We start from the raw sequence: 45,268 nt of genomic DNA on the forward strand, positions 1-45,268 counted from the left end.
GGCTTTCGCCGGGGAACAGTTCCTGACTTGTCTGAAGGGTATATATCCCGATCAAGTCCGGCGTGACGAAGAAAGCAAAACCTCGCTCCTGCTTTCAAACTGAGTCACCACCCCGCATTCCTCACGCTTTACAAATGCGTGACCGGCACTAGGCATGGACCCTTCGGGAGATGGACGTCGGCGCAGGGGGGCGAGTTCGGCGGTGGATCAGGCGGCCGCATGGATCGAATGGCTGGTGCAGGGCATCCGCCACGAACTGATGCTCTTCGCGGCAGTCGGCATCCTCGTCATGGGCCTCGACGATCTGCTGTTCGACGGCCTGTGGTTCGGGGTCCGGCGCAGCATCGCCCGTCGCGCGGCGAGCCGTCCCGCCGGGCCGCGATTGCGCGGCGTCTTCGCGGTTTTCGTGCCCGCGTGGGACGAGGCCGATGTCCTGCCCCACACGTTGATCCACGCGCTTCGCGCCTGGGATGGCGAGGCGGTCCGCCTCTATGTCGGCTGCTATCCCAACGATGCCGCCACGCTGTTCGCCGCCTCGCCGTTCGCGGCGCGCGACCCGCGGGTGCGGCTGGTCATCGGCGACGCCGACGGTCCGACGACCAAGGGGGATAATCTCAATCGGCTGTGGGATGCGCTTTGCGAGGATGAGCGGCGCGAGGGGCTGCGCTTCGCCGCCGTCGTCCTCCACGATGCGGAGGATCGCGTCCACCCGGCCGAGATCGCGCTCTATCGCGACTGGCTGCCCGATCATGCGATGATCCAGATTCCCGTCGTGCCGACGAAAGGCGCGGACGCGACGTGGGTCAGCGGCCATTATGGCGACGAGTTCGCCGAGGCGCACGGCAAGGAACTGGGCGTCCGCTCGCATCTGGGACTGCCGCTTCCCGCGGCGGGCGTCGGTTGCGCCTTCGCCCGCGACGCGCTTTCGCTGCTCGCGCTCCACCGCGGCGGCGCGCCGTTTCGCGCCGACAGCCTGACCGAGGATTATGAGGTCGGCATGCTCATCGGCCATTACGGGCTGTCCGCCGCCTTCGTCGAGGCGTGGCGCGCGCCGGGCGATCCGGTGGTCTCGCGCGGGGCGTTCCCGGTGACATTGGAGGCGGCGGCGCGGCAGAAGGCGCGCTGGGTCGCGGGCATTTCGCTCGCCGGTTGGGATCATCTCGGCTGGCCGCCGCTGGCCGGCGGAAACGGCGGCCGGCGGCGCGCGTGGCTGGCGCGCTGGATGCTGTGGCGCGATCGCCGGGCCCCGCTCGCGGCGCTGATCCTGCTTGCTGCCTATGCCGGCATGGTCGTGACGGGGATTGTATGGGCCGGCGAGGCGCTGCTCGGCTGGACACCGCCGCCGATCGGCGACGGCTTTCGCCTGCTGCTGGCGGTCGATGCCGCGCTGCTGCTCTGGCGGCTCGGGATGCGGGGGCATTTTGCCGCGCGCTGGTACGGGATGCGCGAGGCAATGCTGTCGATCCCGCGCGCCTTTGTCGCGAATATCGTCGCCATGCTCGCCGCGCGCCGAGCGGTCCTGCTTTACGGCCGGATGCTGCGATCGCGCGAGGTGGTCTGGGACAAGACGCGGCATAGCGAAGCGCCGCTGCCCTCCCAACCCGATCCGCTGGCCGATCCGCTGGCGATGCCGGTGCGGATCGCATGATGATGCTCTCGCCCGGTCCGCGTTCGCGGCGCGACGCTTCGGCGCTGCGCTTCCTGGCGCTGTGCGTCGGGGGCTGGATCGCGCTGCGGACGATGATGCTGTGGAATCCGGCCTGGCTGCTGTCCGATCCGGGCGCGGATCGCTGGCGGCCGCCGGCGCCCTTCGTCGCGCCGCAATGGCGCGATACCGCGCTCGCCACTCCGCATCGAAGCGATGTGACGCCGATGCCTGCGCCGCCGCGGCGCGCCGCCGCCGTGCCCGTCGCCGAGCCGCGTTTCGCATCGGTCGCCGAGCCCGCCCCGATGGTCGGCCAACCGACTGCCGTCAGCGGCCGGGGCGGCGGCGAGCCGGGTTTTGCGGGATGGGGGACCAACCGCCATGCAATTCGCCTCGCGCTGATCGCGCGGACGCTGCCCGCGCCGGTCGGCGGAGAGGCGCGCTCGGCGCTGCGCGGATCGCTGCCATGGCCCTCCGGGGCGGCGGCGCGGCACGCCGATCCGGGGCGCGGTGCGCCCTTCTGGATGCAGCGCGACCTGTCGGGCCTGTCGTTCGGCGGCTGGGTCTATCTGCGCGAAGCGTCGAGCGCGGTGCCGGGCGGAATCGCGGCGGCCGGCGGGCTCGGCGGCAGTCAGGCGGGCGCGCGGCTGGCCTACGGCCTCGGCGCGACGGGACGGACGCGCGTCTATGGCCGCGCGATCGTCGCGCTCGAACGGACGCGGCAGCGCGAGCTGGCGTTCGGTGTCGTTCATGCGCCGGTGACGGGCTGGCCGATCGATCTCGCCGTCGAGCAGCGCGTCGCCATCGGCCGCGAAGGCCGGACCGCGCTCGCCGCTTTCGTCAGCGGCGGGATCGGCGACGTGCCGCTGGCGAAAGGCTTCCGCCTCGAAGCCTATGGCCAGGCCGGGGTCGTCGGGGCGCAGCGACGCGACGCCTTTGCCGACGGTGCGGTGGCGATCGATCGCGGCTTCGGCGCGGACGGCGCCGGCCGGTTGCGGATCGGCGCGCTCGCGGCGGCCGCGGTCCAGCCCGGCGCGGGTCGGGTCGATGTCGGGCCGCGGCTGACGCTGCGCCTGCCCCGCGTCGGCGAGGGCAGCCGGTTGGCGCTCGACTGGCGCCAGCGCATCGCGGGCGAAGCGCGCCCCGAAAGCGGACTGGCGCTGACGCTGGCGACCGATTTCTGAAATTCTCCGCATTCGCCGCACAGCCGATTCCCCGGCTCCGAAAAATGGTCTAGGGTGCCGGAATCGGCCCCGTTCGGGGCTCGGCCATCGTTCAGGGTTCCATGGATCTTTATCTTCCCGTCGCCAATCTGTCGGTCAACGCGCTGGTGATCGTCCTGCTCGGCGGCGGCGTCGGCCTGCTGTCGGGGATGTTCGGCGTCGGCGGCGGTTTCCTGACCACGCCGCTGCTGATCTTCTATGGCATTCCGCCGACGGTTGCGGTGGCCTCGGCCGCGACGCAGGTGACGGGGGCCAGCGTGTCGGGGGTGATGGCCTATCTCGATCGCGATGCGGTCGATCTGCGCATGGGGTCGGTGCTCGTCGCCGGGGGGCTGCTCGGCTCGCTGATCGGCGCCGGGCTGTTCGAACTGCTCGCGGCGCTCGGGCAGATCGATACGGCGATCTCGATCCTCTATGTCGGCCTGCTCGGCACCGTCGGTGCGCTGATGGGGCGCGAGGCGTGGGGAACGCTGCGCTCGATGCAGGCGGGCCTGCCGCCGCCGGCGCGCAAGCGGCGCCATCATCCGATGGTCGCCAACCTGCCGATGCGCTGGCGCTTCTATCGCTCGGGTCTCTATATCTCGCCGCTCGCGCCGCTGCTGCTCGGCATGGCGGTCGGCATCCTCACCATGCTGCTGGGGGTCGGCGGCGGCTTCATCCTCGTCCCCGCGATGCTCTATCTGCTCGGCATGGGGACACAGGTCGTCGTCGGCACCTCGCTGTTCCAGATTCTGTTCGTGACGATCGCCACGACGATGGTCCATGCGATGACCACCGGCGCGGTCGACATCGTGCTCGCCGGGCTGCTGCTGCTCGGCAGCGTCACCGGCGCGCAGGTCGGCGCGCGCTTCGCGCAAAAGGCGCGGCCCGAATATCTGCGCCTCGCGCTCGCGGTCATCGTGCTGCTCGTCGCGGTCCAGATGGCGGTCGGCCTGTTCATCCGTCCCGACGAAATCTACACGGTGCAATGAGGCGGCTTGCCGCCTTTCTGCTCTGGCTGGCGCTGGCGGCAGGGCTGGGCGGCGCTGCGCACGCCGCCGACCCGCGCCTTGTTCCCGACGTGTCGAGCCGCGCGATCGAGATTCAGTACAGCTTCACCGGCGAGGAACTGCTGCTGTTCGGCGCGATCCTCTATCCGGGGCAGCGCCTGCCCGACGACCGCGCCGACATCGTCGTCGTGCTGAAAGGGCCGGTGCGCCCGATCGTGCTGCGCGAGAAGCGGCGCGTCGCCGGCATGTGGGTCAATGCGAACAGCATCCGCCTGCGCACCTCGCCGGGTTTCTACGCGATCGGCTCGTCGCGCCCGATCGAGCAACTGGTCGACGAGCGCACCGCGGCGATCTTCGAACTCGGGCTCAGCAACCTGTCGATGTCGCCGACCGGCTTTTCGGAATCGCGCAAGCTCGAACGCTTCGAGAACGGTCTGATCGACCTCTACACGCGCCAGGGTCTCTTCTACCAGAACCCCCGGGCGGTCGAGATCACCGAGGGCGTGCTCTACCGCGCGCGCATCCCGCTGCCCGCGCGCGTGCCCGTCGGCACCTATCGCGCCGAGACCTATCTGATCAGCAAGGGTCGGGTGCTCGCGGTCGCCTCGCGCGACGTGCAGATCCGCAAGGCGGGCTTCGAGCGATTCGTCGCGCTCGCGGCGCAGCGGCACGGTTTTCTCTATGGATTGAGCGCGGTGCTGTTGTCGCTCGTGCTCGGCTACGGCGCCTCGGCGCTCTTCCGGCGCCGCTGACGGCGGTGCGCGCGGCATAAGCGCTTTCTTTACGATCCGATGCGATAATCGCCCACGGGACAGACCAGAGCAGGCGGGGCGATTGATGGATATGCAGGGCAGCGGCTTTCCGGCCGCGGATTCGACGGCGGTGCAACACGTCCGGCTGGCCGGCGGCGGCACCGTGGCGGCCTCCGCCGCTGCGCCCGCGCCCGTCGCGGCGCCGCATCGCGACGACCTGCTGATCGGCGAGGTCATCGACATCGCGGGTTCGGCCTCACGCATCCTCCTCGACGCCACGACCCTCGCAAAACTCGCCAATTCCCCCGACCCCGCCCTCGCGATGGCAGGGCAGGTCGGCGCGCAGGTCAAGGTTCGCGTCGGCAATGTGTGGCTGCTCGCCAGCATCCGCGACCAGCAGCTTCATGACAGCGGGCAGGGCCTGATCGTCGCGTCGATCGACTTCCTCGGCGAGGGCGACGAGGAGAAGATCACCGGCCGCATCCATAATTTCCGCCGCGGCGTGACGCGCTATCCGATCCCCGGCAGCCAGGTTTATGCCGCGACCAACGCCGACCTGAAGCAGATATACGCCGCCGACGAGCGCGCGCATGTCGAGATCGGCACCGTCTATCCGACGCGCGACATCCGCGGTTCGCTCTATGTCGACGCGATGCTCGGCAAGCATTTCGCGCTGCTCGGGTCGACCGGCACCGGCAAGTCGACCAGCGCCGCGCTGATCCTCCACCGCATCTGCGAACTCGCGCCGCAGGGTCATATCGTAATGGTCGACCCGCACGGCGAATATTCGGCGGCTTTCAAGGGCACCGGCGCGCTGTTCGATGTCGACAACCTTGCCATGCCCTATTGGCTGATGAACTTCGAGGAGCATTGCGAGGTCTTCGTCACCAGCGAGGGCCGCGACCGGCAGGGCGATTGCGACGTGCTCGCCAAATGCCTGCTTCAGGCGCGGATGAAGAACCGCCTGGCAGAAGGCATGACGAAGATCACCGTCGATTCGCCGATCCCCTACCTGCTGTCCGACCTGCTCAGCATCCTGACCAACGAGATGGGCAAGCTCGACAAGGCGACATCATCGGCGCCCTTCATGCGGATCAAGGGCAAGATCGAGGAGATGCGCGCCGATCCGCGCTATAATTTCATGTTCTCGGGCATGCTCGTCGCCGACACGATGGCGAACTTCATCGGCAAGATATTCCGGCTGCCGTCGGACGGGCGGCCGATCTCGATCATCGACGTGTCGGGGGTGCCCTCGGATATCACCGGCGTCGTCGTCGCGGTGCTCTCGCGCCTGACGTTCGACTATGCGATCTGGTCGCGTGGCGAACCGCAGCGCCCGATCCTGCTCGTCTGCGAAGAGGCGCACCGCTATATTCCGGCCAAGGACGTCGGCCAGGGGCAGGCGGTGCGCAAGATCCTCGAGCGGATCGCCAAGGAAGGCCGCAAATACGGCGTGTCGCTGGGCCTGATCACCCAGCGCCCGTCGGATCTGGCCGAGGGCGTGCTGTCGCAGTGCGGCACGATCATCTCGATGCGCCTCAACAACGAGCGCGACCAGCATTTCGTCAAGGCGGCGATGCCTGAAGGATCGCGCGGCTTCATCGATTCGATCCCGGCGCTGCGCAACCGCGAATGCATCGTCTGCGGCGAGGGTGTGTCGATCCCGATCCGCATCCATCTCGACACGCTCGAAGAGGACAAGCGACCGGCCTCGGGCGACCCGCTCTTCTCAAAGCTGTGGCGCGAAACCGGCGGCGAGGCCGAGATGGTCGAGCGCATCGTCAAGCGCTGGCGCAGCCAGGGGCGCTAAGGGTTCCGAATATCCTCCACGCTTGCGGGGAGGGGTTCACATGACTGCGCGGCGGCTGGGTTCAGCCCGCCGGCGGCTCCCATAACTCGATCGGGTTGCCCTCCGGGTCGTGCACCCGGGCGAAGCGGCCGACGGCCGGGTCGTCCCATTCGGCTTTGGTGACGATGGCCTCGCCCGCGGCGCGGAACGGCGCGAGCACGGCGTCGAGATCGTCGACGCGCATCTGGGTCGCGGGCGCGGAAGAACAGCCCGCCGATGCCTTTCACATGTCCCATGTCCAGCCTCCCTGCCGTGTCGGCCGGACGATACCTCCGCCGCTCTACCGAATCCACTCTCCGCTCTTGCGGAACTCCTCGCGGATCTGGCCCGACTGGTTGAGCCGCGGGTCGGTGTAGGCCGGGGGCGGTGCGCTTGGCGTCGGCGTCGCGGCGGCGGTGCCGGTCTGCGCCATCGCCTGCGGCATCGGGGCCGCGGCGCCGCCCGGCAGCGGCGCAGGCAGGATCGCGCCGTCGATCGGCGGCAGCCCCGCCGCCGCCCCGCCGCCGCGCAACGCGGCGAGCTGACCGGCAACGGGCAGATAGGGGCCGGGCACCGGCTCATGGCCCAGATAGGGCGCGCGAAAGGCGTCCGGCATCCCCCAGCGCCCGCGCCAGCGATGGAAGATATGCGCGCCGACGATGTTGGTCATAACCAGGCTCTTGCCCCAGCGCGGCCAGATGGCGGTGGTGTGATAGTGGGTGGCCAGCCCGACGCCCGGATAGACCGAGCCGCCGAGCGCGGCCGAGGCGATGCGGCTCGCGCGCAGCCATATCGCCTTGTCCGGCGCGCGCGCCATCGCGCCGTCGCAGGCGAAGGTGAACTGGCATACGCCGGGGCGCTGCGATCCTTGGAAGACGACGCCGCAGATCGTGTTGGGAAAGCTGGGGTGCCGGGCGCGGTTGAGCACGACCTGCGCGACGCCGCGCATCCCGTCGTCGCTTTCGGACGCCGCCTCATAATAGACGGCGGCGGTCAGGCAGTAATGCGCGCGCTCGCGGTCGAGCGCGGTGAGCCCCTTGAAGGCATAGCTTTTCGCGGGCGGCCCGACGAACGCCTCGTCGCGCAGCGTCGCCGGATCGACCGGCGGCTGCGCGGCGGCGTCGGCATAGCCGATGCTGCCGGGATCGGGCAGCGTCGGGTCGATCTTCAGCGCGTCGGCATAAATGCCGGCATTCATCACCGCCCAGCGCGTCGGGTCGTAGGGCTTGAAATCAAGCGGCACGGTGATGCGGTGCGGGCCGAAGCCGGGTGCGCGCGCCGCGCCGCTCGACAGCGCGAGCGCGAGGCTGGCAACGATCACCGCTGCGACCAGCGCTGCCCAGAAATTGCGCCCCGGCCCGGCGGGCCTTGCCGCCGCGGGGTCGAGCCAGGCCGACCGAGCCGTCAGGTGCAATTCGGGCTTCATGCGCGCGTCAATCATCCGATTCGGCTTCCGCCCGACCGATTCGTGCGGGACAATTCGATCCGCCTTATGCCGTGAGGTGCGAACAAAGTGTTGCGGCACGATCCGCATGTCCCGCAGCGGGACAGGCGCGGCGGATGGGGCGAAACGGCGCGATTGTCAAATCGGCGCGCCTCGGGGGTTATCGCGCTATCGCGCTATCGCGCTATCGCGCGGCCCCAACGGTTACGCCTCGATGGCGGCGTCGAACCATTCGCCGCGCGCCCGCACGGTCATGGGCAGCCCGAACAGGCCGGTCAGCGCCTCGCCGGTCAGCAACTCGGCCTTGGCGCCGTCGCGGTGGAGCCGGCCGCCGCGCAGCATCACGATGCGGTCGATCTCGGGCAATATCTCCTCGATATGATGGGTGATCAGCAGCAGCGTGGTGCCGCCGCGCGCGACGTCGCGCAGCATGGCGAGGAAATGGTGGCGCGATGCGGGGTCCAGCCCGGCGCAGGGCTCGTCGAGCAGCAGCGCGCGCGGCCGATGCGCGAGCGCGCGAGCGATCAGCACGCGCCGCGCCTCGCCCGTCGACAGGCTCGCCATGCTGCGCCCGATCAGATGGCTCGCCCCGACCTCTTCGAGCGCGGCGCGCGCGGCGTCGATCATCGCCTGCGTATAATGCTGGTGCGCCCACAGCCCGCGCGAGGCGAAGAAACCCGAGACGACGCAGTCGAGTGTTTCGAGCGGCGGGTCGGCGTCGAAATCGAGCTGCATCGCACCCGACACGATACCGAGCAGCTTCCGCAGGTCGAAGACGTTCCAGCTTTCCTGCCCGAAGATGCGGACCTGCGCGCCGTAATGCGGATAGAGCTGGCGCGCGATCAGCTTGACCAGCGTCGACTTGCCCGACCCGTTGGCGCCGAGGATCGCGGCATTCTCGCCCGCGCCGATGGTCAGCGCGGGCAGGTCGAGGATGCACGTCTCGTCGGCGATGACGCGGACATCGGCAAGGTCGAGCAGGGGCGGGTCGATGGTCATCGCGCGCCCCACAGCATGGCGGGGCGCATCGGGGCAAGCAAAAATGCCGCCGCCGTCAATAGGCCAGCGCACAGCCGTCGGCGCGCATCTCGCTCGCGGCGGCATAGACGCGCGTGTCGCCGTCCATGCGATGCTCGACGCATTGATAGCGACCGAACCCGCCGTCGGGCTCGCCGATCGTCCAGCCGATCTCCGCCAGCCGCGCGCGCGTCGCCGTGGGCACGCCACTTTCGAGGCGCAGCAGTCCGTTCGGTCCCAGCCCCTCGGCATCCTCGCCCATCGACTGCGACGATCCCTCATGGTGCCAGCGCGGCGAATCGCCCGCCGCCTGGATTTCGAGCCCATAGTCGACGCGGTTGACGACGATCTGCGTCTGCCCCTGCGGCTGCATGTCGCCGCCCATCACGCCGAAGCTCATCCACGGCGTGTCGCCGTGCGCGGCGAAACCGGGGATGATCGTCTGGAAGGGCCGCTTGCCGGGGGCATAGATGTTGGGATGCCCGTCCTGCAGAGTGAAGAGCTGGCCACGGTCCTGGAACATGAAGCCCAGCCCGTCGGCGACCAGCCCCGACCCCATGCCGCGGAAGTTAGACTGGATCATCGACACCATCATCCCGTCCTTGTCGGCGCAACTGAAATAGGTGGTGTCGCCGTGGCTCGGCGCCTGGCCGGGGCGGACCGGCGACAGAATGCGGTCGGGGCGGATCAGCTTCGCGCGCTCGGCGGCATAATCCTTCGACACCAGCCATTCGACCGGCACCTCGGCGAAATGCGGGTCGGCATAATATCGCGCGCGATCCTCATAGGCGAGGCGCTTCGCCTGGGCCTGGAGGTGGATCGACAGCGGCGACTGGAATCCGGCGCCCTTCAGGTCGAAATGTTCGAGGATGTTGAGCATCTGCAGCGTCGCGATCCCCTGCGTGTTGGCGCCGAGCGCATAGACGTCGGTGCCGCGATAGCTGGTGCGGTGCGGTTCGATCCATTCGGACCGGTGCGCCGCCAGATCCTCGCGGCGCAGCCAGCCGCCGATGCGCCGGAAATAGGCATCGATCGTGCGTGCGATCTTGCCCTCGTAGAAGACGTCGCGTCCGCCCTCGGCGATCAGGCGGAAGGTGCGCGCAAGGTCGGGGTTGCGGAATACCTGACCCGCCGCCGGCCCCTTGCCGTCGGCCATGCCATAGGTGCGCATCGCATTGTCGATCTCCTCGATCCCGCGTCCCGGCTGGCGGAAACCGGCCAGGCTGCGGCGGATGTACCAGGCGATCATGTCGGGCACCGGCGCCCCCGCCTCAGCGTGGGCGATCACCGGCTCGAACAGTTCCTTCCACGGCAGCTTTCCGTAGCGCTGGTGCATCGTCCACCAGGCGTCGACCGCGCCGGGCACCGAAACGCTGATCGCGCCATAGGCGGGCAGGGCGCCCTGCTTCGCCCGCGCGCGCACCGTCGCGAGGTCGAGCCCGCGCGGGCTCTTCCCCGAACCCGCGAGCCCGACGAGTTTGCGCTGCCCGGGGTCCCAGATCATCGCATAGGCATCGCCGCCGATGCCGTTCGCGGTCGGTTCGAGCAGGCCGAGGCAGGCGTTGATCGCGATCGCGGCATCGACCGCCGACCCGCCGCGCTTCAATATGTCGATCCCCGCCTGCGTCGCCAGCGGATGCGCGGTGCCGACCGCGCCGCTGAGACCATAGGCGGCGGTGCGTGAAGCGAAGCTCGCCCCGACCGGCCGGTCGCCGCCGCCGACATCCGGGCGCACGAAGCGGTCCGCGCCCGCGTCCCACGCGGGCGGCAGCGGCGGCGCATCCTTCTTCGCGGGCTGGGCGGTGCCTGCCGTGGGCAGGAAGGCCACCGCGGGGGCGGCGGCGAGAAGCGTGCGACGGCGCATGGACAATCCCCTCGAAAAAAAAGGCTTTGTTGCGCCGTCGGTGGGTGATGGCAAGGTGCGAATGTCCGCCCGGCGGATCGCTCAGCCCTGCGTTGGCCGTATCTCGATCGTCAGATGCGCGATTTCGTGCACCGGACGGACGCGCGCGTGGACGGTGTCGCGATCGATCCCTTCCGCGCTGATGATCGCGCCGTGCGCCGCGGGACCGAGCCGCCAGACGTGCAGGTCGATGATGCGCGCGTCGCCCGGACCTTCGACATGCCGGCGGATTTCCGCTTCCAGCGCCGGGTCGGTAGCGTCGAGCAGCACAGAGGCCGTGTCGCGCATCAGCGACCACGACCAGACGGCGATGACGATCGATCCGGCGATCCCGACCGCCGGGTCGAGCCACGCCCAGCCGAGATAGCGCCCACCGAGCAGCGCCACGATCGCGAGCACCGAGGTCAGGGCGTCGGCGAGCACGTGCAGATAGGCCGACCGCAGATTATTGTCGTGGTCGTGGGGCTCGCTTTCACCATGCGCATGCCCATCATGCGCGTGCTCGTCATGATGATGGTCATGGCCATGGCCGAGCAGCAGCGCGCTGATGATGTTCACCGCCAGGCCGATCGCGGCGACCACGGCTGCCTCGACGAAGGCCACCGGGCGCGGGTCGACCAGCCGCGTCAGCGATTCCCACGCGATGCCGATCGCGACGATCCCGAGCACGAGCGCTGAGGCGAAACCTGCGAGGTCGCCGACCTTGCCGGTGCCGAAGCTGTAGCGGCCGCTCGTCGCATGGCGCTTCGCATAGGCGTAGGCGAGCGCCGCGATGCCCAGCGCGCCGGCATGGGTCGCCATGTGAAAGCCATCGGCGAGCAGCGCCATCGAATCGAAGGCGAGCCCCGCGGCGATCTCCGCCACCATCATCGCCGCGGTCAGCAGCACGACCCACAGGGTGCGGCGGGCATTTTCGTCGTGCCGCGCGCCCAGATAGACATGATTGTGCGTGAGCGTGTCGATTTCGCTGTCGAGCGACATGCGGCGCGCTCCCTATCGGGCGTAGCGGCGGATCGCCGCGAGCAGTTCTTCGCCGCCCTGCGCGCGCTCGGCATCGGAAAGGCCGGGCGCGACGACGTGCGATTGCAGATGGTCCGCGATCAGTTCGTCCATCAGTCCCGCCACCGCGCCGCGCACGCCGGCAACCTGGTGCAGGATCGCTGCACAGCCCGCCTCGTTCGCTATCGCTCGCTCGATCGCGGCCACCTGTCCGGCGATGCGCCGGGTGCGCGCGAGAAGCTGATCCCTGTTTGCGGCCATATGCCCCATAGGATAGGAGGCTATCCTATGGGGGTAGATGTGGCAAGTGGGAACGGCGTCCCTTTTCATTCCCCCTTGCCGACTCTTCGCAACGCGCCTATATGCAGCGCACTTCTTGACATGGTTAGCCAGTTGGGACGTCGGGGCCGCGGGCCGCGGCGGCTTTTCCCGCATGGGTTTTCCGGTCGTCCGGTTTGGGATCATCAGTTGGTCGATTTCGACGCCCTCAACGCGATCATCGCGCCCGAAGCCGAGGCGATGGGCCTCGCGCTGGTGCGCGTCGCCTTCTTCGGGGGCGATAGCGACCCGACGCTGCAGGTGATGGCCGAGCGGCCCGACACGCGCCAGCTCACCATTGATGACTGCGCTGACCTGTCGCGCCGCATTTCCGACCGGCTCGACGCGCTGGAAGAAGCGGGGAAGGACCCGATCGACGGCGCCTATCGGCTCGAGGTCTCGTCGCCCGGCATCGACCGGCCGCTGACGCGACCCGCCGACTTCGCCGACTGGGCGGGGCACGAAGCGAAGATCGCGCTCAAGGAAAAGCGCGACGGGCGCCAGCGCTTCAACGGTACGCTGATCGGCATCGACGGCGATGTCGTGACGATAGTGGACAAGGAAGAGATCGAGCATCGCCTGCCGTTCGACGCGATCGACACGGCGAAGCTGGTACTCACCGACAGATTGATTGCCGCAACCGTTCCGCTCTCGACCGAGGGCGCCGACGAAATGGAAGAAGAAGGACAGGACTGATGGCCACTGCCATTTCCGCCAATAAGGCCGAACTGCTTGCGATCGCCAACAGCGTCGCCAGCGAGAAGATGATTGACAAGGGGATCGTCATCGAGGCGATCGAGGAAGCGATCCAGCGTGCTGCGCGCGCCCGCTACGGCGCCGAGAACGACATTCGTGCCAAGCTCGACCCGCAGACCGGCGATCTTCGTCTGTGGCGCGTCGTCGAGGTGGTCGAGACGGTCGACGACTATTTCAAGCAGGTCGACCTTGCCGCCGCGCAGAAGCTTCAGAAGGATGCGAAGATCGGCGACTTCATCGTCGATCCGCTGCCCGCGGTCGACCTTGGCCGCATCGACGCGCAGTCGGCGAAGCAGGTCATCTTCCAGAAGGTGCGCGAAGCCGACCGCGAGCGCCAGTATGAAGAGTTCAAGGACCGCGCGGGCGAGATCATCACCGGCGTCGTCAAGTCGGTCGAGTTCGGCCACATCGTCGTCAACCTCGGTCGCGCCGAGGGCGTGATCCGCCGCGACCAGCAGATCCCGCGCGAACTGATGCGCGTCGGCGACCGCGTCCGCGCGCTGATCCTGTCGGTGCGCCGCGAGAACCGCGGGCCGCAGATTTTCCTGTCCCGCGCGCACCCCGACTTCATGAAGAAGCTGTTCGCGCAGGAAGTCCCCGAAATCTACGACGGCATCATCGAGATCAAGGCAGCGGCGCGCGATCCGGGCAGCCGCGCCAAGATCGGCGTCATCAGCTACGACGGCAGCATCGACCCTGTCGGCGCCTGTGTCGGCATGAAGGGCAGCCGCGTCCAGGCGGTGGTGCAGGAGATGCAGGGCGAGAAGATCGACATCATTCCCTGGTCGGAGGACACCGCGACCTTCGTCGTCAATGCGCTCCAGCCCGCGACGGTGCAGCGCGTCGTGATCGACGAGGACGACGGCCGTATCGAGGTCGTCGTTCCCGACGACCAGCTTTCGCTCGCCATCGGGCGGCGCGGCCAGAACGTCCGTCTCGCGAGCCAGCTCACCGCCAAGCAGATCGACATCATGACCGAGGCCGACGCGAGCGAGAAGCGCCAGCGCGAGTTCATCGAGCGCTCGACGATGTTCCAGGAAGAACTCGACGTCGACGAGACGCTCGCGCAGCTCCTCGTTGCCGAGGGCTTCGGAGAACTCGAAGAGGTCGCCTATGTTCCGCTCGAGGAACTGGCGGGCATCGAGGGTTTCGACGAGGAACTGGCCGAGGAATTGCAGAGCCGCGCGACCGAGGCGCTCGAACGCCGCGAGGAGGCCGCGCGCGCCGAACGCCGCGAACTCGGCGTCGAGGATGCGCTGGCCGAGATTCCGCACCTGACCGAGGCGATGCTCGTCACGCTCGGCAAGGCGGGGATCAAGACGCTCGACGACCTCGCCGACCTCGCGACCGACGAACTGATCGCGAAGAAGCGCAGCGACAACCGGCGCGGCCCGTCGCGCGAGCGCGCCGAGCGCGCAGAGGATCGCGGCGGCGTTCTCGGCGAATACGGCCTGTCGGAAGAGCAGGGCAACGAGATCATCATGGCGGCGCGCGCGCACTGGTTCGACGACGAGCCGGCGCCTGAGGCGGAAGTCGCGTCGCAAGCCGGGGAGGCCGCCGATGCGGACCCCGCGCAATGATCAGCTAGGCCGAACCGACCGCGCGGGCAGGCGCGGCGACCATGCGCCCGAGCGGCGCTGTGTGGTGACCGGCGCGGTGGCGCCGGCTGAAGGGCTCGTGCGCCTTGCGCTCGGGCCCGACGGCGTCATCGCGCCCGACGTGCTGGGCAAGGCACCGGGACGCGGCGCGTGGATCGGCGTGCCACGCGCCGAGCTCGAAACCGCGCAGGCGAAGGGCAAGCTCCGGGGCGGGCTCGCGCGGGCGCTGCATGCGAAGGATTTCACGATCCCCGACGATCTCGGTGCGCGGATCGAGGCGCAGCTTCGCCGCGCGGCGCTCGACCGGTTGGGGCTCGAAGCGCGCGCGGGCACGCTGATCCTCGGCAGCGAGCGTATCGAGGAAGCGGCGCGGCGCGGGCAGGTGCGCCTGCTGCTCCACGCCCGCGATGCCGGCGAGGACGGGCGCCGCAAACTGGCGCAGGCATGGCGCGTCGGCACCGACGACGAAGGCTCGGGCCGGCAGGGTATGGTCTTGCCGGTGGACCGGGACGCCCTATCTATGGCATTGGGGCGCGACAATGCGGTGCATCTGGCGTTGACCGACGCCCGCGCCGCGGACCGGGTGCTGGCGCATTTGAGCCGCTGGCAGTTTTTCACCGGATGGTTTAGGGACGCGGCGAACCGCGGCCCGGATGCGGATTCCCGCGATGCGGGGGCTGGGGCGGCGTCGACGGATTCTGCCGTTTCGGACGCCTTTTGAAGGAATATGACGTTTCGATGAGTGACGAACAGGACAAGCCGACTCTGACCCGCAAGCCGCTTGGGCTCAAGCGGACGGTCGAGGCCGGACAGGTGCAGCAGCAGTTCAGCCACGGCCGCCGCAACACGGTGGTGGTCGAGGTGAAGCGCCGCCGCGTGATCGGTCGTCCGGGCGAAGCCGCTCCGGCGCCCGAGGTCGAAGAGGCGAAGGCCGCTCCGGCTCCCGCGCCCAAGCCCGCCGCGCCCGCCCCGGCGCCCAAGCCCGCCGCGTCGAAGGTCGACAGCCTGATGACGCGCCAGGAGCGCCAGGCGCAGCTGCTGCGCGAGGCCGAAGAGGCGCGCCTCGCGGCGCTCGAGGACGCGCGTCACCGCGAAGAAGCTGCGCGCGCCCGCGCGATCGAGGAGGAAAAGGCCCGCGTCGAGGCGCGCGAGGAAAAGGCGAAGGCCGCCGAAGCCGTGGAGACCGCCGAACCGGCGCCGGCGCCGGCCGAGGAGGCGCCAGCGGCGCCCGCGCCCGCTGCGAAGGCGGAGGAAGCCCCCCGCGCCGCGCCCGCGAGCGCTCCAGCGCCGCGCCGCTTCACGCCGGTCGAGACCAAGCGTCCGGAGCCGAAGCGCCCCGAGCCTAAGACCGAGCGTCGCGGCGACCACCGCCGCCAGTCGGGCAAGCTGACCGTCACCCGCGCGCTCAACGACGACGAGGGCGCGCGCGCGCGCAGCCTCGCGGCGCTCAAGCGCGCCCGCGAGAAGGAAAAGCGCGCGCACATGAGGCCGTCCTCCGGGCCGCGCGAGAAGCAGGTCCGCGAAGTCGTCGTGCCCGATACGATCACGGTGCAGGAACTTGCCAACCGCATGGCCGAAAAGGGTGCCGACCTCGTCAAGGCGCTGTTCAAGATGGGCATGATGGTCACGGTCAACCAGACGATCGACCAGGACACCGCCGAACTGCTCGTCACCGAGTTCGGGCACGAGATCAAGCGCGTCAGCGAGGCCGATGTCGACATCCGCACCGAAGAGGATGTCGATTCGCCCGAGCAGATGAAGGCGCGCGCACCGGTGGTGACGATCATGGGCCACGTCGATCACGGCAAGACGAGCCTGCTCGACGCGCTGCGCGGCGCGAACGTGCAGGCGGGCGAGGCCGGCGGCATCACCCAGCATATCGGCGCCTATCAGGTGAAGACCCCCGACGGGTCGATGGTCACCTTCCTCGACACGCCGGGCCACGAGGCCTTTACCGAGATGCGCGCGCGCGGAGCGAACATCACCGACATCGTCATCCTGGTGGTTGCCGCCGACGACGGGCTCAAGCCGCAGTCGATCGAGGCGATCAACCATGCGAAGGCGGCCGGAGTGCCGATCATCGTCGCGATCAACAAGATCGACAAGGACGGCGCCAATCCCCAGCGCGTGCGCGAGCGCCTGCTCGAGCATGAGCTGGTGGTCGAGGAAATGGGCGGCGACGTCCAGAACGTCGAGGTGTCGGCCCTCAAGAAGATCAATCTCGACAAGCTGCTCGACGCGATCGCGCTGCAGGCCGAGATCATGGAGCTGAAGGCGAACCCCGACCGCGCTGCAGAGGGCACGGTGGTTGAGGCGAAGCTCGACAAGGGGCGCGGCCCGGTCGCGACGGTGCTCGTTCGCCGCGGCACGCTCAAGGTCGGCGACGTGTTCGTCTGCGGCGCCGAAAGCGGCCGCGTCCGCGCGCTGGTCGACGATCATGGCAAGCAGATCAAGCAGGCCGGCCCGTCGATGCCGGTCGAGGTCCTCGGCCTCGGCGGCGTCCCGATGGCGGGCGACACGCTGACCGTGGTCGAGAATGAGGCACGCGCTCGCGAGGTCGCCGCCTATCGCCAGGAACAGGCGCTCCGCAAGCGGACCGCGCAGGCGCCGGTCAGCCTTGAAGGCATGTTCTCGGCGCTCGCCGACAAGGCCAAGGTCATCGAATATCCGGTGGTCATCAAGGCCGACGTGCAGGGCAGCGTCGAGGCGATCGTCAACGCGCTCAACAAGCTGTCGACCGACGAGATTCGCGTCCGGGTGCTCCATTCGGGTGCCGGCGCGATCACCGAAAGCGACGTGACGCTCGCCGCCTCGACCGGCGCGCCGATCATCGGCTTCAACGTCCGTCCGAACGCCAAGGCGCGCGAGATCGCGAACCGCGAGAAGGTGCGCTTCCTCTACTATGACGTCATCTATCACCTGACCGAGGAAGTCGCGAAGGAGATGGCGGGCGAGCTGGGTCCCGAACGCGTCGAGACCGTCGTCGGCCGCGCCGAGGTCAAGGAAGTCTTCCCGGCCGGCAAGCGCGACAAGGCGGCGGGCCTGCTGGTGCTCGAAGGCAGCATCCGCAAGGGGCTCCACGCGCGTCTCACCCGCGAAGACGTCATCGTCTCGGCGACGACGATCGCCTCGCTGCGCCGGTTCAAGGACGACGTCGCCGAAGTGCGCGCCGGCCTGGAGTGCGGCGTGGTGCTGGCCGACACTAACGACATCAAGCCGGGCGATCACCTCGAAGTCTTCGAGGTCGAGGAACGCGAACGGACGCTGTAAGGGGACCGACCCATGGCTGAGAGTTTTTTCAGCCGGTTTCCGGCGCCGCCCTGCGCGCAGCTTCTCGGTTGGGAACTGATCGCGGACTATCCGGGCGAGGGGCGGATCGAGATCGCCTTTCACCCGACCGCGCAGATGCTCAACCCGCGCGGGACGGTGCAGGGCGGCTTCGTCGCGGCGATGCTCGACGACACGATGGGACCGGCGCTGGTCAGCATGACCGGCGGCACCGAGGTTCCGGCGTCGATCGACCTCAATGTCAGCTTCCTCAAGCCGGTGATGCCCGGCCGGGTCATCGGCAAGGGGCGCGTCGTCGGTCGCGGCCGATCGGTCGCTTTTCTGGAAGCCGAACTCTTCGACGAGAAGGGCGAGCTTCTGGCCCGCGCGACGTCGAGCGCGCGCATCATGGAATTTGATCGAAATGCGTCATAGCGAAGCCCCGTCCGGTTCTTCGGTCCGCGTGCTGCGCGTCGGCGAGCAGGTGCGGCATGTGCTCAGCGAAATCCTTCAGCGCGGCGACGTGCACGACGATTTGCTCGCGAGCCATCCGGTGAGCATCACCGAAGTGCGCATGTCGCCCGACCTGCGCCATGCCACGGTGTTCGTGAAGCCGCTGCTCGGCCGCGACGAAGAGGCGGTGCTGCGGGCGCTGCGCACCAACACCGCCTATCTCCAGCGCGAGGTCGCGCACCGCATCCGCATGAAATATGCCGCGAAGCTGAAATTCCTGCCCGACGAAAGCTTCGACGAGGCGAGCCACATCGACAAGCTGCTGCGCGACCCGAAGGTGGCGCGCGATCTGGGCGAGTCCGAGGCCGAATAACCACCGCCGTCTCCGCGAAGGTTGGGGGCGAAGGCTATTTCTTCCCCTTCCGGATTCCTGCCGCTTCCTCCAGTTCAACCAGCGCCTCTTCCAGATAGTCGATCATCCGCTGCGCGTGCGGGACGCTGCGGCGGCAGGCGGTGATGCCGAAGTCGATATTCCTGAAATTCGACACCTGGGTGATGTTCATCGCCATGCCGTCGACCGGGATGCTCGCGGGATACATGCCGTCGAGCCGCGCGCCGTTCCAGTACATCTGCTCGCGCGGCCCCGGCACGTTGGAGATGGTCGCGGAGTAGGCGGGGAATTTGTCGGCTGTGCGCGTCAGCGCGGTCAGCATCATCGGAAAGCTGGTGATCGCGGTATAGAGCTGGATCTGCGCCGCGGTCATCGCGCGAAGCTGGGCCTTCGCCGAATTCATCGATTCCTGAATCGCCGCCATCCGCGCCGCGGGGTCGTCGATGTGCGTCGCCAGATTGGCGGTGACCGAGGCGACCGAATTGCCCGAATCGATGTCGTCCTTGGGGCGGATCGACACCGGCGCCATCGCTTTCAGCGGTTTGTCAGGAAGCTCGTTCAGCGACTGGAGATATTTGCGCATCGCCCCCGCGCACATGCCGAGCACCGCGTCGTTGATCGTTCCGTCATAGGCCTTGCCCAGCGCGCGCACCCGGTCGAGCGACCAGCTCTGCGCGACGAAGCGCCGCGCACCGGTGATGTTACGGTTGAAGCTGGTGCGCGGGACGCCGGCGAAAGGCGTGGCGAGGCCGTCGCCGCCGATGCCGAACATCGCGGCGACATATTGGTTGAGCGCTTTGGTCACCCCGACGCTGTTGCCCCATTGTTCCTTCAGGAAATCGCCGATCGCGGTGACGTCGGTCAGGCTGGGCCGCGGCGGCTTCTTCGGCATCGGGAATTTGCGCTTATAGGCTTCATAGGCCTCGACCGACAGCGGCGACGCGGTGCGCCGCTCGTTCGGGTCGGGAGTCAGCATCGAATTGTAGAAATGGATGCTCGCCGCGCCGTCCATCAGCGCGTGGTGGATTTTCTTGAAGGTCGCGATCTGCCGGTTCGGCAGGCCCGAGATCAGCGTCATCTCCCACAGGGGGCGGGTGCGGTCGAGCAGCCCCGAATGGAGGCGCGAAGCGAGCTCGAACATCTCGCGATAGCGCCCCGGCCTGGGCAGCGCCGCGGCGCGGACGTGATAGTGCATGTCGATGTCGCGGTCGGGTTCGAGCCGGATCGGGCCATATTGGCCGAGCGGCGTCAGCTTCAGCACCTCGCTGAACGGCCGCCGGAGGCCCTCCGGCTGTCGCAGCAGCGCGAGCTGCTCGTTCAGCCAATCGGTCTCGTCGACGTCATCGGGCAATGTATAGAGGTTGATGCCGCCGATATGCATCGGCATCTCGCGACTTTCCCCCACCAGGAACATCGCATCGCTGATCGGCATCAGACGCATAGGCAGCTCTCTCCCCAACATGCTGCATCTTTTGTGCGCAGCATGACAGGCGATGGCGGCGAGTCAAGCCGCGGACGCGGCAGCGCAAAAGGCGATTTCGATCGTCACCGACCCGCGCCGTTCCAGATGATGCGGAACACGCGGGGGGATCAGCATGGTGTCGCCGGATTTCAGCAGGCGATGGCCCCCGGCTTCGTCGTCCCAATGGAAACGGATCGATCCGGCGATGACCGACAGCAAACCCCAGGCCCCTTCCTTGAGCGTATGGCGGCTGAGCAAACCGATGGGAATGGTATCGGCCCCGAACGGCCCGATGGTGCGATACGCGCGGGCGCCGGAGGGACGCGGCGGCCCGCGCTCCGCGATCGGCGCCACGATCAGAAACCGGCCGAGGCGCGAGCGAGGAAGACGACGATGCCGAGGAAGGCGAAGCCCGCCGGAACCGCGAGGATCTGCGCGGCGACGGTGCGCGTGTCCATCGGCCCCGTCCAGGTTTCGAGCAGGCCGCCGGTGCGGTCGAGCGGCGAGTCGTGCTCGCGTCCCTTCTGCTTGTGGAGGAGGCCAGCAGTGCCGAAGAACATCAGCATGTAGAGCAGCGAGATGACGAGCATCATCACCGTTGCGGTGTCGCGCCCCGTCGCCGCGGCAACGGCGATAAAGAAGATCGCGTAGAAGGCGAACATCGAATGCCATATCCAGCGCGGAAGCTGGAAGCCGGCCTGGACCCCGCTCGTCTCGTGCGGGTCGTTGGCGATGTAGGGCGGCTGCGATGCCGCAGGCAGGTCAGAGGACGGATGAGACATGGGGCAGTTCCACTTTCTTGGCGAGCGGGTCTTCTCGGTCGCGATGGACCCAGATGCCGGTGAGCAGGCTCTCGGCGATCATCCGCGCCTTGCCGCCGATGTGGCGGGCCGCTTCGGGGGTCGGCGCGATCGCGTGCAGCGTCCGGTAGAAGAGCGCGAGCCACTGCTGGAAATGCTCCTGTGCGATCGTCGGGATCGCGAGATGCTTCATCATCGGGTTGCCGGTGAAATTGCCGGCGCTGAGCAGGACCGACTGCCAGAAGCGGTTCATCTGGCCGAGATGCGCGGGCCAGTCGGAAATCTGCGCGTCGAAGATCGGGCCCAGCACCGCATCCTCGCGCACCGAGGCATAGAAGCGATCGACCAGATCGGCGATGAAGGGTTCATCGATTCCCATCGCAAGCGCCTCGGCGCGCCGTTCCTCGCGCGCCGCGATCGCATGCGGGTGGGCCTGCACCGTTCTCGTTGCCATGGCTCGTTCGAAATCCTGAGGTTCGATCTAATTGAGTATTTGAAATACCTGTTTAGCGACCTTGAGCGGAAAAGCAATATTCAATATACCTAATTCATGCGACTGAGCCTGCACAGCGACTACGCCCTGCGCATCCTGATGGCGCTCGCCGCCACCGGGCGCCAGATGTCGGTCGAGGAGATCGCGGGCCAGTACGGCATTTCGCGCAACCATCTCGCAAAGGTCGCGCAGCGGCTGCAGGCGCTCGGCTATGTCAGCGCGCAGCGTGGGCGCGGCGGCGGGCTGACGCTCGCGCGCGGGGCCGATGACGTCGGAGTCGGCACGGTCGTCCGCCAGTTCGAAAATCTGGAGGGGCTGGTCGAATGCATGGACCCCGCGACCTCGACCTGCCCGGTGTGCGGGGGGTGCGGCCTGCAGAATGCGCTTGGCGGAGCGCTGGCGGCATTCCTGGCGCATCTCGACGGCTATACGCTCACCGACCTGGTGCCGCAGCCATCGCGGTTCCGCGCGCTGCTCGGCGTCGCCTGATTCCCGTTGCGCCGCGCCGCGCACGCGATAACAGGCGCTGATGGCCAAGCTCTATTTCTATTATGCCAGCATGAACGCCGGCAAGTCGACGACGCTGCTGCAAGCGGATTTCAACTATCGCGAGCGTGGCATGGAGACGATGCTGTGGACCGCGGCGCTCGACGACCGCTATGGCGCCGGGCAGATCACCAGCCGCATCGGCCTGCTCGCCGATGCCCGCAAGTTCGATCCCGACAGCGATTTGTGGGCGGCGGTGCAGGCGGAGAATCGCCAGCGCCCGCTCGCCTGCGTGCTTGTGGACGAGGCGCAGTTCCTGTCGCGCGCGCAGGTGCTCGACCTCGCGCGGCTGGCTGACGAGGCGATCATCCCGGTGCTCTGCTATGGCCTGCGCACCGATTTCGCCGCCAACCTCTTCCCCGGCTCGGCGGCGCTGCTCGGGCTGGCCGACGCGCTGATCGAACTGAAGGCGGTGTGCGAGTGCGGGCGCAAGGCGACGATGAACCTGCGCGTCGACGCCGACGGCCGCGCGGTGGTCGAGGGCGCGCAGACGGAGATCGGCGGCAACGACCGCTATGTCGCGATGTGCCGGCGGCATTTCATGCAGAAACGGCGCGAGGCCGCGGAGGTAAAGGCGCCCGCCGATGCTTGACCGCCTCCATGCCGAACTTGCCGACGGCGCCCTCGCGCTCGTCAGGCTGACCGAGGGACACCGCGAGGCGCTCCGCGCGGTCTGCGCCGCCGACGCGGATATCTGGCCGATCTATTCGGTCAGCTATGATCCCGCGCATTTCGATGCGAGCTTCGACGCGCTGATAGGCGGCGAGGGACGGATGCCCTATGCGATCGTCGCGGACGGCCGGCTGGTCGGCATGACCGCGTGGCTGCGCCCGGTCCCGTCGGCGCAGACAGTCGAGATCGGCAACAGCTATATCCATCCCGACGCGCGCGGTACCGGCCTGAATGGCCGGGTCAAGCGGCTGATGATCGACCACGCCTTCGCGGTCGGCATCCGCCGCATCGAATTCCGTATCGACGAGCGCAATGCGCGCAGCCAGGCGGCGGTCGCGAAGCTCGGCGCGCGCAAGGAAGGCGTGCTGCGCGCCGAGCGTCTCACCTGGACCGGCCATGTCCGCGACACGGGGCTGTGGTCGCTGCTCGAAGCGGACTGGCGCCGCTAGCTCTTCGTCCTTGCGAGGAGCGGCAGGCGACGAAGCAATCCCCGGCCATCGCTCCCGCGCAAGGCCGGAGGCCGGAGATTGCTTCGCTCCCCTCGCAATGACGGGGTCGGGAATTTGCTGTCCGCGGGTCAGCCCTCGTTCAGGCGCGCCGTGCCATCATCCGCGGCATGGAACGGACAATCGCTCTCTCCCTGGCCGCCCTGCTGCTTCCCCTTTCGGCAGCGGCGGCCGACGAACCGGCACAGGCGCTGCGCGCGCTGGGCGTCGAATCGAGCATCGCCTTTCCCGGCGACGCGACGATCCGCAACTGGCAGGCGGATGGCGAGGACGGCATCTGGATCGAGGGGCGCCGCGGCGAATGGTTCTACGGACGCTTCGTCGGCCCGTGCCGCGACCTCGATTTCGCGCAGGCGATCGGGATCGACGCGCGCGGCGTGTCGCGGCTCGACAAGTTCGCGACGCTCATCGTGCGCGGCGAACGTTGCCGTCTCAACTCCTTCGTCACCTCGGCGCCGCCGCCCGCGAAGAAGGCGGCGGCCGATCCGCAAAAGTGACGCGAAATTGAAGCGAAATTGACAAGGCGCGTCGTCGCGCCCTAGCGGCGCGTGAATGAACGGCTGGATCATCCTCGACAAGCCCATCGGCCTCGGCTCGACCCAGGCGGTCGCTGCGGTCAAGCGGGTGTGCCGCGAACGCGGGCTCGGCAAGGTCAAGGTGGGGCATGGCGGGACGCTCGACCCGCTGGCGTCCGGGGTGTTGCCGATCGCGCTCGGCGAGGCGACCAAGCTGTGCGGTCGGATGCTCGACGCGAGCAAGGTCTATGATTTCATCATCGCGTTCGGAACCGAGACCGCGGGCCTCGATGCCGAGGGTGAGGTCGTCGCGACGAGCGACGTCCGGCCGACGCTGGCGGACATCGAAGCGGTGCTGCCACGCTTCACCGGGCCGATCGAGCAGGTGCCGCCGGCCTTTTCGGCGATCAAGGTGGACGGGCAGCGCGCCTATGACCTGGCCCGCAAGGGCGCGGCGGTCGACATGAAGGCGCGCGCGGTGATCATCTACAACCTGCGTCATGCCGGACTTGATCCGGCATCCATTCGTTCGGCGCGGGAAGAATGGACCCCGGATCAAGGCCGGGGTGATGAGATGGCGGAGGGGTTGAACTCCATCACCCTTACCGCGCATGTCTCGAAAGGCACCTATATCCGCAGCCTCGCGCGCGACATCGCCCGCGCGGCCGGCACCGTCGGGCATGTCGCCATGCTGCGCCGCACCCGGGCGGGGCCGTTCACGCTGGATCAGGCGATTTCGCTGGACAAATTGAACGCTTTCGGTCAAGGCGCCGCGCAATCAGATGTGATTCTGCCGCTCGAGGCAGGGCTGGTCGACATCCCGGCTTTGGACCTCTCCCCGGAAGCGGCAGGGGCGATCCGCCAGGGTCGTGTCTGGACCGGGGAAAGCGCGCACGACGGGCTCTATTGGGGACGGGACAGCGAGAAGCGGCCCGTTGCGTTGATAGAGGCTTTGGCCGGAAGGCTGAAGGTCGTGCGGGGCTTCAATCTGTAACGAGGATGTTCGAAGGACGTAACACATGTCGATTACCGCCGAACGCAAGACAGAACTGATTCAGGAACATGCCCGCGAAAAGGGCGATACGGGTTCGCCCGAGGTGCAGGTCGCGATCCTGACCCACCGCATCAACACGCTGACCGAGCATTTCAAGGCGCACCACAAGGACAACCACAGCCGCCGCGGGCTGCTGATGATGGTCAACAAGCGCCGCAGCCTGCTCGATTATCTGCGTCGCAAGGACGAGGGCCGCTATCAGGGCCTCATCGCGAAGCTGGGTCTGCGCAAATAGGAATGCGAGGGCGGCTCCGGGTTCGGGGCCGCTTTCATTTTGGTTCGCGTGGAATTCGCGAACCGCAAGGGCCGCTCCCGCATCCGGCGGGGCCGCCATAGGGCAGATAGACGCCCTACACCGCCCCGGGCCGGATTGCCCGGAAACAGAGGCCCCGCCCGGCATAGGGCCCGGCGGGCGAAGGAAACCGAATGTTTGACGTGAAAAAAGTATCGATCGAGTGGGGCGGTGAAACGCTGACGCTCGAAACGGGCAAGGTTGCCCGCCAGGCCGATGGCGCCGTCATGGCGAGCCTTGGCGAGACGGTCGTGCTCTGCGCCGTCACCGCCGCCAAGTCAGTGAAGGACGGGCAGGATTTCTTCCCGCTGACCGTCCACTATCAGGAAAAATTCTCGTCGGCGGGGCGCATCCCCGGCGGCTTCTTCAAGCGCGAGCGCGGCGCGACCGAAAAGGAAACGCTGGTCAGCCGCCTGATCGACCGTCCGATCCGCCCGCTGTTCCCCGAGGGTTTCTATAACGAGATCAACGCCATCGCTCAGGTGCTGAGCTATGACGGCCACAACGAGCCCGACATCCTCGCGATGGTCGCCGCCTCGGCCGCGCTCACCATTTCGGGCGTGCCCTTCATGGGGCCGATCGGCGCCGCGCGCGTCGGCTATCTGAACGGCGAATATATTCTCAACCCGACCGACGAGCAGGTTGCCGAGGGCGACCTCGACCTCGTCGTCGCCGCGACGCACGATGCGGTGATGATGGTCGAATCCGAAGCAAACGAGCTGTCGGAAGAGGTGATGCTGGGCGCCGTGATGTTCGCGCACGACGCGTGTCGCGAGATCGTCAAGGCGATCATCAAGCTCGCCGAGCAGGCCGCCAAGGATCCGTGGGAAATGGCGTCGTCGGACGACAATGCCGCGCTCAAGGACAAGATCAAGAAGCTGGTCGGCAAGGATATCGCCGCCGCCTACAAGCTGACCGACAAGTCGGCCCGCTCGAACGCGCTCAACGAAGCGCGCGCGAAGGCGAAGGAAATGTTCATCGCCGAGGGGCTGGACCCGCAGGCGGTGATGGCCGGCATCAAGCTGACCAAGAAGCTGGAAGCGGAGATCGTCCGCACCGCCATCCTCAAGGAAGGCAAGCGCATCGACGGCCGCACGACGACGCAGATTCGCCCGATCGAGGCGGAAACGCACTTCCTGCCGCGCGCGCACGGCTCGGCGCTGTTCACCCGCGGCGAGACGCAGACGATCGCGACCTGCACCCTGGGCACCAAGGAAGCCGAGCAGATGATCGACGGGCTCAACGGCCTGTCGTATCAGAATTTCATGCTCCACTATAACTTCCCGCCCTATTCGGTCGGCGAAGTCGGCCGCTTCGGGGCGCCGGGCCGTCGCGAGATCGGCCACGGCAAGCTCGCGTGGCGCGCGCTGCACCCGGTGCTGCCCTCGAAGGAGGATTTCCCCTACACGATCCGCCTGACCAGCGACATCACCGAATCGAACGGCTCGTCGTCGATGGCGACGGTGTGCGGCGGTTCGCTGTCGCTGATGGACGCTGGCGTGCCGATCAAGCGCCCGGTCAGCGGCATCGCGATGGGCCTGATCCTCGAAGGCAAGGATTTCGCCATCCTCTCCGACATCCTCGGCGACGAGGATCATCTCGGTGACATGGATTTCAAGGTGGCGGGCACGTCCGAAGGCATCACCACGATGCAGATGGACATCAAGATCGCCGGCATCACGCAGGAAATCTTTGAAAAGGCGCTGGCGCAGGCCAAGGAAGGCCGCGCGCATATCCTGGGCGAGATGAACAAGGCGCTCGGCGAAACCCGCAGCGAACTGTCGGCACATGCGCCGCGCATCGAGACGATCACGATCGACAAGTCGAAGATCCGCGACGTCATCGGTACCGGCGGCAAGGTGATCCGCGAGATCGTCGCGACCACCGGCGCCAAGGTCGACATCGACGACGAGGGCATCATCAAGATCGCCTCGTCCGACACTGCGCAGATCGAGGCCGCCAAGGCCTGGATCCTTGGCATCGTCGAGGAACCCGAGGTCGGCAAGATCTATAACGGCAAGGTCGTCAACCTCGTCGATTTCGGCGCCTTCGTGAACTTCATGGGCGGCAAGGACGGTCTCGTCCACGTCTCGGAGATCCGGAACGAACGCGTCGAAAAGGTCTCCGACGTCCTGTCCGAAGGGCAGGAGGTCAAGGTCAAGGTGCTGGAGATCGACCCGCGCGGCAAGGTGCGCCTGTCGATGCGCGTCGTCGATCAGGAAAGCGGTGAGGAACTGGAAGACACCCGTCCGGCGCGCGAGCCGCGGGGCGACCGCGGTGATCGCGGCCCGCGTCGCGAAGGCGGTGACCGGGGCCGGGGCGGCCGCGATCGCGGCCCCCGCCGCGACGGCGAAGGCCGGGGCGACCGCGGCCCGCGCCGCGAGCGCTCGGACGACGGTCCGGAAGACCAGGGCCATGTGCCCGACTTCCTGAAGGACTGATCCTTCGGACAGCGAACGATGAAGGGGCCGCGAAAGCGGCCCCTTTTTCGTTGGGTTTAGGACACTGGCCTCCCCTCCCGCAAGCGGGAGGGGAGCCTCGTCCGCAGCAGCGCGCAAAAGCACGCAGCGACGGCTTGGCGCGGCGGCGATCAGCGTCTAGCCTCGCCCGCGACCACAGTCCCGCCAGAGGAATGCCCCGATGTTCGAAACGCTGCTCCTGTCGCTCGCCGCGGCTGCCCAGACCGTTCCGCCGCAGGCGACGCAACTGCCGCCGCCCCCGCCACCGGTTACCGCCGCCGTCGCTCCGGCGGTCGAGGCCGACACGCGCCCCTATGTCGCGCTGGTCACCGACCTTGGCACGATCGTCGTGCGCATAGAGGACCGGCGTGCGCCGGTCACCGCGGCCAATTTCCTCCGCTATGTCGACACGAAGCGGATGGACGGTTTCCAATTCTATCGCGCGACGCGCAACTGGGGGCCGACGAACCGGCTGATCCAGGGCGGCAATCGCGGCGACGCGCGCAGGAATTTTCCCCCGATCGCGCACGAGCCGACCACCGCGACAGGGCTCACCAACTGCAAGGGCGCGCTGTCGATGGCGCGGCTTAACCCCGGCGATGCGACGAGCGATTTCTTCCTGCTGCTCTCCGACATCAAGGGCTTCGATGCCGACCCGGCGCTCGGCGGCGACAATGCGGGATTCGCGGTGTTCGGCGAACTGGTCGCGGGCGCCGATGTCGCGGAGGCGATCTTCGCCGCGCCCATCTCTCCGACCGCGGGCGAGGGGGTGATGCAGGGCCAGATTCTCGATCCGATGGTGACGATCGTCTCGGCGCGTCGCGTCCCGGCGCCGGCCGAGCCGCCGAAGGGTTGCGTGGTCGCGGGGAATGGTGGGGAGAACTGAGCGCCGCACCCATCATTTATTTTGCGTTCATGCGCGCTGTGGCTATACCGCCGCCATGACCCAGCGCCCTCCCGCTCGCGCCGCCGTGCGCCTTCTCGCCGCCGCCCTCATGATCTCGCCGCTGCTCGCGGCCTGTGCCGGCGGGTCCGGGGTGAAAAAGGACACGCGTTACGTCGCGCGCGACGTCAGCACCCTCTACCGCGCGGCGCAGGACCGCCTCGACCGCGGCCAGTACAAGATCGCCGCGGCGCTGTTCGACGAAGTCGAGCGCCAGCACCCCTATTCGCCCTGGGCGCGCCGTGCCCAGCTGATGAGCGCCTTTTCCTATTATATGGATCGCGAATATACGCCGGCGATCGATTCGGCGCAGCGTTTCCTGGCGATCCACCCGGGGAACAAGGACGCGCCCTACGGCTATTATCTGATCGCGCTCAGCTATTATGAGCAGATCAGCGACGTCACCCGCGACCAGAGGATCACGCTCCAGGCATCGAACGCGCTCGGCGAGGTGATCCGTCGCTATCCCGACAGCCGCTACGCCGCCGACGCGCGGCTCAAGATCGACCTAGTGCGCGACCATCTCGCGGGCAAGGAGATGGAGATCGGCCGCTTCTACGAGCGCAGTTCGAACTGGCTCGCCGCGTCGATCCGCTTCCGCGAGGTGACCGAGAAATACCAGACGACCAGTCACGTGCCCGAGGCGCTGTTCCGGCTGACCGAATGCTATCTCGCCCTCGGCGTCCCCGAAGAGGCGAAGAAGGCGGCGGCGGTGCTGGGCGCGAACTATCCGGGCAGCAAATGGTACGACCGTGCCTACGAACTGATGCGGAAGCACGCCCCGGCCGCCTGACGCGGGCTGGTTGGATTCGCGCAGAGACGCAGAGATCGCAGAGATTTCTGGTTCACGCGGAGCCGTGGGGAACACCAGAGAGAAGCGTTGGCCGCGAAGCGGCCTTTTTCCAGGCGTCATGGCGATATGATCGAAGCCTAGAAGAACAAGAGACCTGTCGGTCCGGATTCTCCGCGGCTCCGTGGGAATCTTTCGCATCGCCTCTCCGCGATCTCCGCGCCTCTGCGCGAATCGCATATCCCACCCCAGACCTCCACACTCCCGAATAGATTCGCATTTTGTTCTGCGTTAAGAGCGAGCCATGCTGACCGCGCTGTCCATCGCCAACATCGTGCTGATCGAGCGGCTCGACCTCGATTTCGAGGCTGGTCTCGGCGTGCTCACGGGAGAGACGGGGGCGGGCAAGTCGATCCTGCTCGACGCGCTGGGTCTCGCGCTCGGGATGCGCGCCGACAGCGCGCTGGTGCGACAGGGCAGCGACCGGGCGCAAGTGACCGCGAGCTTCGCACCGCCCGCGCCGGGGACGCTGCTCGCCAGCCTGCTTGCCGACAATGACATCGCGCTCGAACCCGGCGAGCCGCTGCTGATCCGCCGCACGCTGAGGGCCGATGGCGGCAGCCGCGCTTTCCTCAACGACCAGCCCAGCTCTGCAGCGCTGCTGCGCGAGGTCGGGGGGCATCTGGTCGAGATTCACGGCCAGCACGACGATCGCGGCCTGCTCGCGCCCGCGGGGCATCGCGCGCTGCTCGACGCCTATGCGCGCGTCGACACCGGGCCGGTGGCCGAGGCGCATGCGGCGTGGCGCGCCGCTGAGGCGCGACTCGCGACGGCGCAGGCGGCGGTGAGCGAGGCGACGCGCGACCGTGAATGGCTCGAACATTGCGTCGCCGAACTGCAACGGCTCGCCCCGCAGCCGGGCGAGGAAGCCGAACTCGCCGAGGCGCGCGCGGCGATGCAGAAGGGCGAGAAGATTGCCGGCGACCTCGCGGCGATCCTCGAAGCGTTCGAGGGCAGCGCGGGCGGCCCGGCGCTGCTGCGCGGCGCGGCGCGGCGGCTCGACCGGCTCGCGGGCGACCATCCGCTGCTTGCCGAGGCGCTCGCCGGCCTCGACCGCGCGATTATCGACGCCGACGAGGCCGAGGCGAAATTGCACGAAGCCGCGCGCGCGATGGAATATGATCCCGAGCGGCTGGAGGCGGCTGAGACGCGGCTGTTCGAACTGCGTGCGATGGCGCGCAAGCATGGCGTCCAGCCCGACGAACTGCCGGGGCTCGCCGACGACCTCGCCGCGCGGCTCGACGCGATCGAGGGCGGCAATGCCGGACTCGCGAAGCTGGAGGCCGCGGTCGCCGAAAGCGCGGCCGCCTACACCCATGCCGCGACGGCGCTGTCGGACCGGCGGACGAAAGCGGCGGCGCGGCTCGACGCCGCGGTGGCGGGCGAGCTTGCGCCGCTGAAGCTCGACGCCGCGCGCTTTCGCACCCTCGTCGAGCGCCTCCCCGCCGATCGCTGGGGGGCGGACGGGATGGACCGCGTCGAATTCCTCATTTCGACCAACCCCGGCGCGCCCTTCGCGCCGCTGGCGAAGATCGCGAGCGGCGGCGAACTGTCGCGCTTCATCCTCGCGCTCAAGGTCGCGCTGGCCGAGGAAGGCGGCGCCGACACGATCATCTTCGACGAGATCGACCGCGGCGTCGGCGGCGCAGTCGCCAGCGCGATCGGCGAAAGGCTCGCGCGGCTTGCCGGCGCGGGCAGGCAGTTGCTAGTCGTGACGCACAGTCCGCAGGTCGCGGCGAAGGGCGCGACGCACTTCGTCATCGCCAAGTCGAGCGAGGGCGCCAGCGACGGATTGGTGACGCGCACCGGCGTCCGCCCGCTCGACCCCGCCGGCCGCCGCGAGGAAATCGCCCGCATGCTGTCGGGCGCCGAGGTGACGGCGGAAGCGCGCGCGCAGGCGCAGCGGCTGCTGGAGGTGGCGTGAGACCGGAGACATATGCAACCCCCTCCGCTTCGGAGGAAGGGCCGATAGGGGGCGACCACCATCCCCTCGACCGCCCCGTATGGAGCACGCTCACCGGGCGGCAGGCGCATCTGGCCGAGGGCGATGCGCAGGCGGTGCGGATCGATCTCCGCTATGGGCCGTTCGGCGCCGCCGCCGATTGGGGGGCCGGAGCGCAGGCGGCGCTCGCCGCGCTGGTTCCCGACGATGGCGAATTATGGATCGTCGAGGATGAGCCGTGGCCGGTGCCGCCCGGCACGCGCGAGGTGAAGCGCGCGTTGCTCGCGCAGATGGTCGCGGTAGGCGCTCCGCCGCCGGCGCGTGACGGCGAGCCGCCGATCATCCCGCTGTCCGACGCCGACGCGGCGGAGATGGCGGCGCTCGCCGGTCATGCGCGGCCGGGGCCGTGGGGGCCGGCGACGCATCGCTACGGCCCCTTCTTTGGCATCCGCGAGGATGGCCGCCTGCTCGCGATGGCGGGCCAACGCATGCTGATGCCCGGCATGGCGGAGGTCAGCGGAGTCGCGACCTGGGCCGATTGCCGCGGTCGCGGATTCGCCCGCGCACTGATCGGTCATGTCATGCGCGCGATGATGGCGCGCGGCGAGCAGCCTTTCCTGCACAGCTATGCCGACAATGCGGGCGCGATCGCGCTCTACGAATCGCTCGGCTTCCGCATCCGGCGGCAGGTGCATGTGCTGGCGATCGCGCGATGATCGACCGACGCACTCATCTCGCCGCGCTTGCGGCTTTTGCGGCGGCGGTGCTGCCGGTGCGATCCTTGCGGGCCTTGGAGGCAATCATGGAAGAACAGTTTCCCGAATATGGCCTGATCGGCCAGATGATCGCGCAACCGGGGCAGCGCGCCGCGCTCGCGGTGGTCCTGACCGAAGGCACCGGCCGGATGCCGGGCAATTTCGCCTATATCGTCGGCGAGGATAGCGAGAACCCCGACGCGCTGTGGATCGTCGAACTGTGGGCCGACAAGGCGGCGCACGCCGCGTCGCTGCAATTGCCCGCGGTGCAGGCGGCGATCGCGAAGGGGCGGCCGCTGATCGCCGGATTTGGGTCTCGCGCCGAGTTCAAGCCGGTGGCAAAAGCCGGCGCATGAAAGATGTCGAATCGCTGACCGAAGCCGAGGCCGCCAACGAACTGATGCGGCTCGCGAAACAGATCGCGCATCACAACAAGCTTTACCATGCGGAGGACAGTCCGGAGATTTCGGACGCCGATTACGACGCGCTCGTCCGGCGCAACAATGCGATCGAGGAGGCGTTCCCGCACCTGATCCGCACCGACAGCCCGAACCGGCTGGTCGGCGCCGCGGTCGAGGCGTCGCCGCTCGCCAAGGTCACGCACGCGGTGCGTATGATGAGCCTCGACAACGCGTTCGCGGCCGAGGATGTCGAGGAGTTCGCGCGGCGCGTGCGGCGTTTCCTGCGGCTCAGCGAGGATGAGGTGCTCGCCCTGACCGCCGAGGACAAGATCGACGGCCTCTCCTGCTCGCTGCGCTACGAAAAGGGCGTGCTGGTGCAGGCCGCGACGCGCGGCGACGGCACGGTGGGTGAGGATGTCACCCCGAACGTGCGCTGTATCGCCGATATTCCCCAGACACTCGTCGCCCCAGCGAAAGCCGGGGCGACGGATATTCCCGACGTCTTCGAGATTCGCGGCGAGGTCTATATGGCGAAGGCCGACTTCGCCGCGCTCAACGAACGGTTGCTCGCCGAGGCCAACGACCTCGAGAAGGCGCGCCAGTTCGCTAATCCGCGCAACGCCGCGGCGGGCTCGCTGAGGCAGAAGGATGCGAGCATCACCGCATCGCGCCCGCTGCGCTTCCTCGCCCACGGCTGGGGCGAGGTCAGCGGCCTGCCCGAGGCGACGCAGTTTGCGATGATGAAGCGCATCGAAAGCTGGGGCGTGCCCGTCTCGCCGCTGCTGGCGCGCTTCGAGAGCGTCGAGGCGGTGCTCGACCATTACCGCGCGATCGAGGCCGAGCGCGCCGACATGCCCTATGACATCGACGGCGTCGTCTACAAGGTCGACCGGCTCGACTGGCAGGAGCGGCTGGGCTTCGTCGCCAAGGCGCCGCGCTGGGCGATCGCGCATAAATTCCCCGCCGAACGCGCGCAGACGACGCTCGAATCGATCGATATCCAGGTCGGCCGCACCGGCAAGCTGACCCCGGTCGGGCGGCTCACCCCCGTTACCGTCGGCGGGGTCGTGGTGTCGAACGTGACCCTCCACAACCGCGACGAGATCGGCCGCCTCGGCGTGCGACCCGGCGACCGTGTCGTCGTCCAGCGCGCAGGCGACGTGATCCCGCAGGTGGTCGAGAATCTGACCCGCGCCGAACCGCGCGATCCCTATATCTTCCCCGATCATTGCCCCGTGTGCGGCAGCGAAGCGGTCGCCGAGGAGGGCGAGGTCGACGTGCGCTGCACCGGCGGCCTGATCTGCAACGCCCAGAAATTCGAACGGCTACGACATTTCGTCAGCCGCGGCGCGCTCGATATCGAGGGGCTGGGCGAGAAGAGCATCGCCGAGTTTCTCGAACTTGGCTGGCTCGACAAGGGGCCCGCCGACATCTTCCGGCTGAAGGATCACCGCGACGAGTTGCTTGGTCGCGAAGGGTGGAAGGACAAGTCGGTCGACAATCTGTTCGCCGCGATCGAGGCGAAGCGGTCGCCCGACGCGGCGCGGCTGCTGTTCGGGCTCGGTATCCGCCACGTCGGCGCAGTGACGGCGCGTGACCTGATGAAGGGGCTGGGCGACCTCGCGCGCCTGCCCGGCAAAGCCGCCGAAATCCACGCCTATTTTGATGCCAACCCGCAGGCCGAGGGCGAATCCGACGGCAAATATCTCGCGCGCAAGGTCGAGGCGATCAAGACGATCCTCGAGGTGCGCGCCGACGGCATCGGCGTCGCGGTGGGGGAGGCGCTCGGCGATTTCTTCCACGAACCGCACAACCGCGCCTTGTGGGACGATCTTTTCTCCGAAGTCGCGCCGCCGCCCTATGTCGTCGAGACGCGCGAGAGCGAGGTGTCGGGCAAGACCGTCGTCTTCACCGGCAAGCTTGAGACGATGAGCCGCGACGAGGCGAAGGCACAGGCCGAAAGGCTGGGCGCCAAGGCCGCGGGCAGCGTGAGCGCCAAGACCGATCTCGTCGTCGCCGGCCCGGGCGCCGGGTCGAAGCTCAAGCAGGCGGCCGCGCTCGGCATCCGCGTGATCGACGAAGCCGAATGGGCGCAGATCGTCGAGGCAGCGGGTTAGCGAATCGGCAATTTTTCTTCGTCACCTCGGACTTAATCCGGGGTCCACGAAGCCGGACCGGCAATGAATGTCGGATCGAGTCCGGAGTGACGAGAGTGGAGAGCGGCGGACATGGCAAAGCGTGATTACCTGCAAAATCTGATGCGCGACCTTGAATCGCATACCGAGGTGCGGCGGTTCGGCAGCGGCTGGCTGTCGGGCTTCTTCGGCCTGCTGTTCGCGATCAGCGGGCTGTTCATGGTGGTCGCGCTGCGTTTCCCGGACTGGTTCGCCACCCCCGAACTGGCGGTGGTCAAGGACTGGACCGGTTTTCGCGGTTTCGTCCATCTGACCCTGCTCGCCAGCTATGCGCTCGCGCTGCTCAGTCTGTTGCTGCGTCCGCGCAAGGTGCTCGGGTTGACCGCGCTGATGATCGGGCTTGCCGCGGTGCTGCTCGGCGGCGCCAACGTCCAGCCCGCCGAGACGCGCGACTGGGGCATATTCTTCGGGCTCGACTTCTTCATCGTCAACTTGTTGGTCACCGGCTTCATGTTCGCACCGCTCGAACGCGCCTTTCCGCATCGCCGGGCGCAGCGCCTGTTCCGCACCGAATGGCGCGAGGATCTCTTCTATTATCTGGTCAGCACGATGTTCGTGCAGGTGCTCAGCTTCCTCGCGCTCGCGCCGCAGCAATTCGTCAACGCGCACACGACCGACTGGGATGCTTTCCGCGCCGGGGTCGCGTCCTTGCCGTGGCTCGTGCAGTTCGCGATCGTCCTCGTCGCGTCGGACCTCGCGCAATATTGGTATCATCGATTGTTCCACAAGGTCCCGTTCCTGTGGGGTTTTCACGCGATCCACCACAGCGCGAAATCGATGGACTGGCTCGCGGGATCGCGGATGCATTTCGTCGAGATCATCCTGCTGCGCTCGGTCACCTCGCTGCCGCTGTTCACGTTGGGTTTCAGCCCGTCGGTGATGCAGGCCTATATCGGCTTCGTCTATGTCTGGTCGTCGCTGCTCCATGCCAATGTCGGGGGCAGCTTCAACCGGATCGGCCACTGGATCGCGACGCCGCGCTTCCATCACTGGCACCACGGGCTGGAGCGCGAGGCATTCGACGTCAATTTCGCGATTCATTTCCCATGGCTCGACAAATTGTTCGGCACCTTCCACCTGCCGAAGGACCGCTGGCCCGAGAGTTACGGCATACCGGAGGATGTGCCGCGCAGCTACGCCGGCCAGTTCCTCTATCCCTGGACCCGCAAGGGGAAGGCGGAGGCGCCCGCCGAGTGATCGGCGCGCCGCCGCGCCGCTTGCCTTTCCGGGCGTAGCGCCGCAGAAGCAGCACCGGGAATGCAAAGAAGTTATCAATTGACCTTCGCCGAGCGAACCCGGCTGCCGGCCCTGGGGCGCGAGCGACTGCTCGCGACGGCACCGGCGCGCCGCTTCGCCGACGGACAGTTCGTCCAGCATCAGGGCGACCCCGGCGACGCCTTCTGGGTGGTGGTCGAGGGGCATGTGCTCGTCGGCCGCTATGCCGAGGACGGCGGTTTCACCGCCTTTGCCGTGCTTGGCCCCGGCGACATGTTCGGTGAGCTTGCCTTCTTCACCGGCATCCCGCGCCAGGCCGATGCGATCGCGAGCGGGCCGGCACGGCTGATCGCGATCGACCGACCGCTGCTCCGCTCGTTGATGAGCGCCGACATCGGCTGGGCCGAGCTGCTGCTCCGCAGCCTCGGCCGCCAGCTCGCCGTGTCGCTCGACATCATCGACGCCGACCGGCGGCTGCCCGCGGCGGAGCGGCTCGCACGGCTGCTGGCGGCGATGGCGGCCGACGCCGACGATGGCCGCACGGTGCGCGCGACGCAGCAGCAACTCGCCGACCTGCTAGGCGTGTCGCGCGTGACGCTGGGCGCCGCGCTGCGCGATCTGACGGCGCGCGGGCAGATCGAGCGCGGCTATGGCTGGCTGCGCATCGCGACACCGCTTCCGCCCGCCGGATGAGGGGGCTATAGGCGGGCGATGATCCTGCTGCGCCGCCTGCTCCTCTTCCTGCTGCTGCTCGGACTGGCGCCCGCTGCCACCGCGGCCGAGCGCGGCCCCGTCGTGATGGCCGCGGCCAGCCTTCAGGAGGCGCTGACCGCCGCCGCCGACGCCTGGGCGGCAAAGGGGCATGCGCGGCCGCTGCTGTCCTTCGCGGGGTCGTCGGCGCTGGCGCGGCAGATCGTCGCCGGCGCGCCCGCCGACCTCTTCCTGTCAGCCGACGAGCCGTGGATGGACGCGGTGGCGAAGGCGGGGCTGCTGCGACCGGGCACGCGCACGACGCTGCTCGGCAACCGGCTGGTGCTGGTCGGCCCCGCGAGCGGGCGGCTGCGCCTGACGCCCGCGCCGGGCTTTCCGCTCGCGCACGCTCTGGGCGGCGGGCGGCTCGCGCTCGCCGATCCCGACGCGGTGCCGGCGGGCAAATATGCGAAGGCGGCGCTGACCGCGCTCGGCGTCTGGCGCGGCGTCGCGGGCCGGTTGGCGCCGGCGGAGAATGTCCGCGCCGCGATGGCGCTCGTCGAACATGGCGCCGCGCCGCTGGGCATCGTCTATGCAACTGACGCACGCGCGTCGAAGCGGGTGCGCGTCGTCGGCATCTTTCCGGCGTCGAGCCATCCGCCGATCCGCTATCCGGTCGCGCTACTCAAGGCGTCGCGCCATCCCGATGCGATGGGATTCCGGAATTTCTTGGCGTCGCGGGAGGGCCGCGCGATCTTCGCCCGCTACGGCTTCGCGGCGCCCTGATGCTGTCGCCGGAGGAATGGGGCATCGTCGCCCTGTCGCTCAAGGTCGGCGGGGTCGCGGTGCTCGCCTGCCTGCCGCTCGCCTTCGCGCTCGCGTGGCTGCTGGCGCGCCATCGCTTTCCGGGGCGGCTGCTGCTCGACGCGCTCGTCCACTTGCCGCTCGTCCTGCCGCCGGTCGTTACCGGCTGGTTGCTGCTGCTCGCCTTCGGGCCGCTGGGACCGGTTGGCCGCTGGCTGAACGACTGGTTCGGCACGACGCTGATGTTCCGCTGGACCGGCGCGGCGCTCGCGGCGGCGATCATGGCGCTGCCGCTGATGGTGCGCGCGATGCGGCTGTCGATCGAGGGGGTCGACCGGCGGCTCGAGGGGGCGGCGCGCACGCTCGGCGCGGGGCACTGGCACGCCTTCTGGACGATCAGCCTGCCACTCGCGCTGCCCGGCGTGCTTGCGGCGCTGGTGCTCGGCTTCGCGCGCTCGATCGGCGAATTCGGCGCGACGATCACCTTCGTGTCGAACATTCCGGGCGAGACGCGGACGCTGCCGCTCGCCATCTATTCGGCATTGCAGGTGCCGGGGGGGGAGGCGATGGTGACGCGGCTCGCGCTGCTGTCGGTCGCGCTGTCGCTCGGCGCGCTGCTCGTTTCCGAATGGCTGGTTCGGCGCACTCCGGCCGAAAGGCTGCGCCGTGGCGATTGAGATCGACGTCGAAAAGCGTTTCGGGACCCGCACGATCGCGGCGTGCTTTACGGCCGAATCGGGGCTGACCGCGCTGTTCGGGCCGTCGGGGGCGGGCAAGACCAGCATATTGAACATGGTCGCCGGGCTGCTGCGTCCCGACCGCGGTCATATCCGCGTCGGCGGGCGGACGCTGTTCGGCGCGGACGTCGACCTGCCGCCCGAAGCGCGGCGCATCGGCTATGTCTTTCAGGACGGGCGGCTGTTCCCGCACCGGCGGGTGAAGGCGAACCTGCTCTACGGCTACCATCTCGCCGATCCGGCGCGGCGCTGGATGGGGTTCGTCGAGGCGGTGGCCTTCCTCGGCATCGAGCCCCTGCTCGGCCGCTGGCCGCAGAGCCTGTCGGGCGGTGAGGCGCAGCGCGTCGCGATCGGCCGCGCGCTGCTGGCGGGACCGGAGATACTGCTGATGGATGAACCGCTGTCGTCGCTCGACGCGGCGCGGCGCGGCGACATCATGGCGGTGATCGAGCGCATTCGCGACGAGCTGCGGCTGCCGATCCTCTACGTCAGCCATGACCGCACCGAGGTCGACCGACTGGCGACCGAAGTGGTGACACTGAACGGTTGACCGGGCGTTTTGCAACATCGCCGTGTCCCCGCGCAGGCGGGGGCCCAGAGCGACAGAAAAGCAGCCTTGGCTTTATCCGCTCTGGGCTCCCGCCTTCGCGGGAGCGCTCGCTTTTCGATCGAGAGTCTGCCTGAGCAGTTTCATATGAAACCAGATCATGCTAGAAACCCCGGCATGGAAAACCCGCCCAGCCACGTCCACGCCACCCCGCCGTTGGGCGCCGCGCCCGACTGGACGTGTCCGCAGGACTGGGACGCCTTCACCGCCGACGAGCATGCAATGTGGGACCGCCTCTTCGCGCGCCAGTCGGCGATGCTGCCCGGCCGCGCGTCCGACGCTTTTCTACGCGGCATCGACGTGCTTCGGCTCGAAAAGCCGGGCATTCCCGACTATCGCGACCTCAACGCGCGACTGACGGAGGCGACCGGGTGGCGCGTCGTCGCGGTGCCGGGGCTGGTGCCCGACGATGTCTTCTTCGACCATCTCGCCAATCGCCGTTTTCCGGCGGGCAATTTTATCCGCACCCCGCAGCAACTCGACTATCTGCAGGAACCCGACGTCTTCCACGACGTTTTCGGTCACGTCCCGATGCTCGCCGATCCGGTGTTCGCCGACTATATGGCCGCCTATGGCCGGGGCGGGTTGCGCAGCCTGAAATATGATGCGTTGAAGCAGCTTGCGCGCCTTTATTGGTACACTGTCGAGTTCGGGCTGATCCGCGAAGGCGGCGCGCTGCGCATCTACGGCGCGGGCATCGTCTCTTCCTATGCCGAAAGCCTGTTCGCGCTCGATTCGGACAGTCCGAACCGCATCGGCTTCGACCTGTCACGGGTGATGCGTACCGACTACCGGATCGACGATTTCCAGCAGAATTATTTCATCGTCGACAGTCTGGACCAGTTGCTTGACGTCACGGTGAACACCGATTTCGCGCCGCTCTATGCCGCCAACGCCGCGCTGCCGCCGATCCCGATCGCCGACATCCTGCCCGGCGATACGGTCATCACGCGCGGCACGCAGGATTATGCGCTGGCGAAAAGCGGCTTAGCAATATCCCCTCCCTAAAGGGGAGCGGGTAGAGATTCACCAGCTCCCGAACGTCGCGTCCGACGGGCTGGCGCGGTGCAGCGCGCGTTGTTTGCGCCGCCAGCCGTGGCGTTGGCGTTTGATCAGCAGCAGGCACGGCCATTCGGCGCTGCCGCCGCGCGCGGCGAGGCGGAAGCCGTGCGCGCGATAGGCGGCGAGCACCGGCTCCATCTGGCGCGCGATCAGCCCGGCCAGGATCGCGTGGCCGCCCGGCGCGGTAACGCTGGCGATGTCGGGGGCTAGCGTGATCAGCGGACCGGCGAGGATATTGGCGACGACCAGATCATAGGGTGCGCGGCGGCGGATCGCCGGATGGTCGGTCCCCGGCGCGACCGCGAGCGCGAGGCGGCGCGCGCCGCATCCCAGCGGCACATGGTTGATCGCGGCATTCTCGCGCGTCACCGCGATGCTCGCGGGGTCGATGTCCGACGCGATCGCGCGGGCGCGCGGCCACAGCGCCAGCGCGGCGAAGGCCAGTAGCCCGGTGCCGGTGCCGATGTCGGCGATGGCGCGCGGACGGACGCCCCGGCGCGCTAGGCGGTCGAGCATCGCGAGGCAGCCCGCCGTCGTGTCGTGCCCACCGGTGCCGAATGCCTGGCCCGCGTCGATCAGGAAGGGCACGCTCCCCACCGGCGTCCGGTCGGCATAGCTGCTCGTATGGACGAAGAAGCGGCCCGCCTGCACCGGCTCCAGCCCCTGCTGCGACAGCGTAACCCAGTCCGCCTCGGGCAGTTCCTCGATCGACGGTTCGACCCCCTTCGCGCTCGGCGCGAGCGCGCGTATCAGCGCCAGCAGCGCGGGGCCGGGCCTGTCGTCGAGATAGGCGTCGAGCTGCCATCGGCCGCTCGCTTCGTCGATCTCGCGCGTCACCACCACCGGGGCATCGGCCAGCGCCTCCAGTTCGGGTTGCTCGGCCGACAGCGCCTCGGCCTCGGCACGCGTGCAGGGCAGGGAGACGAGCCAGCTCATTTCGCGGCCGCTTCCTTCGCAAGCCGCGCGTCGAGCCGTTTCGCGGCATCCTTGGCATAGCGGCGGCAGCCTTCCGGGTCGGTGAGCGGCGCGTCGCCCGCGAAACGCGCGAACAGGCCGCTCGCGCCCGGATGCGGGGTGATCAATATGTCGCACGGCAATGTCGGCACTTTGGCGAAGGTCGCACGCTGCATCGCGACATAATCGGGATGGTCGGCGAAACGGTAGGCGTCCGCCGACACCGCGCTGAGGCTGTCGATATAGGCGATGATGCGGCAGTCGCTGCCCTCGCACGATCGCCATGTCCAACTCGTGCTTCCCGGCGTGTGCCCCGGGGTCGCGTGCGGCGTCAGGTGCAGGTCCGCGATCGGCAATGCCTCTCCGTCGCGCAGGTCGCCCGTCACCGTCACGCCGCGAAACGGCGGGATCGCTCCGTGCTGCGGATCGCGCGCCTCGGGCTCACCGCTGGTCAGCGTGGCGACCGCTTCGGGGCGCGCATGAACCGTTGCGCCGGTCGCATCCTGCAAGGCCTTGAGCCCGCCGACATGGTCGAGATGCTCGTGGCTGGCGAGCAGCGTATGGATTTGCTTCGGGTCGAATCCCAGCGCGCGGATATTGGCGAGAATCGCGGGCGCGGCCTCCTCGGTTGCTGCGTCGATCAGCACGAGACCGTCGGGCGCCTCGATCAGCACCGCCGAAATGCCGCAGGTGCCGACATAATAGCTGTTGCCGAAGATTTTCGCGGGCGGCGCAGGGTCGCTCCAGCCGTCACGACCTTGGCATGCGGCGGCGAGCGTCTCGCCGGTGGGTGCGGCCGGGGTCGGTGGCGGCGTCCCGGTCTGGGGTGTGCAGCCTGCCAGCAGTAGTGCCGCCATGGAAAGCCGGCCATGGCCCCGCGGAGCCGGCGTCCCGACGTCTCGCCGCGTGCGGCGCGCGATGCGGCGGCTACCGAACATGGCTTGCTCCATTGGCGTCGAGCACCGCGCCGGTCATCGACGGCGGCGCGTCGAGCGCGCACCAGCGCGCCATTTCGGCGATTTCCTCGGGCTCGGCGATGCGGCCGAGCGGGATTTCGGCGCGCAGCGCCGCCGCGTTGCGGCCGGACAGCCAGGCATCCGCCATGCCGGTGCGGGTGAAGCCGGGGCAGATGGCGAAGGCGAGGATGCCTTGCGCCGCGTAGCCGCGGGCGATCGTCTTGGTCAGCGCGACCATCCCCGCCTTCGACGCCGCATAATCCCAATGGTCGGGACTGTCGCCGCGGTGCGCGGCGCGGCTCGCGATGTTGACGATCCGGCCGCTGCGCCCGCCGACCTGCCAGTGGAGCACCGCGAGGCGGCAGAGCGCCGCGGCGGCGGTCAGGTTGATCTGCAGGGTGCGGTTCCAGCCCGCGATCCAGGCGTCGTCCGCCGCGTCGATCGGGTTGGTCGCGAACATGCCGGCATTGTTGACGAGCACGTCGATGCGGCCGCCCATCCGGTCGAGGTTTTCGGCCCACAGGCGTTCGGGGACCGCGGGGTCGGACAGGTCGCCGTCGGCGCTTGACAGCGCGGCGACCCGCGTCGCGTCGCCGGTCAGCGCGCCGGCGATCGCGGCGCCGATGCCGCGGCTCGCGCCGGTGATCAGGATATGCGTCGTCATCGCCCTCCTATAGGAGAGGGCGGTGGGGCTTGCCAAGCGCCGGCCCGGGATCAGGCGACCCGGCGGCTGAACTCGGTCGCGGCCTGCTCGAGCGACTGGAGCCGCTCGCCCATCTTCGAGAATTCCTCGCTCAGCGTGCTGATCTCGCCCGCGACCATGCCCGAATCGTTGCGGATGCTGGCGATGGTCGACGACATCGAATCGGCGGCGAGCGCGGTCTCGTCGACCGCCGCGGTGATCGAGGTGACCGTCTGTGCTTGGGCGTCCATTGCGTTGCGGATGTTTTGCGCCGATTGTTGCACCTCGATGATCGTCTGCTGGATCGACTGGTTGGCGGCGACGGCGCCGCGCGTCGCCTGCTGGATCGCGGTGATCTTGCCCGCGATGTCGTCGGTCGCGCGCGCGGTTTCGTTGGCGAGGCTCTTCACCTCCTGCGCCACGACCGCGAAGCCGCGACCCGATTCGCCGGCGCGTGCCGCCTCGATCGTCGCGTTGAGCGCGAGAAGGTTGGTCTGGCCGGCGATCTCGCGGATCAGGCCCAGGATCGATTCGATCGATTCGGCGTGATGCGACAGCGCTTCGGACATGGCGACGGCCTCGCCCGCCTGTTCGGAGGCGCGGACGGCGACGTCGGCGGAGGCCTCGACCTCGCTGCGCGCATCCTCGATCGCGCGGATCAGCCCGGCGGCGGTCGACGCGGCCTCGCGCATCGCGATCGCCGACTGCTCGGACGCGGCGGCGACCTCGCTGGTCTTGGCGATCATGCCCTTCGCGGCCTGGTCGGCGGACGCGGCCTGCTTGGCCAGTTCGCGGCGGACGCCGTCGGTGTCCTGCACCAGCGATGCGATCGATCGGTCGAAGTCGCCCGCCAGCGCGTGCCGCTCGCTCGACCGCGCGGCGTGATCCAGCTTTTCGGCATAGGCGTGCATGATGTCGAATTCGAGGATGGCGAGCCGGTTGATAGCGCTCGTCAGCCGCACCGTGCGCGCGGCATCGTCGGCGCAGGCCGCGACGACATGCGCGATCGCCGCGCGCTGGCTTTCGGCGATGCACGACAGGACCGAAGCGAGGGGAACCCCGACGCGCAGCGCCATATGCGTGTTCTGGCAGGCGATCGTCGCCGACTCCTGGCCGGCGGCGTCGGTATATTTGACCCGCATATGCCTGGCGCTGCCCCGCACATAGGCGTCGAGCAACTCGCCCTCGATCGGGCGGTCGATCGACGGCAGCGCGTTGAACGCCTCCCAATAGGCGCGCCCCATCGCCTCCTCGTGCCCCGCGACGATCGCGTGGACTTCGGCGGCGTCGGCGGCGAGCCGGCCGTCGAGATCGTAGAAGGGAAAGCGCTCGGCCATCGCCACGGGGTCGATCTGCTGCTTATGAATCGGATTTTCCTTCACCATGATCCTGTTCCCTCGAACGATCTTCGCGCGCGCGGATTCGCCGTTCGCGCGCGCCCCGCGATACATGGCTGAGGGATATGCGGGGAAAGTGGTAAATTCGCCGTTAACCAGCCGCGCACATGCATGCGTCATCCCTCGTCGCGCGCCGCGCGTTTGCTGTATAGGCGGTGGCGAAGACCGGATGGCGAAGAGGCGCGCGCCGGCCCGGACGCAGACGGAGAACGACCATGATTATCGGCACCCCGCGGGAAATCAAGAATCACGAATATCGCGTCGGCCTGACGCCCGAGAGCGCGCGCGAACTGGTCGCGCACGGCCACCGCGTGCTGGTCGAGACCGCGGCAGGCGAGGGGATCGGCGCGCACGACCGCTTCTATGAGGAAGCAGGGGCGGAGATCGTCGCGACCCCCGCCGACATCTTCGTGGCCGCCGACATGGTCGTGAAGGTGAAGGAGCCGCAGCCGGCCGAGCGCGCGATGCTGCGCCCCGGGCAGATCCTCTATACCTATCTTCACCTCGCCCCCGATCCCGACCTGACGCGCGACCTGATGGCGTCGGGCGCGGTGTGCATCGCCTATGAGACGGTGACGAGCCCGCACGGCGGCCTGCCGCTGCTCAAGCCGATGAGCCAGGTCGCGGGGCGCATGGCGATCCAGGCCGGCGCCACCGCGCTCGAAAAGGCGCACGGCGGGCGCGGCGTGCTGCTGGGCGGCGTGCCCGGCGTCGCGCCCGGCAAGGTCTGCATCATCGGCGGCGGCGTCGTCGGCTTCAACGCGGCCCAGATGGCGGCGGGGCTCGGCGCCGACGTGACCATCCTCGACCGCGATCCCGAGGTGCTCGAACGCGTCGGCACCTTCTTCGAGGCGCGGGCGAAGACGCGCTTCTCGAACCGCGCCAACCTCGCCGAATGCGTCGCGGAGGCCGACCTCGTCATCGGCGCGGTGCTGATCCCCGGTGCCGAGGCGCCGAAGCTGGTGACGCGCGCAATGCTGGGGACGATGCGCCCCGGTTCGGTGCTCGTCGACGTCGCGATCGATCAGGGCGGCTGTTTCGAGACCAGTCGTGCGACGACGCACGCCGACCCCACCTATGTCGTCGACGGCATCGTCCATTATGCGGTCGCCAACATGCCCGGCGCGGTCGCGCGCACCAGCACCTATGCGCTCAACAACGTCACCCTGCCGCACGCGCTGCACATCGCCGGGCTCGGCTGGAAGGAGGCGTTGCGGCGCGATGCGCATCTTGCGCAGGGCCTGAACGTCTGGAATGGCAAGGTGACGTTCGAAGCCGTAGCGGAAGCGACCGGAACCGACTATGTGCCTGTCGAACAGGCGCTAAGTTAATCAGGAAAGTTGAGATGACGAACCAAGGCCAGCCCACTCCTCCCCCGGCCGAAGACGAGGAAAACGAAGTGCTGCGCGCGACGCGCGAACTCCAGCAGCAGAAGGAAGCCGCGGAAGCGGCCGAAGCCGCCGCGAGGGACGCCACCGTCCGCAGCGAGCGCAAGGGCATCGCGTGGAAAGCCGCGGCGGGCCTCGGCATCGGCTCGGCCGCGGTGCTCGCGGCTTTGCTCTACGCCAATCGCGACAAGATCAAGTAGGACATCGGGAAGCCCCGGCGCGCTCCTCGGCATTGCGAGGAACGTGGCGGCGAAGCCATCGCCGGCTATCGACCTTGCACGGACCGATTAAGGCGTGTGGGGATTCAG

Annotated in this window: 45 protein-coding genes and 1 pseudogene; 32 read left to right on the forward strand and 14 right to left on the reverse strand. The window is 68.4% G+C overall.

Going from position 1 to position 45,268, the window contains the following annotated elements; genetic code table 11:
• Nucleotides 1-202 precede the first annotated feature (202 nt).
• The 5 genes from SGR02S_RS08415 to SGR02S_RS08435 all read left to right on the forward strand — a co-directional run bounded on the left by SGR02S_RS08415 (nucleotide 203) and on the right by SGR02S_RS08435 (nucleotide 6,419).
• Nucleotides 203-1,648: a glycosyl transferase family protein gene (locus tag SGR02S_RS08415; RefSeq protein WP_082797040.1), complete on the forward strand. Its 1,446-nt coding sequence runs from the start codon at nucleotides 203-205 to the stop codon at nucleotides 1,646-1,648.
• Nucleotides 1,645-2,829, forward strand: a complete 1,185-nt coding sequence (locus SGR02S_RS08420) for a hypothetical protein (RefSeq protein WP_156483014.1) — start codon at nucleotides 1,645-1,647, stop codon at nucleotides 2,827-2,829. Before SGR02S_RS08415 ends, SGR02S_RS08420 begins: the two co-directional genes overlap by 4 nt.
• 101 nt (nucleotides 2,830-2,930) lie before the next feature.
• Nucleotides 2,931-3,839 (forward strand): sulfite exporter TauE/SafE family protein, encoded by a 909-nt coding sequence (locus SGR02S_RS08425; RefSeq protein ID WP_067107977.1) that lies wholly within the window; start codon nucleotides 2,931-2,933, stop codon nucleotides 3,837-3,839.
• Nucleotides 3,836-4,609 carry a TIGR02186 family protein gene (locus SGR02S_RS08430; RefSeq protein WP_067107980.1) on the forward strand — a complete coding sequence of 258 codons (774 nt, stop codon included), beginning with the start codon at nucleotides 3,836-3,838 and terminating at the stop codon, nucleotides 4,607-4,609. Before SGR02S_RS08425 ends, SGR02S_RS08430 begins: the two co-directional genes overlap by 4 nt.
• Nucleotides 4,610-4,694: 85 nt before the next feature.
• Nucleotides 4,695-6,419, forward strand: a complete 1,725-nt coding sequence (locus tag SGR02S_RS08435; RefSeq protein WP_104959811.1) for an ATP-binding protein — start codon at nucleotides 4,695-4,697, stop codon at nucleotides 6,417-6,419.
• Between the two features lie 61 nt (nucleotides 6,420-6,480).
• On the opposite strand, the pseudogene SGR02S_RS08440 reads toward SGR02S_RS08435, so the two are convergent.
• The 6 genes and pseudogenes from SGR02S_RS08440 to SGR02S_RS08465 all read right to left on the reverse strand — a co-directional run.
• A pseudogene (locus tag SGR02S_RS08440) lies at nucleotides 6,481-6,642 on the reverse strand (VOC family protein); the annotation flags it as partial.
• Between the two features lie 96 nt (nucleotides 6,643-6,738).
• Complete coding sequence (locus tag SGR02S_RS08445) at nucleotides 6,739-7,863, reverse strand: cell wall hydrolase (RefSeq protein ID WP_067108096.1); 1,125 nt, start codon at nucleotides 7,861-7,863, stop codon at nucleotides 6,739-6,741.
• A 222-nt stretch (nucleotides 7,864-8,085) separates the two neighbouring features.
• On the reverse strand, nucleotides 8,086-8,880 hold the full coding sequence (locus SGR02S_RS08450) for an ABC transporter ATP-binding protein (RefSeq protein WP_067108099.1): 795 nt from the start codon (nucleotides 8,878-8,880) through the stop codon (nucleotides 8,086-8,088).
• A 55-nt stretch (nucleotides 8,881-8,935) separates the two neighbouring features.
• Nucleotides 8,936-10,762 (reverse strand): gamma-glutamyltransferase family protein, encoded by a 1,827-nt coding sequence (locus tag SGR02S_RS08455; RefSeq protein ID WP_067107982.1) that lies wholly within the window; start codon nucleotides 10,760-10,762, stop codon nucleotides 8,936-8,938.
• An 81-nt stretch (nucleotides 10,763-10,843) separates the two neighbouring features.
• Nucleotides 10,844-11,782, reverse strand: coding sequence for a CDF family Co(II)/Ni(II) efflux transporter DmeF (gene dmeF, locus SGR02S_RS08460; RefSeq protein ID WP_067107985.1), 939 nt, complete (start codon nucleotides 11,780-11,782; stop codon nucleotides 10,844-10,846).
• A 12-nt stretch (nucleotides 11,783-11,794) separates the two neighbouring features.
• Complete coding sequence (locus SGR02S_RS08465; RefSeq protein ID WP_067107987.1) at nucleotides 11,795-12,070, reverse strand: metal/formaldehyde-sensitive transcriptional repressor; 276 nt, start codon at nucleotides 12,068-12,070, stop codon at nucleotides 11,795-11,797.
• 198 nt (nucleotides 12,071-12,268) lie between these two features.
• Here SGR02S_RS08465 and rimP point away from each other — a divergent pair, with 198 nt between their 5' ends.
• The 6 genes from rimP to rbfA are packed head-to-tail and all read left to right on the forward strand — an operon-like array spanning nucleotide 12,269 to nucleotide 18,565.
• On the forward strand, nucleotides 12,269-12,814 hold the full coding sequence (gene rimP, locus SGR02S_RS08470; protein ID WP_067107991.1) for a ribosome maturation protein RimP: 546 nt from the start codon (nucleotides 12,269-12,271) through the stop codon (nucleotides 12,812-12,814).
• Nucleotides 12,814-14,454: a transcription termination factor NusA gene (nusA, locus tag SGR02S_RS08475; RefSeq protein ID WP_067107994.1), complete on the forward strand. Its 1,641-nt coding sequence runs from the start codon at nucleotides 12,814-12,816 to the stop codon at nucleotides 14,452-14,454. The genes rimP and nusA overlap by 1 nt, the downstream gene beginning before the upstream one ends.
• Nucleotides 14,435-15,193: a DUF448 domain-containing protein gene (locus tag SGR02S_RS08480; RefSeq protein ID WP_067107997.1), complete on the forward strand. Its 759-nt coding sequence runs from the start codon at nucleotides 14,435-14,437 to the stop codon at nucleotides 15,191-15,193. Before nusA ends, SGR02S_RS08480 begins: the two co-directional genes overlap by 20 nt.
• A 17-nt stretch (nucleotides 15,194-15,210) precedes the next feature.
• Entirely contained in the window at nucleotides 15,211-17,742 is a 2,532-nt protein-coding gene (infB, locus tag SGR02S_RS08485; RefSeq protein ID WP_067107999.1) for a translation initiation factor IF-2, read from the forward strand.
• Nucleotides 17,743-17,754: 12 nt separating this feature from the next.
• Nucleotides 17,755-18,174, forward strand: coding sequence for a PaaI family thioesterase (locus tag SGR02S_RS08490; protein ID WP_067108002.1), 420 nt, complete (start codon nucleotides 17,755-17,757; stop codon nucleotides 18,172-18,174).
• On the forward strand, nucleotides 18,164-18,565 hold the full coding sequence (gene rbfA, locus SGR02S_RS08495) for a 30S ribosome-binding factor RbfA (protein WP_067108006.1): 402 nt from the start codon (nucleotides 18,164-18,166) through the stop codon (nucleotides 18,563-18,565). Before SGR02S_RS08490 ends, rbfA begins: the two co-directional genes overlap by 11 nt.
• Nucleotides 18,566-18,599: 34 nt before the next feature.
• Here rbfA and SGR02S_RS08500 read toward each other — a convergent pair whose 3' ends face one another.
• The 4 genes from SGR02S_RS08500 to SGR02S_RS08515 all read right to left on the reverse strand — a co-directional run bounded on the left by SGR02S_RS08500 (nucleotide 18,600) and on the right by SGR02S_RS08515 (nucleotide 21,299).
• The gene (locus SGR02S_RS08500; protein ID WP_067108009.1) at nucleotides 18,600-20,024 is read right to left on the reverse strand and encodes a WS/DGAT/MGAT family O-acyltransferase; all 1,425 of its coding nucleotides are present in this window, start codon (nucleotides 20,022-20,024) and stop codon (nucleotides 18,600-18,602) included.
• A gap of 63 nt (nucleotides 20,025-20,087) precedes the next feature.
• Complete coding sequence (locus SGR02S_RS20240) at nucleotides 20,088-20,399, reverse strand: TehB-like domain-containing protein (RefSeq protein ID WP_067108012.1); 312 nt, start codon at nucleotides 20,397-20,399, stop codon at nucleotides 20,088-20,090.
• A 2-nt stretch (nucleotides 20,400-20,401) separates the two neighbouring features.
• Nucleotides 20,402-20,827: a hypothetical protein gene (locus tag SGR02S_RS20245; RefSeq protein WP_067108015.1), complete on the reverse strand. Its 426-nt coding sequence runs from the start codon at nucleotides 20,825-20,827 to the stop codon at nucleotides 20,402-20,404.
• Nucleotides 20,808-21,299 carry a group III truncated hemoglobin gene (locus tag SGR02S_RS08515; RefSeq protein ID WP_067108018.1) on the reverse strand — a complete coding sequence of 164 codons (492 nt, stop codon included), beginning with the start codon at nucleotides 21,297-21,299 and terminating at the stop codon, nucleotides 20,808-20,810. The genes SGR02S_RS20245 and SGR02S_RS08515 overlap by 20 nt, the downstream gene beginning before the upstream one ends.
• Nucleotides 21,300-21,395: 96 nt before the next feature.
• Between SGR02S_RS08515 and SGR02S_RS08520 the strand changes: the two genes are divergently transcribed.
• The 19 genes from SGR02S_RS08520 to phhA all read left to right on the forward strand — a co-directional run bounded on the left by SGR02S_RS08520 (nucleotide 21,396) and on the right by phhA (nucleotide 39,529).
• The gene (locus tag SGR02S_RS08520; protein WP_067108021.1) at nucleotides 21,396-21,827 is read left to right on the forward strand and encodes an RrF2 family transcriptional regulator; all 432 of its coding nucleotides are present in this window, start codon (nucleotides 21,396-21,398) and stop codon (nucleotides 21,825-21,827) included.
• Nucleotides 21,828-21,867: 40 nt separating this feature from the next.
• Complete coding sequence (locus SGR02S_RS08525) at nucleotides 21,868-22,476, forward strand: thymidine kinase (protein WP_067108024.1); 609 nt, start codon at nucleotides 21,868-21,870, stop codon at nucleotides 22,474-22,476.
• Entirely contained in the window at nucleotides 22,469-23,005 is a 537-nt protein-coding gene (locus SGR02S_RS08530; RefSeq protein ID WP_067108027.1) for a GNAT family N-acetyltransferase, read from the forward strand. Before SGR02S_RS08525 ends, SGR02S_RS08530 begins: the two co-directional genes overlap by 8 nt.
• A 167-nt stretch (nucleotides 23,006-23,172) precedes the next feature.
• Nucleotides 23,173-23,559 (forward strand): DUF6491 family protein, encoded by a 387-nt coding sequence (locus tag SGR02S_RS08535; protein WP_067108030.1) that lies wholly within the window; start codon nucleotides 23,173-23,175, stop codon nucleotides 23,557-23,559.
• 55 nt (nucleotides 23,560-23,614) lie between these two features.
• Complete coding sequence (truB, locus tag SGR02S_RS08540) at nucleotides 23,615-24,571, forward strand: tRNA pseudouridine(55) synthase TruB (protein ID WP_067108033.1); 957 nt, start codon at nucleotides 23,615-23,617, stop codon at nucleotides 24,569-24,571.
• Nucleotides 24,572-24,596: 25 nt separating this feature from the next.
• Entirely contained in the window at nucleotides 24,597-24,866 is a 270-nt protein-coding gene (gene rpsO / locus SGR02S_RS08545) for a 30S ribosomal protein S15 (protein ID WP_067108037.1), read from the forward strand.
• 191 nt (nucleotides 24,867-25,057) lie between these two features.
• On the forward strand, nucleotides 25,058-27,364 hold the full coding sequence (pnp, locus tag SGR02S_RS08550) for a polyribonucleotide nucleotidyltransferase (protein WP_067108041.1): 2,307 nt from the start codon (nucleotides 25,058-25,060) through the stop codon (nucleotides 27,362-27,364).
• Between the two features lie 199 nt (nucleotides 27,365-27,563).
• Nucleotides 27,564-28,268: a peptidylprolyl isomerase gene (locus tag SGR02S_RS08555; RefSeq protein WP_067108044.1), complete on the forward strand. Its 705-nt coding sequence runs from the start codon at nucleotides 27,564-27,566 to the stop codon at nucleotides 28,266-28,268.
• A 55-nt stretch (nucleotides 28,269-28,323) separates the two neighbouring features.
• Nucleotides 28,324-29,118 (forward strand): outer membrane protein assembly factor BamD, encoded by a 795-nt coding sequence (locus SGR02S_RS08560; protein ID WP_067108047.1) that lies wholly within the window; start codon nucleotides 28,324-28,326, stop codon nucleotides 29,116-29,118.
• A gap of 301 nt (nucleotides 29,119-29,419) precedes the next feature.
• Nucleotides 29,420-31,099, forward strand: a complete 1,680-nt coding sequence (recN, locus tag SGR02S_RS08565; protein ID WP_067108050.1) for a DNA repair protein RecN — start codon at nucleotides 29,420-29,422, stop codon at nucleotides 31,097-31,099.
• A gap of 44 nt (nucleotides 31,100-31,143) precedes the next feature.
• A complete protein-coding gene (locus tag SGR02S_RS08570) occupies nucleotides 31,144-31,833 on the forward strand; it encodes a GNAT family N-acetyltransferase (RefSeq protein WP_067108102.1) in 690 nt (229 codons plus the stop codon).
• Between the two features lie 86 nt (nucleotides 31,834-31,919).
• On the forward strand, nucleotides 31,920-32,228 hold the full coding sequence (locus SGR02S_RS08575) for a putative quinol monooxygenase (protein ID WP_255211424.1): 309 nt from the start codon (nucleotides 31,920-31,922) through the stop codon (nucleotides 32,226-32,228).
• Nucleotides 32,225-34,390, forward strand: coding sequence for an NAD-dependent DNA ligase LigA (gene ligA, locus SGR02S_RS08580; protein ID WP_067108059.1), 2,166 nt, complete (start codon nucleotides 32,225-32,227; stop codon nucleotides 34,388-34,390). The genes SGR02S_RS08575 and ligA overlap by 4 nt, the downstream gene beginning before the upstream one ends.
• A 111-nt stretch (nucleotides 34,391-34,501) precedes the next feature.
• The gene (locus SGR02S_RS08585) at nucleotides 34,502-35,665 is read left to right on the forward strand and encodes a sterol desaturase family protein (RefSeq protein ID WP_067108062.1); all 1,164 of its coding nucleotides are present in this window, start codon (nucleotides 34,502-34,504) and stop codon (nucleotides 35,663-35,665) included.
• A gap of 60 nt (nucleotides 35,666-35,725) precedes the next feature.
• Complete coding sequence (locus SGR02S_RS08590; protein ID WP_082797042.1) at nucleotides 35,726-36,376, forward strand: Crp/Fnr family transcriptional regulator; 651 nt, start codon at nucleotides 35,726-35,728, stop codon at nucleotides 36,374-36,376.
• A gap of 18 nt (nucleotides 36,377-36,394) precedes the next feature.
• Complete coding sequence (gene modA, locus SGR02S_RS08595) at nucleotides 36,395-37,159, forward strand: molybdate ABC transporter substrate-binding protein (protein ID WP_067108069.1); 765 nt, start codon at nucleotides 36,395-36,397, stop codon at nucleotides 37,157-37,159.
• Nucleotides 37,159-37,854, forward strand: coding sequence for a molybdate ABC transporter permease subunit (gene modB, locus SGR02S_RS08600; protein ID WP_067108072.1), 696 nt, complete (start codon nucleotides 37,159-37,161; stop codon nucleotides 37,852-37,854). Before modA ends, modB begins: the two co-directional genes overlap by 1 nt.
• On the forward strand, nucleotides 37,844-38,464 hold the full coding sequence (locus SGR02S_RS08605; RefSeq protein WP_067108075.1) for a molybdenum ABC transporter ATP-binding protein: 621 nt from the start codon (nucleotides 37,844-37,846) through the stop codon (nucleotides 38,462-38,464). The genes modB and SGR02S_RS08605 overlap by 11 nt, the downstream gene beginning before the upstream one ends.
• 174 nt (nucleotides 38,465-38,638) lie before the next feature.
• Nucleotides 38,639-39,529 carry a phenylalanine 4-monooxygenase gene (gene phhA, locus SGR02S_RS08610; protein WP_067108078.1) on the forward strand — a complete coding sequence of 297 codons (891 nt, stop codon included), beginning with the start codon at nucleotides 38,639-38,641 and terminating at the stop codon, nucleotides 39,527-39,529.
• An 18-nt stretch (nucleotides 39,530-39,547) separates the two neighbouring features.
• Here phhA and SGR02S_RS08615 read toward each other — a convergent pair whose 3' ends face one another.
• The 4 genes from SGR02S_RS08615 to SGR02S_RS08630 all read right to left on the reverse strand — a co-directional run bounded on the left by SGR02S_RS08615 (nucleotide 39,548) and on the right by SGR02S_RS08630 (nucleotide 43,560).
• On the reverse strand, nucleotides 39,548-40,519 hold the full coding sequence (locus tag SGR02S_RS08615; RefSeq protein ID WP_067108081.1) for a 50S ribosomal protein L11 methyltransferase: 972 nt from the start codon (nucleotides 40,517-40,519) through the stop codon (nucleotides 39,548-39,550).
• Nucleotides 40,516-41,394 carry a subclass B3 metallo-beta-lactamase gene (bla, locus tag SGR02S_RS08620; RefSeq protein ID WP_067108083.1) on the reverse strand — a complete coding sequence of 293 codons (879 nt, stop codon included), beginning with the start codon at nucleotides 41,392-41,394 and terminating at the stop codon, nucleotides 40,516-40,518. The genes SGR02S_RS08615 and bla overlap by 4 nt, the downstream gene beginning before the upstream one ends.
• 70 nt (nucleotides 41,395-41,464) lie before the next feature.
• Nucleotides 41,465-42,157: an SDR family NAD(P)-dependent oxidoreductase gene (locus tag SGR02S_RS08625; RefSeq protein WP_067108084.1), complete on the reverse strand. Its 693-nt coding sequence runs from the start codon at nucleotides 42,155-42,157 to the stop codon at nucleotides 41,465-41,467.
• Nucleotides 42,158-42,207: 50 nt separating this feature from the next.
• Complete coding sequence (locus SGR02S_RS08630) at nucleotides 42,208-43,560, reverse strand: methyl-accepting chemotaxis protein (protein ID WP_067108105.1); 1,353 nt, start codon at nucleotides 43,558-43,560, stop codon at nucleotides 42,208-42,210.
• Between the two features lie 227 nt (nucleotides 43,561-43,787).
• Here SGR02S_RS08630 and ald point away from each other — a divergent pair, with 227 nt between their 5' ends.
• Complete coding sequence (ald, locus tag SGR02S_RS08635; RefSeq protein WP_067108087.1) at nucleotides 43,788-44,903, forward strand: alanine dehydrogenase; 1,116 nt, start codon at nucleotides 43,788-43,790, stop codon at nucleotides 44,901-44,903.
• Nucleotides 44,904-44,917: 14 nt separating this feature from the next.
• Nucleotides 44,918-45,160, forward strand: coding sequence for a hypothetical protein (locus SGR02S_RS08640; protein ID WP_067108090.1), 243 nt, complete (start codon nucleotides 44,918-44,920; stop codon nucleotides 45,158-45,160).
• The last annotated feature ends 108 nt before the right edge of the window (nucleotides 45,161-45,268 follow it).

The sequence above is a fragment of the Sphingopyxis granuli NBRC 100800 genome (assembly GCF_001591045.1).
Taxonomy (GTDB): Bacteria; Pseudomonadota; Alphaproteobacteria; order Sphingomonadales; family Sphingomonadaceae; genus Sphingopyxis; species Sphingopyxis granuli.

Excerpts from the sequence above, each read along its gene's own strand:
- SGR02S_RS08420 (WP_156483014.1), top strand. The coding sequence starts at position 1,645 with ATGATGATGCTCTCGCCCGGTCCGCGTTCGCGGCGCGACGCTTCGGCG.
- SGR02S_RS08425 (WP_067107977.1), top strand. The coding sequence starts at position 2,931 with ATGGATCTTTATCTTCCCGTCGCCAATCTGTCGGTCAACGCGCTGGTG.
- SGR02S_RS08430 (WP_067107980.1), top strand. The coding sequence starts at position 3,836 with ATGAGGCGGCTTGCCGCCTTTCTGCTCTGGCTGGCGCTGGCGGCAGGG.
- SGR02S_RS08435 (WP_104959811.1), top strand. The coding sequence starts at position 4,695 with ATGGATATGCAGGGCAGCGGCTTTCCGGCCGCGGATTCGACGGCGGTG.
- SGR02S_RS08445 (WP_067108096.1), bottom strand. The coding sequence starts at position 7,863 with ATGAAGCCCGAATTGCACCTGACGGCTCGGTCGGCCTGGCTCGACCCC.
- SGR02S_RS08450 (WP_067108099.1), bottom strand. The coding sequence starts at position 8,880 with ATGACCATCGACCCGCCCCTGCTCGACCTTGCCGATGTCCGCGTCATC.
- SGR02S_RS08455 (WP_067107982.1), bottom strand. The coding sequence starts at position 10,762 with ATGCGCCGTCGCACGCTTCTCGCCGCCGCCCCCGCGGTGGCCTTCCTG.
- dmeF (WP_067107985.1), bottom strand. The coding sequence starts at position 11,782 with ATGTCGCTCGACAGCGAAATCGACACGCTCACGCACAATCATGTCTAT.
- SGR02S_RS08465 (WP_067107987.1), bottom strand. The coding sequence starts at position 12,070 with ATGGGGCATATGGCCGCAAACAGGGATCAGCTTCTCGCGCGCACCCGG.
- nusA (WP_067107994.1), top strand. The coding sequence starts at position 12,814 with ATGGCCACTGCCATTTCCGCCAATAAGGCCGAACTGCTTGCGATCGCC.
- SGR02S_RS08480 (WP_067107997.1), top strand. The coding sequence starts at position 14,435 with ATGCGGACCCCGCGCAATGATCAGCTAGGCCGAACCGACCGCGCGGGC.
- infB (WP_067107999.1), top strand. The coding sequence starts at position 15,211 with ATGAGTGACGAACAGGACAAGCCGACTCTGACCCGCAAGCCGCTTGGG.
- SGR02S_RS08490 (WP_067108002.1), top strand. The coding sequence starts at position 17,755 with ATGGCTGAGAGTTTTTTCAGCCGGTTTCCGGCGCCGCCCTGCGCGCAG.
- rbfA (WP_067108006.1), top strand. The coding sequence starts at position 18,164 with ATGCGTCATAGCGAAGCCCCGTCCGGTTCTTCGGTCCGCGTGCTGCGC.
- SGR02S_RS08500 (WP_067108009.1), bottom strand. The coding sequence starts at position 20,024 with ATGCGTCTGATGCCGATCAGCGATGCGATGTTCCTGGTGGGGGAAAGT.
- SGR02S_RS20245 (WP_067108015.1), bottom strand. The coding sequence starts at position 20,827 with ATGTCTCATCCGTCCTCTGACCTGCCTGCGGCATCGCAGCCGCCCTAC.
- SGR02S_RS08515 (WP_067108018.1), bottom strand. The coding sequence starts at position 21,299 with ATGGCAACGAGAACGGTGCAGGCCCACCCGCATGCGATCGCGGCGCGC.
- SGR02S_RS08520 (WP_067108021.1), top strand. The coding sequence starts at position 21,396 with ATGCGACTGAGCCTGCACAGCGACTACGCCCTGCGCATCCTGATGGCG.
- SGR02S_RS08525 (WP_067108024.1), top strand. The coding sequence starts at position 21,868 with ATGGCCAAGCTCTATTTCTATTATGCCAGCATGAACGCCGGCAAGTCG.
- SGR02S_RS08530 (WP_067108027.1), top strand. The coding sequence starts at position 22,469 with ATGCTTGACCGCCTCCATGCCGAACTTGCCGACGGCGCCCTCGCGCTC.
- SGR02S_RS08535 (WP_067108030.1), top strand. The coding sequence starts at position 23,173 with ATGGAACGGACAATCGCTCTCTCCCTGGCCGCCCTGCTGCTTCCCCTT.
- truB (WP_067108033.1), top strand. The coding sequence starts at position 23,615 with ATGAACGGCTGGATCATCCTCGACAAGCCCATCGGCCTCGGCTCGACC.
- rpsO (WP_067108037.1), top strand. The coding sequence starts at position 24,597 with ATGTCGATTACCGCCGAACGCAAGACAGAACTGATTCAGGAACATGCC.
- pnp (WP_067108041.1), top strand. The coding sequence starts at position 25,058 with ATGTTTGACGTGAAAAAAGTATCGATCGAGTGGGGCGGTGAAACGCTG.
- SGR02S_RS08555 (WP_067108044.1), top strand. The coding sequence starts at position 27,564 with ATGTTCGAAACGCTGCTCCTGTCGCTCGCCGCGGCTGCCCAGACCGTT.
- SGR02S_RS08560 (WP_067108047.1), top strand. The coding sequence starts at position 28,324 with ATGACCCAGCGCCCTCCCGCTCGCGCCGCCGTGCGCCTTCTCGCCGCC.
- recN (WP_067108050.1), top strand. The coding sequence starts at position 29,420 with ATGCTGACCGCGCTGTCCATCGCCAACATCGTGCTGATCGAGCGGCTC.
- SGR02S_RS08575 (WP_255211424.1), top strand. The coding sequence starts at position 31,920 with ATGGAAGAACAGTTTCCCGAATATGGCCTGATCGGCCAGATGATCGCG.
- ligA (WP_067108059.1), top strand. The coding sequence starts at position 32,225 with ATGAAAGATGTCGAATCGCTGACCGAAGCCGAGGCCGCCAACGAACTG.
- SGR02S_RS08585 (WP_067108062.1), top strand. The coding sequence starts at position 34,502 with ATGGCAAAGCGTGATTACCTGCAAAATCTGATGCGCGACCTTGAATCG.
- SGR02S_RS08590 (WP_082797042.1), top strand. The coding sequence starts at position 35,726 with ATGCAAAGAAGTTATCAATTGACCTTCGCCGAGCGAACCCGGCTGCCG.
- modA (WP_067108069.1), top strand. The coding sequence starts at position 36,395 with ATGATCCTGCTGCGCCGCCTGCTCCTCTTCCTGCTGCTGCTCGGACTG.
- modB (WP_067108072.1), top strand. The coding sequence starts at position 37,159 with ATGCTGTCGCCGGAGGAATGGGGCATCGTCGCCCTGTCGCTCAAGGTC.
- phhA (WP_067108078.1), top strand. The coding sequence starts at position 38,639 with ATGGAAAACCCGCCCAGCCACGTCCACGCCACCCCGCCGTTGGGCGCC.
- SGR02S_RS08615 (WP_067108081.1), bottom strand. The coding sequence starts at position 40,519 with ATGAGCTGGCTCGTCTCCCTGCCCTGCACGCGTGCCGAGGCCGAGGCG.
- bla (WP_067108083.1), bottom strand. The coding sequence starts at position 41,394 with ATGGCGGCACTACTGCTGGCAGGCTGCACACCCCAGACCGGGACGCCG.
- SGR02S_RS08625 (WP_067108084.1), bottom strand. The coding sequence starts at position 42,157 with ATGACGACGCATATCCTGATCACCGGCGCGAGCCGCGGCATCGGCGCC.
- SGR02S_RS08630 (WP_067108105.1), bottom strand. The coding sequence starts at position 43,560 with ATGGTGAAGGAAAATCCGATTCATAAGCAGCAGATCGACCCCGTGGCG.
- ald (WP_067108087.1), top strand. The coding sequence starts at position 43,788 with ATGATTATCGGCACCCCGCGGGAAATCAAGAATCACGAATATCGCGTC.
- SGR02S_RS08640 (WP_067108090.1), top strand. The coding sequence starts at position 44,918 with ATGACGAACCAAGGCCAGCCCACTCCTCCCCCGGCCGAAGACGAGGAA.